This is a genomic window from Streptomyces sp. DH24 (genome assembly GCF_029813775.1).
GTDB lineage: Bacteria > Actinomycetota > Actinomycetes > Streptomycetales > Streptomycetaceae > Streptomyces.
In genome coordinates this window covers 56,686-114,356 of record NZ_JARVKW010000002.1, presented here as the reverse complement: position 1 = coordinate 114,356, position 57,671 = coordinate 56,686, and the positions used below count along the sequence as shown (strand labels likewise).

Sequence of the window (57,671 nt, the reverse complement as noted above, 5' to 3'; positions counted from 1 at the left end):
TCCGGCTCCGCGAGGCCGGCGTGGTCGGCGACGTGCGGCGGGCGTACGCGTGGGTGTCCGGACAACGGGAGCCTCTGGAAAGCCCGTTGAGGTGAGCGTGCGTCGGTCCGGCGTCCTCGCCGGGCGCCGGGGACCGCGCGTGGCGTTCACGGGCCCGACCAGGGCGTACGTCCGCCACGACCTGCCCACCTGCGCCGCGACTCGGCCGACGGGTGCGCCGCACGCCCGCCGGACGGCTCTCGGGCGTCGGCCGCCGGACGGCTTTCAGGCGTCGGCCGCCGGACGGGCACCGCGCCGCATCGCCCACAACACCGGACCACCGCCCGGCAGTCGCGCCTCCCCGCGCACGATGAAGCCGAAGTGCTCGTAGAACGCAAGGTTGGACGGCTTGGAGGACTCCAGGTAAACGGGCAGGCCCGCGGCGTCGGCCTTGGCCAGCCCCGACCGCAGCAGAGCGGCCCCGTGTCCCTGGCCCCGGGCGGCCGGGTCGGCGCCGATCACCGCCAGGTACCAGTGGGGTTCCTCCGGCGTGTGCCGGGCCGCCGCCCGCACGGCATCGCGGAACAACGGGGCCCGGTCGCCGAGGATGTTCTGGAGCTCCTCGACGGTCCCGGCGTCCGGAACGGCCTTCTCCTGTCCCTCCGGCGGCACCCAGAACGCGGCCGCGGCGTCGGTGCGCTCGCACACCCCGTGCTGGGCGTACTGCCGGGTGAAGAGGGTGGTGAAGTAACGGGCCAGTCCCGCCTGGCGATTCGAGTCGTCGGGGAAGAACCAGCGCATCATGGGGTCGTCGTCGAAGGCGCGGGCCAGCGTGCGGCTGACGGGCTGCGCGTGGTCGATCGTGGCCGCTTTCGGGGTGTTCGTGATCGGCATACGGGTCATTCTGCACCCTTGTTGATCTTCAGCGTCCGGCGGACCGTCCCGGTCCCCGACGGTCCTTGACCGGCACGCGGTTCCTGGCCCGACTGCCGGAGCACCGCGCACGATCTCCCCCCGTCCTGTGCGGGGCTTCCGCGGCTCGTCGAGGCCCGTAGCAGCGAACGAGCTGACTTTGAACTCGTTGATGACAAAGTATGGACGAGCTCAGCAGAAGTCCCTTAGCGTGTCGGCGCAACCGTAGGAGTACTGCCCTGCCGCGCACCCGCGCACGGTATAGCTCGACCGGAGTGCGATCCGGCGGCCTCCGGTCCCGTCCTGGAGGACCGATGCATCCACGGCTGTTCCCCCGTGCCCGAAGAGGGCTCACCACCCTGCTCGTCGGAGGCTTTCTCGCAGGAGGCGTGTGGGCCGCGCCGCCGACCGCCGCCGCTCCCGCCGACATCCCGCCCCAGGAACCGGGCGTCACCCTGCGGGTCTTCGACACCCAGGTCCCGCTCAGCAAGCTCTGCACGCTCAAACCGGGCCAGACGCCCAACCACGACAAGCTGATGCAGACGGTCGACTGGTCCAGCACCGCCGACTTCGGAGGCTTCGCCGACAACTTCTCGGCCGAGGTCTCCGGCCACCTGGTCGTCCCCGCCGACGGAACGTACGCCTTCCGTCTCATCAGCGACGACGGCTCACGGCTCACCGTCGACGACCGCGAGGTCATCGACCACGACGGCCTGCACGCCGCCGAACCGAAGGACGGCACCACCCAACTCACCGCCGGACTCCACCCGTTCCGCATCGACTACTTCGAGCGGGGCGGCGACCAGCAGCTGACGCTCGCGTGGAAGCCGCCGGGCGCGGACGGCTTCAGCGTCGTGCCGCGCGAGGCGCTCAGCACCGACGCCGACGTCGTCCGGGTCACCGCGCCGGGCCGCAAGGAGTGCGAGGCGGGCAGCGACAGCCCGGGCGACGGCCTGCCGCTGACCGACATACGCCCCGACCTCGACCTCACCGACCTGCGGCCGGACGGATTCGAACCCCAGGTCACCGGCATGGACTGGCTGCCCGACGGACGTCTGGCGCTCAGCACCTGGGGCGGTTCCCAGACCACGTCCGGCGAGGTGTACGTCCTCGACCACGTCACGGGTGACACCAGCCGCGACAAGGTCACCGTCAAGAAGATCGCGAGCGGGCTGCGCGAGCCCATGGGCATCAAGTACGTCGACGGCTCGCTCTACGTCTCCCAGAAGCACGAGCTGACGCGACTCGTCGACACCGACGAGGACTTGGTGACCGACGAGTACCGCACGGTCGCCACCTGGCCGTACGGCGGCAACTTCCACGAGTTCGCCTTCGGCCTGCTCTACCGCGACGGCTACTTCTACGTGAACCTGTCCGTCGCCATCAACTACGGCGGGGCCACCACCGTCCCGCAGCCGGCACCGGGCCGCGGCACCACGTTCAAGGTGAGCAAGAAGACCGGGAAGATCCACCCGGTCGCGGGCGGTCTGCGCACCCCCAACGGGATCGGCTGGGGACCCGGCGGAGACATCTTCACCACCGACAACCAGGGCGGCTGGCTGCCCGCGTCGAAACTCGTCCAGATCAAGCAGGACCGCTTCTTCAACCACTACACCGAGCCCTCGGGCCCCTTCGACAGCCGGCCCGTGACGCAGCCGGTGCTGTGGCTGCCGCAGAACGAGATCGCCAACTCGCCCAGCACCCCGCTCCACCTGACCAAGGGCCGCTTCGCCGGGCAGCTGCTCATCGGTGACGTCACCTACGGCGGACTGCAGCGGGCCTACCTGGAGAAGGTCAAGGGCCAGTACCAGGGAGCCGTCTTCCGCTACACGCAAGGGCTCGAAGCGGGCGTCAACCGGATCGTCATGGGTCCCGACGGCGCGATCTACGCGGGCGGTCTGGGCGCCGACGGAAACTGGGGCCAGGAAGGAAAGCTGAAGTTCGGCCTGCAGAAGCTCACGCCGAACGGCGGCAACACCTTCGACATCAAGGAGATGCGCGCCGTACCCGGTGGCTTCGACCTCGAATACACCCAGCCGGTGTCGAAGGCGACGGCCGAGGAACTGGCCAAGCGCTACCAGGCCGAGCAGTGGCGCTACACCCCGACGTCCGACTACGGCGGGCCCAAGATCGCCGAGGAGCGGCTCGCCGTGCGCTCGGCGACCCTCGCCGACGACGGCCGCACCGTCCGGCTGCGCCTCGACGGGCTCAAGCCCGGCCGCGTCGTGCACGTCCGTTCACCGCGCCCGTTCGCGTCGAAGTCGGGCGAGGCGCTGTGGAGCACCGAGGCCTGGTACACGCTGAACGCGACTCCCGGTGAGCAGCCGCCGCCCGCCACGCTGTACGAAGCGGAGGAGGCGCGTCTCACCGGCACGGCGGGAATCAACACCGACCACACCGGCTACTCGGGCAGTGGCTTCGTCGACCGCTACGGCACCGAGGGCAAGGCCGCCACGACCTTCGACGTGACGGTGCCCGAGGCCGGCGACTACGACGTGAACCTGCGCTACTCCAACGGCCCCAACCCCTTCGAGGGCACCAAGTCCCTTTCCCTGTACGTCAACGGGGAGAAGCTGCGGCAGACGAAACTCACCCCGACCCGCACCTGGGACGCCTGGTCGACACAGACCGAACGCGTCACCCTCGACGCGGGCCGCAACACCATCGCCTACCGCTTCGACCCCGGCGACACCGGCCATGTCAACCTCGACCTGATCACCGTCCGACCGCACGGCGCCCCGACCACCCTCTTCGACGGCACCGCCGCCTCGCAGGAGAACTGGCAGCACACGGACGGACGGCGCGTCGAATGGCCGCTGGCCGCCGAGGATTCCATGGAGGTCTGCTGCGGTGACATCCGCACGAAGGAGGCCTACCGGGACTTCAAGCTGCACGTGGAGTTCCGTGTTCCGCGGCTGCCGGACGACGTGACCGGACAGGACCGGGGCAACAGCGGCATCTACCTCCAGGACCGCTACGAGCTCCAGATCCTCGACTCCCACGGCGACCCGACCCTGGACACGAACGAGGCCGGGGCGATCTACCTGAAGAAGGCCCCGGACGTCAACGCGGCGACCGCGCCGGAGACCTGGCAGACCTACGACATCACCTTCCGCGCGGCGCGCTTCGACGCCGACGGCAACAAGACCGCCGACGCGCGGGTGACCGTCGTCTGGAACGGCAAGAAGGTCCACGACGACGTCGCGATCGACGGACCGACGGGCGGGGGCGCGCAGGAGGGCCCGTCGGCCGGCGCCATCCGCCTCCAGGACCACGGAAACAAGGTGCGCTTCCGCGACATCCGCGTGGAACCGCTGGCCTGACACGGGCCCGGCCAAACTCACCCGGGGCTCGTACACGCTCGCCGGGGGAGCGGAGGGCGTCCACGACTCCGTGGGCGCCCTCACCGACCGTGCGCGACCGCGTGACCGGCGCGGCCCGCCCGCGAACTAGCCCTGCGGCGGGTTGGAGAGGCGGTTCAGCCACTCCGTGAGCAGGGCGTCCTCGGCGGGGGAGAGAGCCGGGGAGGAGGACTGGCGGAGCAGGGCGTTCAGCCGGGCCGCCGCGGCGGGTACGTGTGCCGCGTCCGGCCCGGCGGCCGGTTCGGTCGCCCCGGGCGCCGACGACGCAGACGCCATCACGTCCGGGGTGAACACCGCGGCGTGGACCGCGTCCCGCACCCGGCGGGACACCGTCTCGTCCGTGAAGGTCGACGGGCGGGAGACCAGCATCAGGGCCACGCCGACGTTGGCGGACATGATCAGCTGGGCGGCCAGCTCGGGAGCGAGCCGCAACTTGCCCCGTGCGGCCACCCGTTCGAGGTCGGCGGTGAGGATGCGGTGGGACTCCAGGGCCGCCGCCGGAGGCGTACGCATCGCGGGGGAGTTCATCAGGCGGTACAGGTTCGGGTTCCGCAGGGCGAACTCGACGTGCGTGTCCCAGCCGTCCCGGAGGTCCTGGACGGGGTCCGTGCCGGGGGTTCGTGCGCGCTTGGCCGCCAGGTACTTGTCGAAGCCGTGGTCGACCACCGCCGACAGCAGGCCCTCCTTGTCCCCGAAGTGCCGGTAGAGCGCGGGGGCGCCGACCCCCGCGGCCTCGCACACGGCCCGGGTCGAGACGTCCCCGTTCGGGGACCCGGCGACCAGGTCCGCCGCCACTTCGAGGATGCGCGCTTTCGTACTCACGGGAGCGACGCTATCCGAGGTCGCACCGAACCCGTACCGGCGGCCATCTGGTGCGGGGCGAGGAGAGCGCCCAGGCCGACGCGCGTGAGGAACCGGGCGCGGCCCCGGTCGGCGACCCGGCTCACCTGCACCGACCCGTCGTCCGTGCGGCGAGTGCGCCGCAACCGGAACCCGCGCCTGTGCTGACGATCGTCTTTCCCATGACGGAACTCCTCGGGGAAAGAGAGGGACTGAAGAACTTGAGGGAGGTGAGGGAGGGGCGAGGGCTCCGGGGAGGGTCAGACGATGCCGCCGTTGGCGCGGAGCACCTGGCCGTTGATCCAGCGGCCGGCCGGGCCGGCCAGGAAGGACACGACCCCGGCGATGTCCTGCGGCGTGCCGAGGCGCTCCAGCGGCGGCTGGGCCGCCATCCGCGCGATGGTCTCCTCGTCCTTGCCGTCGAGGAACAGGGCGGTGGCGGTCGGGCCGGGGGCCACGGCGTTGACGGTGATGTCCCGGCCCCGCATCTCGCGGGCGAGGATCAGCGTCAGGGCGTCGACCGCGCCCTTGCTGGCGGCGTACGCGCTGTAGCCCGGGATGGCGAGCGCCGGCACGGAGCTGGAGAAGTTGACGATCGCGCCGCCCGCGCGCAGCCGGCGCGCGGCCTCCCGGTCGACGACGAACATTCCGCGGATGTTGGTGCGGTGCATGCGGTCCAGCGCGTCGAGGTCGAGGTCGACGAGGGGTGCCAGGGCCATCACGCCGGCCGCGTGGACCACGACGTCGATGCCGCCGAACGTGGACTGGGCGGCGTCGAAGAGGGCCGACACCTCGGTCTCGTCGGCCACGTCGGCACGGAAGGCGATCGCCCGACCGCCCGCCTCGGTGATCGCGGCGACGGTCTTCCCGGCCTCGGCCTCGTGGCCCGCGAAGTTCACGACGACGGCGAAACCGTCCGCCGCCAGGCGCTCGGCGGTCTCCCGCCCGATCCCGCGGGACCCGCCGGTCACGATCGCGACGCGGCCGCTGTCGACGCCTGTGCTGGTCTGCTCGCTCATGGCGGTGCTCCTTGTCTCGGTGGTAGCGCTGCTCGCATCCCCATGTATCAACGCTAACACAGATGTGTTATCGATGCTACTGTCGGCGGGAACATCGCTACGCCTTCCGTGACCAGCCGCTGCGGATGCGGCGCCGGCGCCGCCACCGCTTGGCAACCCCGGCAGCGCGCCCCGGTGCGTTCTGCCGCGAACCATGCGTGGGCGGGCGCGGGTTGGAGCAGAATCCAGTGGTTCCGTGCCCGTCCCGCTCCTACCTGCTCTGGAGAAGGCATGAAGTCCAGATCCCGACGCCCTGCCCGACGCCCTGTCCGCCGCGGCCGCGCCGCCGCCGTTCTGCTGGCCGCCGTGGCGCTCGCCACGGCGGTACCGGCGACCGCCGCGGGCGCCGACGTCCCCGGCGCCCAGGCCCCGGCCGTACCGCTGCGCGTGGCCACCTACAACATCCATGCCGGGGCCGGTGAGGACGGGGTCTTCGACCTCGACCGCACCGCGCGGGCCGTGCGCGACCTGGACGCCGACGTGATCGGGCTCCAGGAGGTCGACGTGAACTGGGGCGCCCGCAGCGACTTCGTGGACGAGGCACAGGCGCTGGCCGAGAAGCTGGACATGCGGGTGTTCTTCGCGCCGATCTACGACCTGGACCCGGCAGCGCCGGGCCAGGAGCGTCGGCGGTACGGCGTGGCGGTGCTGAGCCGCCACCCGGTGCTGGAGGCCGAGAACCACGACATCACCCGGCTCTCCACCCAGACGCCCGGCGCGCCCCCGGCCCCGGCGCCCGGCTTCGCCGAGGTGACGGTCAACGTGCGGGGCGCGCACGCGCACGTCTACGTCACACACCTGGACTACCGGGCCGACCCGTCGGTCCGCGTGGCGCAGGTGGCGGACATGCTGAAGGTGCTCGCCGCCGACCACGGGCCGAAGATCCTGGTCGGCGACTTCAACGCGGAGGCGGCGGCCCCCGAGTTGGCGCCGCTGTGGGACGAACTGCGGGACGCCTCCCCCGACGGCGGTGGCACGTACCCGGCGATCACGCCCGTCAAGCGCATCGACTTCGTCACCGTCTCGCCCGACATCACCGTGACCGGCGCCCGGACGGTGGCGAGCGACGCCTCGGACCACCGTCCCGTGGTCACGGACCTGGAACTCCACCAGCGCGGCAGCTGAACGACGGGAAACCGGAGGTGCGGGCCCGCGGTTGACACAAAACCGCCGGCCCGTCACCTGCCCGCCCGGCACGGAGCGCGGTGAGTGAGGCGTCCCCGAAGGGCCGCCTCACCTTCCGCGTCATGCCTCGCTTGCGGCGACTCCCGAACCTGAAGCCGGCACCATGCGCAGGCGCAGGGGCGGGACCCGCGCGGGTTCCGGAAGCCGCAACGGCCGGCGACCGGGCGTGATCGAGCCGAGGACGCTGGGGTGGCGGGCACCGGTGCACGCGGGGACCGTCCCCGCCAGCCCGTGCACCGTCAGGAACCCCAGGACGGCGAACGCGTAGGCCTCCTTGGCCGCCGACGGCATGCCGAGGTCGTCGGAGGTGCGCAGCGGGATGCCGCCCAGCGCGGTGCGGAGCATGGCCATGAGGGTGGGGTTGCGGGTCCCGCCGCCCGAGGCGACGACCTCGCTCGCCCCGGCCGAGCGGACCGCGTCGGCGACCGTACGGGCCGTGAGCCCGGTGACGGTGGCGACGACGTCCTCGATCGGGAGCGGGTCGCAGTCGTCCAACGCGGCCCGCAGGTACGGCCAGTGGAACAGTTCCTTGCCGGTCGTCTTCGGCGGCGGCTTCGCGTAGTACGGCTCGTCCAGGAGCCGTCGCAGCAGAGCGGCGTCGACGCTGCCCCGGGCGGCCAGGGCCCCGTCCTCGTCGTAGTCCAGGCGGCCGTCGGTGAGCGCGTGCACCGCCGCGTCCACGAGGGCGTTGGCGGGGCCGGTGTCGAAGGCGACCGGGTCGCCCGGCCCGGCGGCCACCGTGAGGTTGGCGATGCCGCCGAGGTTCAGGGCGGCGGCCACGCCGGGTCGGCCGTGCAGCCACAGGGTGTCGAAGACGCTCACCAGGGGTGCGCCCTGGCCGCCCGCCGCGACGTCACGGGTGCGCAGGTCGGACACCACCGGGCAGCCGGTGGCCTCGGCGATCCAGGCGGGCGAGCCGATCTGCAGCGTGCCGTGCACCCGGCCGTGCTCGACCCAGTGGTAGACGGTCTGGCCGTGCGAGGTGACGAGTTCGGCGCGTCCGCCGCACAACTCCCGGTCGGCCCGGGCGGCCACCGCCGCGAAGGCCTGGCCGATCCGGGTGTCCAGGCGGCACACGTCCTTCATCGTGGTCGTGGCGGGCGGCAGCGCGGCGGCCAGAGCGGCCCGCAACTCCTCCGGGTAGGGCGAGCTCACCATCCCCAGTGGGGTGAGCAGGATGCTGTCTCCCCGGAGTTCCAGATCGGCCGCGGCGGCGTCGACCGCGTCGTGGGACGTTCCCGACATCAGTCCGACGACCCTCATCCGCACACCTCTTTCCCGGCCCGGCGGGCCGTCAGTCGCGCAGCGCCCGGCGGTGGTCGTCGCCGCGCAGGGTGAGGAGGGCGAGCGTACTGACGGCGCAGGTCACGACCACGTAGTACGCGGGGATGTCGATGTTGCCGGTCCGCTGGATCACCTCGGTGATGATCAGGCCGGCGCACCCCGAGAAGACGGCGTTGGACAGGGAGTACGCCAGGCCGAGGCCGGTGTAGCGGGCGCGGGTCGGGAACATCTCGGCGAGCATGGCGGGGCCGGGGCCGGCCATCAGGCCGACGACCGCGCCCGCGGCGAACACGGCGACACCCTTGACGGCCGTCGAGGCGGCGGCGTCCTGCAACACGTGCAGCAGCGGGAACGCGAGGACGGCCACCAGCACCGCACCCGCCGTCATCACCGCACGCCGGCCGATCCGGTCGCTGAGAGCGCCCGCCGGGATGATGGAGGCCGCGAAACCCAGGTTGGCCAGCACCGTCGCGACGAGGGCTTGCTGGAACGAGGCGTTGAGCGTGCTCTGCAGGTAGGACGGCAGCACGACCAGGAACGTGTACCCCGCCGCTGACCAGCCCATGAGCCGGCCGGCACCGAGCGCGATGGCCTTGGCCACCTCACGCGCGGGGGCGGGCGGCACCGCCCGCGGGGTTCCTCCGCCCGCGGACGGAGCCTCCGGCCCGCTTCGGGTCCGCCGGAAGGAAGGCGTCTCTTCGAGCTTCAGGCGCAGCCACAGGGCGACGAGACCCAGGGGCAGCGTCAGCAGGAACGGCAGCCGCCAGCCCCAGTCGTTGAGCTGGGGCTCGGTCAGCAGGCTCGCCAGCACGGCCGCGATGCCGGCACCGGCGAGCAGGCCGAGCGCCACCGTGAAGGACTGCCAGGCTCCGTACAGTCCGCGCCGGCCCGGCGGGGCGAACTCCGTCATGATGGAAACGGCGCCGCCGAACTCCCCTCCCGCTGACAGCCCTTGGACGATGCGCAGCAGGGTGAGCAGCCAGGGCGCCGCGGCACCCAGCGTGGCGTACGTCGGCAACAGGCCGATCAAGGTGGTGGCGCCGGTCATCAGCAGGATGACGAGGATCAGCGTGGGGCGCCGACCCATCCGGTCGCCCAGGCGTCCGAAGACGGCCGCGCCGATCGGGCGGAAGAAGAAGGCGAGGGCGAAGGACGCGTACGTCTTGACGAGCCCTTCGGCATCGCTTCCGCCGTCAGGGGTGAAGAAGTTGGCGGCGATGATGGTGGCGAAGTATCCGTAGACACCGAATTCGTACCATTCGATGAAGTTGCCCACGGACCCCGCCACCAGGGCTCTGCGCGAGCGCGGCGGTTGGGCGGTCTCTTCGGCCTGATGCTGCAGATGCGGGGTCATACGGCGCCCCTCCATCGTCGGGGATGCCATGCGGACGGGAGTGTTCCCCATGGGTGGAAGTTAGTTTCATCAGCGCCGAGTGGCCTGTCAATAACTTTCACCCCGCGCGGCCGACCGGGGGACGTGCCGGGGCGTATGCCGTTCGGTCCGTCTCATGGGTGCTCGCCCTGGCGGGCCTGCGGGTGTTCTGCCAGGGCGAGCGGGACCACTGCGGCATCCCGCGCGGCCCCCGGTGCGGGGCGGCGCGGAAGCGGTGGTCAGCGGGTGTAGGTGACCCGGTGTTCCTTCAGCGAACCGCAGTTGGAGCCGTACACGGCCACGTACACGTTGCCGATGTTGCCGCCCCAGTCGACGCAGTGCCCCTTGCCGTAGACGTAGGTCGGGCCAGCGTAGGACGTGTACTGCCCGGAGTCGGCGTCGCCCATCTCGGTGTCGGGGACGTAGACCCAGGCGGACATCTCCATGGCGGTGCCCGGGTTGTTGCGGATGGTCGCGACGCAGTTCCTGCCGTTGGAGGCGTTGTAGGTCAGGTAGACCGTGCCCAGCGACCCGACGGGCGACGAGTTCACGGTGGCGTAGCCGCTGCCGCAGACCTTCTGCGGTGTGGTGTTGGGCGCGGCGGAGGCGGGCGAGGCCAGGGCCGTCGTCGTCCCGATCGACAGGGCCGCTAACGCGGCGGCGGCCATGGCAGAGCGAGTGAAGCGCATCTTTCCCCCTTGTAAGGCGTGGAGTTGCTTGCTCCTGCCAGGTGTGACCCGTAAGGCATCCGCATGGTTGTGCCCTGTCTGTCAGGTTCGTCGGATCAGGGGGGTGCGCGGAGGTCAGCCGTTGACCGTGTCGCGGGTCTGGGCGTACACCGTCGCGTCGGTGAGCAGGCCCGAGTGGCTGAGGCAGGCGGTCCGGGTGTTGACCGCGCCGGACAGGGAGACGGAACTGTCCGGGTTGATCACCGCGTCGCAGGGCGACCACCAGGTCGCGTAGCGCGGCGAACCCGGTGTCTCGTCACCGGAGTTGAGAGCGGTGAGGAAGGCGGAGCCGGGGCGCATCTCGGTGCAGGACGTGTCGAAGCAGCTGTTGGCGGTGTCGGTTCCGTGGTTCGGACCGCCCAGCGACACCCAGGCGTCGACCTTGGAGGTCCCGTCGAAGTTCTTGAGGTAGTGGCGGGAGGAGAGCCCGCCCATGGAGTGGGTGACGATGTCGACCTCGGTCGCGCCGGTGGCGGCCAGGAGCCGGTCGACCTCGGCGGACAGCTGCTGGGCGGTGACACCGTTCGACTGGCGTGAGTCGTACGTCCACTGGTCCAGGTGGGAGGAGGGCCAGCCGTCGGCCCGGAAACGGTCGGCCATGGTGTTCCAGTTGCTGCCGGCGCCGTTGTAGCCGTGCACGAACAGGACGGGATGACTGCCGGGGCCGAAGCGGGAACCGGTCGACGCCTGGGCGGCCACCGGCGCCTGAACGGCGAGCAGGGCGCCGGCCACGGCGGCAGTCGCGGTCACGAGGGATCTCTTCACGCGGACCTCACGGGGTGGGGTGGGGAAAACGCTCGACGGCGCTTTCCGGCGGGGAGAGTGCGCTGGACGCTGCCCGGGTCACGGGAGCGGTGCCTGCGGCGTTCTTGGACGTGCCGGGCGGTCGGCTCGCCGTGCCGCAGGAGGGGAGGAGACACCGGTGTCGCTGAGGGATGACCCGAGCGTACTGACCAGTAGGTACGGTGGGTCAAGAGTCGTGCGCCGGGATTCTCGCCGCTCCGGTGCGAAGCCCGCCGCCCCGGGAAGCGGCGGACGCGCAAGAACCGGGTGCAGACCCGTCGCACAGGCCCGCACCCGGTTCCGGGTGCTCACACGGTCAGTGGCCGAGGCCCACAGGTGTGTGGTGGGTGGCGGCGCGGGTGCGCGCCGCCTGCAGGACGGACAGCAGCACCTGCTTGCTGGAGTACCGGTCACGGACGTCGCACAGGACGACCGGGGTGGCCGGATCGAGGGCCAGCGCCGCGCGCACCTGCTCGACGGTGCAGTCGCGGCGCCCGTGGAAGCAGTTGACGCCCACGGCGAACGGGATGCCGCGCTCCTCGAAGAAGTCGATGGACGCGAACGACGTCTCCAGCCGCCGGGTGTCGGCGAGGACGACCGCGCCGAGGGCACCCACGGCCAGGTCGTCCCACATGAACCAGAAACGGTCCTGACCCGGGGTGCCGAACAGGTACAGCACCAGGTCGGGTGCGATCGTGATGCGCCCGAAGTCCATCGCCACGGTCGTCGACGACTTGCCCTCCACACCGGACAGGTCGTCGATGCCGAGGCTCGCCTCCGTCATGCGCTCCTCCGTCTCCAGCGGAGGAACCTCACTCACCGAGCCCACCATGGTGGTTTTGCCGACGCCGAAACCGCCCGCGATGAGAATTTTCAGCGCGGTCGGCATGACCGGCTCAGAGTTGACGGATACCATCCATCACCCTTTCGATGAGTTCCACGCTCGGCTGGCTCTCCCGCCCGGGCGGTGACTGGACGATGATCAGCTCGTCGTCGAGCAGGTCCCCGCACAGCACCTTCACCACGCTGATGGGCAGATCCAGAAAGGCAGCGATCTCCGCGAGCGCCAGGGCGCGGTCCCGGCAGAGGTCCATGATCTGGGCCGCCTCCGGCTCCAGATGACCATGGTCGGACTCCTGCTCGGACCGCGCGACGATGAGTGTGATCAGTGTGAACGCGTGCTGGCTGTGGCGGGTACGTCCGCCCGTGATGGCGTAGGGCCGTAGGTAGCGCCCGGCCTCCGGGCCGTCGCGCCACCGCGGTTCACGCATCGTGGATGGAGCCGTCAGGGGACTGCACGCGAGGTGCCGCCGACAGGTATTGGCCCACCTGTTTGACGAGTGTGCCCATCTCGTACGCCATCATCCCGACATCCACCTCCTGCGAGGCGAGGGCCGCCAGACGCGCGCCCTTGCCCGCCGCCGTGACGAAGAGGAACGCCTTCTCCATCTGGATGACGGTCTGCTGGACCCACCCGCTGTGGAAGTGACGCGCGGCGCCGCGGGCGAGGCTGTGCACACCCGAGGCCACGGCGGACAGGTGCTCGGCGTCGTCGCGGAGCATCTCCTTGGACTTGCCGATGAGGAGGCCGTCTCCGGTGAGCACGATAGCGCAGCGGATCTCCGGAATCCGGTCCACCAGGGCATCAAGGAGCCAGTCCAGTTGAGGTCCGGTGTGTACCTGCTCAGTCATTGCGAATGCGTTCCTCACAGTTCGTGGGCACTGGGTCCTGCCGAATCGTCCTGCCGCCCGAAGGCACCGGGCGGCTCGTCGTCCTGGGCCGTCCAGGCCCGCTTCAGCCCTTGGTGGATGGCGCTCATCGCGCGGGCCGACGCGACCGGCGAGATGGTTTCGTCGTCCTCTTGCCGGTCGATGCCCTGCGCCGCCTCTTTACGAAGCTGCTGCGCCAGGCTGGCTCCCTTGACCCGCTGCGGCAGCACCGAGGGAGTGGTCAGCGGACGGGGGGCGTCCGGCACCGGGGACGAGGCAGGCAAGGGAGTCGTGGGCGGCCGGGGGGTGTCCCGCACGGGAGCCTGACCGGAGGTGGTCAGCCCCTGCCCGGCGGGGACGGAACCCTGCCCGGAGGGCGCGGGCCGGCGCCGCGCGGCCCCCCTGTCGCGGCGCGGCAGACCCGACGGCCCGCCCGGGGACGAGGCGTGTCCCGCGGACGGCACCTGCTGCTCCGGCCGCGGTTCGCGGTAGGCGGAGGAGGAAGGCATCGTCCGCCGGGCGGGCGGCTCGGCCGGTTCCTGTGCCGGTGGTACGGGGTGATCCGACGGTGGGGGCAACAGGCCTGCACCTCCGTACTCGGGGAAACCGCTGCTGTCCGACAGGCGGGTGTGGGTGATGACGTCGCCCGCGACCGGGTCCGCGGACGCGCCCACGAGAGCCTCGTGACGCCCGTCGCTCACCTCGTCGGCGACCGCCGGCGGGGCATCCGCCCGGCCTTCGAGGGGCCGGCCGGCGGTGACGGACGACTCGAGCTGGTCGAGAACGGGCGAGGAGACCTCTTCCAGCAGTTCGACGGGCACGATCACCACGGCGAGGGTCCCGCCGTAGTCGGACTCGCGCAGGGCGACCTTGATGCCGTGCCGCTCGGCGAGCCGCGCCACCACGAAGTGCCCGAGGCGCGGGTCCTCGCCCAGCGCCGTCATGTCGACCTTGGGCGGCCGGGCGAGCAGTTCGTTCGCGCGCTCGCGCTGCTCCGGCTGCATGCCGAGACCCTGGTCCTCGACGTGCAGGGCCAGGCCCTTGCCGACCCGCTGCGCGCTGACCGTCACCTGGGTGTGCGGCGGGGAGAAGCTGGTGCCGTTCTCGATGAGCTCCGCGAGCAGGTGCGTGACGTCGGCGACGGCCCTGCCGCTGAGCGCCAGCCGCCGGTCCGCCGGCGTGTTCCGCACCCTGACCCGGGTGTACTGCTCGGTCTCCGACACCGCGCTGCGCATCAGGTCGGTGACCGGGACGGGCGGGGTCATACGGCGGTTGGGCGCGGCGCCGCTGAGGATCATCAGGTTCTCCGTGTGCCGACGCACACGGGTGGCCAGGTGGTCGACCCGGAAGATGTCCTTGAGCAGGTCCGAGTCCTCGTGCTTGCGCTCGAGGTCGTCCAGCAGCGAGATCAGACGGTGGATCAGGATCTGGGCGCGGCGGATGAGCTGGGCGACGACCTTCTCGGTGCCCTCGCGGCCCCGGGACTGCTGCAGCGTGGAGTCCGCGGCGACCTGGACCAGTTGGTCGATGGCCGCGGAGAGCTGCCCGTACTCGTCGGCCGTCTGCTGGTGCTGGGTGAGCGCGACCGGCTCCACCTGCTCGCCCCGCGCGGTACGGGCCAGGATGTCGGGCAGCCTGGTCGCCGCCAACTGCTGGGTGGTGGTCCGGATCTCGGAGAGCCGGCCGGTGGTGGAACGCCGGGCGCGCAGGGCCAGCACCGCGCCACCGGCCAGCGCCGCCAGCGTGACCGCCGTGCCCAGGAGCGTGGCCAGCATCAGCTCGTCGGAGCGGCCGGTCGCCTCGTCGGCCAGGGCGTCCAGGGAGTCGGTGCCCAGGCTCTGGAAGCCCCCGACGACGTTGTCGGCGGCCGTCGGCCAGGACGACGCCTGCTGCGGCAGGGAGTTCCCGTCGCCCCCGCTGACGGCCTGCTCGACGGAGGTCACCGTGCCCCACGGGGAGCCCCCGGTGATCCGCTGGTACGCCTCGGCCGCGTCCCCGGGCAGGTCCCGGGTGGCCAGACGCGCCCGGACCGCCCGCTGGACGGCCAGGTACTGGGAGAACCGGGTGCGGTCCGTGGCGCTCAGCCGGCCGCCGGGCAGGGCACCGGCGAGGAGGGCGTCCTCACGGGCGAGCATCTCCGTGATCTGCGCCAGGGCGATCGTGGCGTCGCCGCCGCGGTCGAGTTCCGCGTCCTCGCTGTGCACGGCCGAGGCGAGCAGCGTGAGGCCCTGGGAGAGGGCGTCGGTGAAGAACGCGAACGCGTCACCGGCGGGCAGGGTCCGGGCGTCCACGGCCTCGCGGTGGTCGGCCAGCGCCTCCAGCGCGACGTCGAGCGCCCGGGTCTCCGACCGGAGGGCCGTCGTGTCCAGGGCGGACGTGCCCCGGCGGAACTGGGAGATGGCGGCGTCCGTCTTCTCACGGGCCGCGTTGAGGTCCTTGCGGGCGGAGCCGGAGCGGCCCGCCTGCCACAGGGCGGTGAGCCGGCGCTCGTCCTGCAGCCGCGACAGCACCTCCTGGACGGGACGGGCGGCCGATATGTGGTCCGCGTCCGCGTGCAGTTGGATCTGCTCGTCCACGAGGGTGGCCGCCGTATAGCCCCACAGCCCGCCCAGGCAGACCGCGGGGACGAGGAACGGGACGACGAACGAGGGTCGCAGAGTTCTGCGAGGAGCGGAGCGGTGACGTGGCCGCCGGTCGCGGGTGCCTGGCATCTGATTCCTCGTGCAGCAGCGATACACCGGTGTCTTGGGGGTGCGCAGCGCCGACCTTCCCCGCGCAGTGGCCTGGTGGCGCACTGTGATCGAACATCGCGCGAGCTGCACGTTATCAGGAGCGTCGCGCAGCGTCACCTTGAGTCCGGGCAACTTGTATTGATGAACTGGGGAGTTGAGAACTTCGCGCCCCGATGGGGCTGTTGCCCGGTACCCTCCGGCCCCGCACGGCGTCACAACAGGGCGAGCAGCCGGGGCGTGTAGAGGTCACCGGCGGAGGCGATCCCGGCCACCATGTCGAAGTAGATCGCGGTGAGTTCGGGGTCCGACTGCACGGCCCGCAGCAGTGACAGGCGCTGCTCGTGCGGGTCCAGCCGGGCGACCCCCAGGGTGGCCTCGTAGCCCGGCGTCAGATGGTCGTCCCGGGCCTCGGCGAACCGGGCGAGCGCCGCGTCCAGTTTGGCGGGATCGCCGTCCAGCGTGCCCTCCAGCTCCCGCACCAGATGCTCCACCTGCCAGAAGGCGTCGCTGATGCCGCGGGCCGTGATGGAGTCCTTGTGGTGACCGGCGTCACCGACCAGGACCCAGCCGGGGCCGTTGGCCTGCCGGAAGAAGTTCTGCTGGTCGCCGGTGCCGCGCAGGCGCTCCACCGGCTGCTTGCCGGACAGCCGGTCGGCCAGCGCGGGCGCGGTGCTGCGGATCTGCTCCCGGTAGGCGCGGCCGGCGTCGGTGCGGACCTCGTCGAAGCGGGACTGCGGGAAGTAGGCCAGGACCAGGGTCGCCGCGTCGTTGGTGGGCACGGCGGCCACCCAGCCGTCGTGCCGCTCGTACAGCTCCAGGCAGGCGGGCACGTCCTGCCAGTACGTGTAGTAGGCGCAGGTCAGCTGCGGATCGTGCACGGTGTACGGGGAGGCCACCAGGCGGGCGACGGCGGACCGCATGCCGTCCGCGCCGATCACCAGGTGCGCGCGTTCGGTGAACGCCCGTCCGCGGTGGCTGCCCTCGACGCCGACGACCCGCCCGGACTCGTCCCGCAGCAGGCCGGTCACCCGGCAGCGCTCACGGAACTCGGCGCCCGCCGCGCTCGCCGCGTCGACCAGCAGGGCGTCCAGGACGCGCCGCCGCGGCGCGAAGCCCTCGTGGTGGCCCTCCACCCCCCGGGCGCATCCCTCGATGCGGATGTCGGCGACCTCGTACACCGTGCGCGTCAGCGGCGGGCACCCCGAGGCGCGCACCTGGCCGAGCAGACCCCAGCGGGCGAGCGCCGCCACGCCGGGCTGGTGGATCAGGTGCGTGGACAGGACGTCGGAGCCGTATGTCCCCTTGTCGACCAGGAGTACCCGGTACCCCGCGCGGGCCAGCAGCAGGGCGGTTGACGCGCCGGCGCAGCGCGCCCCCACAACGATGGCGTCGTACATGCGGATGCCTCACAACAGACGTGGATGAGTCGGGGAAGTGTGGGGGAAGGCCGGTCGACGCAGGCGGTCAGCGAGCGTGGCCGAGTTCGGTGAGCAGGGCACGGCGGTCGATTTTGCCATTCGGGTTGAGCGGCAGCCGGTCCAGGGCGGCGATCCGACGCGGCATCATGTACGGCGGCAGCCGGCTGCCCAGCGCCGCGTACAGCCGGTCGGGGTCGCAGCCGGAGCCGCTGACGGCCGCCAGGAGCTCCGACTCGCCGTCCGCGGCGGGCACCGTGACGGCGATCGCGTCGCGCACCCCCGGCTGCTGCCGCAACGCGGCCTCGATCTCGCCCAGTTCGATCCGGTGACCGCGGATCTTGACCTGGTGGTCGGTCCGCCCCAGATGGACCAGATGACCGTCCCGCACGGTGACCCGGTCGCCGGTCCGGTACCAGTGGCGTTCCGGGGGCGGGCCCGCGTCGGCCGGGCGCAGGTCGTCGGTGAGGAAGCGGCCCGCGTTGTGCGCCGCGTCCAGGTAGCCGGAGAACCGCAGCGCGCCCCGCACGCAGAGCTCGCCGCTGTCGCCGGGCCGGCCCTCCTCGTCGAGCAGCAGGATGTCCAGGGCGGGGTAGCAGTCTCCTATCGGGGCCGTGCCGTTGGGCGTGTGCGGCCAGTCGGCCATGTCGTCGGGGAACCGGTAGGCGGTGCAGGAGATCGTCAGCTCCGTGGGTCCGTAGAGGACTTCCAGGCGGCTGCCGGGAGCGGCCGTGCGCCACTCGCGTGCCGCGTCGAGGGTCAGCGGCTCGCCGCCGAAGACGCTCCAGCGCAGCGACGGCATACTGCCCGGCCTGAGGGTGCCGAGGCGGGAGGCGAAGGAGATCAGCGACGGCACGGAGAACCAGTGGGTGAGCCGCAGGTTGTTGATGGTCTTCACCGGGGACAGCAGTTGGCTGCGTTCGGGCACGACGAGCGTGCCGCCGCCCGCCCAGGCGACGAACAGGTCGTGGACGGAGCCGTCGAAGGTCAGCTCGAAGGTCTGCGACAGGCGGCTGCCGGGCCCGATGCCGTAGCGGCCGGCGACCTGCTCCAGATAGGCACAGATGTTGCGGTGCCGGATCGGCACGCCCTTGGGGGCGCCGGTCGAACCCGACGTGAAGATGATGTACGCGAGGTCGTCCGGGCCGGCCTGCCGGTGCGGCACGTCGGGCGCGGGCCCGTCGGCGAGGGCGGCCAGCTCCGCGGGCCCGGCCGCCCGGACGGGCACACCGAGGTCCCCCGCGGCGCCGGGATCCTCGGCCAGGACCAGGTCCAGGCCGGCCGCCGCGGCGATCTCGGCGGTGCGCGAGGCGGGATGCTCGGGGTTGAGCGGCACGACGGCCGCCCCGGCCCGCAGGATGGCGAGGTAACCGGCATACGCGGTCACCGAACGCGCCGCGAGCAGCCCGATCCGCCGGGGCGCGCCGCCGGCCGCGTCGGGCAGGCGGGCGGCGAGCCGCTCGGCGAGGTCCAGCAACTGCCCGTAGGTCAGCTGTCTCCCGGCGACTTCCAGGGCCGTCTCGCCGGGATGGGCCGCGGCCGAGCGGGCGAACCAGTCGTAGACGGTGCGCGGTTCGCTCATCGGCCGGCCGTCTGCAGCTCGCGCGTCCACTGCCGCAGCTCGCCGACCGTGCGCAGCCGGCCGAACCCCTCCGGGTCGACCTCCTGCTGGCACCGTTTGGCCAGTTCCACCACGATCCGCAGTTTCGCCAGCGAGTCGATGCCGATGTCGGTGAGGGAGGAGGTGTCGTCGAAGCCGGTGCGCGCGTGTTCGCGCAGGACCCAGGCAGCGAGGTCGCCCGTGCCGTCGTCGTGCTCCTCTCCGGGCCAGTACCGGCGGGTCTGCCACGGGTAGGCAGGCAGCGGCACGAAGCGCCCGGGCGCGCCGAACACGGCCGTCCAGTCCACGTCCTCGCCTCTGCGGTAGCGGTCGGCGACGGCCGACAGGGGGCGCCCGTCCAGCTGCGGGGACCCGGTGAGGGCCGCCGCCAGCTCCGCGTGGCTGCTGCCGAGGACGGCCCTGCGGTGGGCGTGGTGCCCGCGCCGCGCGAGGGCGCTGTAGCAGATGTCGCGCACCGAGTACGAGGCTCCGGCGCCGTCGGGGCACAGCCACTCGACGTAGGACCGGGCCAGCGCGTCGAGGGCGGCGGCGCTGTGCGCGGAGAGGGCCAGTACGTACGGTGTGCCGTCCGGGGCCGGGTGGGCCGGGGCGGCGGGGAAGGTGGCCTGCCGGAGGATCACGTGGGCGTTGAGGGCCGAGGAGCCCTGCCCGCAGATTCCGGCGACGGCCGCTCTGCCCCGGTCGGGCAGGGGCGTGAGCCGCCGCGGCACGGTGATCGGCAGCCGGTCCCAGTCGACGCCCGGATGGGGGGTGTCCAGGTGCAGGCTGGCCGGCACCTGGCCGTGCTCCAGGCACAGCACGGTCTTGATCAGACCGGCCATGCCGCCGCCGGCCTCGGCGTGCCCGATGTTGGTCTTGACCGAACCGACCAGCAGTGGCCGGTCCGCGGGGCGGCCCGCGCCGAGCACCCGGCCCAGCGCGGTCAGTTCCAGCGGGTCGAGGGTGGGCGATCCGGAGCCGTGCGCCTCGACGTAGTCGACGTCGGCCGGGTCCACCCCGGCGTCCTCGTACGCCCAGCGCAGCACGTCGAGCTGGCCCTGCAGCGACGGGTTGAGGACGGTGTCGCTGGTGCGGCCGTCGTTGCCGACGGCGCTGCCCTGGATGACGGCGCGGATGCGGTCGCCGTCGGCCAGCGCGGCGGCCAGCGGCTTGAGCACCACGACCGCCACGGCGTCGCTGGGGGAGTACCCGTCGGCGCCCGCGTCGCCGAACTTGGAGCGCCCGTCGCTTGCCATGGCACCGGCGTGGCTGAGCACCAGGCTTTCGTCCGCGCGCAGCGGGATGTTCACCCCGGCGGCCAGGGCGAGCGGGCTCTCCCCGGCCCGCAGGCTCTGCACGGCCTGGTGCACGGCGACGAGCGACGAGGAGCAGGCGGTGTCCACCACGACGCTGGGGCCGCGGAAGTCGAAGAAGTGGGACAGCCGGGCGGGCAGCAGTGAACGGAAGTTGTTGAGACTGGCGGCCGTCACGGTCTCCTGGCCGCGCCGGAGGGCGACTTCGAGGTAGTCGGCCCGGGCGTTGCCGACGAACACCCCGGTCCGGCTGCCCGCCAGCAGGTCGGGACGCTGACCGGCGTCCTCAAGCGCGTCCCAGGCGGTCATGAGCAAGAGGCGCTGCTGCGGGTCGAGTTCGGTGGCCTCGGTGGGGGACATGGCGAAGAACTCGGCGTCGAAGTCGGCGACGCCGTCGACGTAGCCGCCGCGGCGACCGGCTATGCGGCCCTGCGCGGGCCCGGGGGCATGAAGGGTGTCGACGTCGTACCGGTCACCGGGCGTCTCGCTGGTGGCGTCCACGCCGGCGCGCAGCAGAGCCCACAGTTGGTCGGGTCCTGACGCACCGGGCAGCCGGCAGGCCATGCCGATCACCGCCACCGACCGAGCGTCCACGTCGGACCTGTTCATTGAGAGCACTCCGTTCCATGCGATCGCCACTGTCCGTACGTTATGACGTTGTTGACCTTGCTCCAACGTAACTCCCGCTTCCGGCGAGACGCTTGACGCGGTGGCCACTGTGAACGGGCCAGGTCCGGGCGGGACCCCAAGGGGTGCTGCCCTTCAGACGGGCGGTGTGAACGTGGGTAAAACCCACCGCCGAGGCCCTCGCCGCCCCGGGCTCGAAGGTTCGTTCGAGTGTCGTCTGTCACGTTGGTCGGGTGGCGTCGGTGTCGAAAACAAGCCCATCGCACGATTGTCAGGCGCAAAATCGTTTCGGTTCTGCGTCAACCAAGAAATGACGGGAAGTGATCGCTGCTGGTTCAAACATCGAGAAACGTGGACAGAATCCCAGAATGGCCACCTGTCGACCGGCCTCGGAGTACGCTCCGGACCGCGCCCCGCGCCAAGTCATCCTGGTACCGGAAGTGTTGACGATGTGGCAGGAGAGCGGGGAATGACCGAGAGGGGTGGCCCATCGCGGCCGGATCTCTGCTTTGATCGGACCTCATGGAATCCCTGTCATCCGAACACGATCGTCTCGCCGGCGAACAGAGGACGCTGCGGCTGAGGATTCTCGGCCTCAATGCGGTGGAGGCGGAAGCCACCTTTGACCGTATTGCGCGCCTCGCGGCCAGTTTCACCCATGCTCCGTTGGCCATGGTCAACTTCATCAACGACGAGCGGCAGATGTTCCGCGGCATGTACGTGCCCACCTCCTCCCCCGAGGAGACCGCGAACGCCGACGGCGGCGGCATACCGTTCGACCTGAGCAACCTCGCGCGCGAGGCGCCGGGCGACTACGGCTTCTGCCCCCACGTCGTCGCCCAGCAGACCCAGCTCGCCCTGGAGGACGTTTTCGACTACCCGCGCTTCAAGGGCAACCCGCTGGTCAACGACCTGGGAGTGCGCTCCTACCTGGGCACTCCGCTGCGCGACAACACGGGCATGATCCTCGGCACCGTGTGCGTCGCTGACTTCAAGCCCCGCGCCTGGGACCGCCAACTGCGCCAGGGCATGCACGAACTGACGGAGACCCTGCTGTCCGAGTTCCGGCTGCGCGACAGCCTGCTCGCCCAGCAGCAGGAACTCTTCGCCGTCTTCGACGGGGCGCCGTTCCCCATCATGCTCACCGAAGGCCCCGAGCACCTGCTGCGCTACGCCAACGGCAGGCAGGGCCAGGCCTTCGGCATGGTCCGCCAGTTCAGCCCGGGCCGCCAGGTGCTGCCCGGCCTCGACGCCGTCGGGGTCTTCAACGCGATGGACGACGCGCTCGCCACGGGCCGGCCCACCACGGTGCCGCAGGTGGCGCTCCGCACGTGCGACGCCCCGATGCCGCAGGACTTCAGCTTCCTGTGCACACCGGTGCGCACCTCCCCGGGCGCGCCGTTCAAGGGCGTCCTCACGGTGGCCATGAACACCTCGGGACAGGGCTACGCCGGGGCCGAGCCGCAGGCCTTCGCCGCCAATGTGCAGCAGCAGTTCGAACGGCTGGGTGGGGGCCCGCTGTCCGACTGAACGCCTGACCGCGGGCGGCGGGACGCCCGGCCCCGCGCCGGGCCCCGCCGGGTCCGGCAGAGCGCGGTTCCGCACTTCGCGGCGGCAGGGCGGCGCGGAGTACGGGAACGCGGGGACCGGCCGCCGGGAACGGGGCCCGCACGGCCGCGGCCCGCGGGTCCCCGTCCGGTCGCGACGGCGCAGAGCCGCGCCCCGACGCCGTCGCGCTCGTCGGCCGGAGGCAGGGGGACGGCCCGTCGGCGGCGCCGGCCGGGGTGTCCTGTCGGGCCGGGTCGAGTATCGCCCGCTCGGACCGTGTCGCGGCCGGCAGCCGCCGGGGCCGGGTGACCGCCGCTCGTCGGCGTGCCACGGTCCGCAGTCGCCGGGGTCGGGCGACCGCCGCCCCGGTGCCGGCCGCCGGCGTTCCTTCCGGTTCGCCCGGCCCGACCGGCCCGCCCGGCACGGTGGCTCGCCGGCCGTCGGCCGCTGTCCGCACCGACAGCGGCCGTGAGTCAACGGGGGAGAGGGGCGTGTTCGCCCGGCCCGTACTCGATCACGCGTGGAGGATCAGCCTCGATGACCGCGCCCACCACGGACGCCAGCGTCCGACAGGCCCGACAAGCCCTTCGCGAGGGTGACTTCGCCGCCTCGGTGCGGCTCTACGCCCGGGTCCTCGGCCGTCCGCCCACGGGGCCGGACACCGAGGACGCCGACACCCTGCAGGCCCGCGCCGACTATGCGCTCGCCCTGAACGGACTCGCCCGCCACACGCGCGCCGAGGTCCAGTTGCAGCACGCCCTCGAAGGCCAGAAGTCCTTACTGGGCCCGGACCATCCGGCCACGCTGACCACGATGGCCCGGCTGGCCGACAACGTCGGCGAACAACGCCGGTGCGCGCAGGCCTACGAACTCGCTCGCACCGCCGTCAACCACGCCCTGCGAGCGTTCGGCGCCGACCATCCCGCGGCACTGACCGCGCGTCTCAGCCTCGGCCGCGCGCTGTCCCTCACCCGGCCCTACGAGGCCGAGCCCGTCGTGCGTGCCGCGCTGCGGGACATCGACCGGGTGCTCGGCCCCGGGCACTGCGACAGCTGGTCCGCGCGCCACCTCCTGGCGGGGATCCTGCGCACGGTGGGCCGGCTGGCGGAGGCGGAGACCGTCGCCCGCGAGGTGATCGCCGTGCGGCAGCGCCACCAGGGCGCCGAACACCCGGACACGCTCAGGGCCCAGGCCGACCTGGCGCTGGTGCTGAGCGCCGCAGGCCGGACCGGTCAGGCCCGGGCGCTGATGCAGACGGTGGTGGACGTCAGCACGGCGGCTCTGGGAGAGGAACACCCCTGCACCTCACGCTTCCGCGCGGACCGCGAGGCGGTCGCCGGGTAGAGGTGCGGCGCGCTCTCCGCGGTCCCGTCGCGGCGCGGTGGGTGTCGCGCGTCATCCCCAGTCGCAGCCGGTCCCGTCGCCGTCACGGTCGAGGTGACGGCCGTAGCCGGGGTCGCCCCGGTGGACGGGGGCGGCTCCGGCGGCCCGTGCCGCGGCGCAGTTGTCGTAGGAGACGCTGCCCCCGCCGCTGCCGCCGGAGCTTTCGTCGGTGCCGGGATCTGCGGCCGGCTCGGCGGTGACGGTCCGGGTGACCTTGACCTTCACGGTTTCCGTGACGGTGGGCGCGGGTTCGGGCTCGGTCTCGGGCTGCGCGGTCACGGTGGCAGTGGCGGTGACCGTCGCGGTGGGCCGCGCCTCGGCAACGGCCGGCTTCGCGTCGCCGTCCGGCTGCGAGCCGCCGGCACCGGCTCCGATGCCGAGGAAGAAGGCGAGGCCGAGCGCGGGCAGCACGTAGCGCTTGCGTGCCCATTTCGGCGCCGGCGCGCCTGTCGGCACGTACGGATTGGTCATGTCGCCCCCTGGTTGAACGTTGGAGCACCAAGAGTAGAGTTTTCGTGAAGGAAATGTGATGCCCTTGGTGGGATTCGCCGCCGCGCTGCGGTGAGGGGGCGTTCGGGGGCGTCAGTCCTGACGCGTACGGGCAGGCACCGCCGTCCGTCGCGCCGTTCCGGGACATATCCTCACCCGGTCGACCAGCGCCGCCGCAACCGAATCGAGGGTCCCCGGATGACGACCACACTCGGGCTGCGGGAGATCACCCCCGCCAACTTCGAAGCGGCGATCGGTCTGCGGGTCCGCCCGGATCAGGAGCACCTGGTGGCGCCGGTCGTGACGTCGCTGGCCGAGGCGTATGTCCACCCCGGCGTCGCATGGCCCCGCCTCGTGGTCGACGGTGAGCGGCCCGTCGGCTTCCTCATGGCCTTCTTCGGCATCGACTGGAGCGGCGACGGCACGGGAACCGACGTGCGTTCCGGCCTGTGGCGCCTCACCATCGCGGACGGCGAACAGGGCCGGGGCTACGGCCGGTTCGCCGTGGAGTCGGTCGCCGCCGAGATCCGTCGGCGCGGCGGCACCCGCCTGACCACCACCTGGCACCCGGGCGCGGACGGACCCGAGGGCTTCTACCTCGGGCTCGGATTCCGTCCGACCGGGGAGACCAGCGGCGACCAGACAGTCGGTGAGCTGGACCTGCGCGGCTGAGGCCGACGGCCCGTCAGCCGTGCGGACGCTCGCCGGTGCCGCCCTGATCCTGTCGAGGTCGGGGTGGCGGAGCGGTCGTCGCGCGGGGGAGCACGTGGGCGGGCGCGACGATGCGCCGTTGGTGGTCCTGAGCGCGCGGCCTTCGCCCGGCTGATCGGTGCCGGCCCGACCGGTGACAGCGGCGCCGGCACAGGGAAGAACAACAGCGGCCGGAGTCGGCGGCTCGGGGCGCGGCGGTGTGGGAGGCGAACGGCATGACCCTCATGACGGAACGGCGCCGCGGGCTGCCCCACGCGGGAGCCGCCGTGGTCGGGCGGGCCGGTCGGGAGTCGCCGTGGTGGGGCGGGCCGGTCGGGAGTCACCGTGGTGGGGCGGGCCGGTCGGGAGCCGCCGTGGTGGGGCGGGCCGGTCGGGAGCCGCCGTGGCGGGGGCTGCCTGCCCCCGGTTCTCCGGCTGCCGGTCTCCGGCCCGCGCCGCACCCGAGACATCGCCGCCGCCCGCCTCGGCCGCCCGCGCCCACGTCCTCGACGTCCAAGGAGCATCGTCCTCACATGACCGACACCCCCGCACCGTGGTGGCGCAGCGCCGTCATCTACCAGGTCTACATCCGCAGCTTCGCCGACGGAAACGGTGACGGCGTCGGCGACATCGCCGGCATCCGCTCCCGCCTGCCGTACCTGAAGGACCTCGGCGTCGACGCCATCTGGATCAACCCCTGGTACAAGTCCCCGATGGCCGACCACGGTTACGACGTCGCCGACTTCCGCGAGATCGACCCGCTGTTCGGCACCCTGGCCGACGCGGAGCAGCTCATCGAGGAAGCCCACCGGCACGGCATCCGCGTCATCCCCGACATCGTGCCCAACCACACCTCCGACCAGCACGCCTGGTTCCGCGCGGCGGTGGCGGCCGGACCGGGCAGCCCGGAGCGCGAACGCTACGTGTTCCGTCCCGGCCGGGGCCCCGACGGCGCCGAGCCGCCCAACGACTGGGTGTCCTGCTTCGGCGGCCCGGCCTGGACACGGCTGCCCGACGGCGAGTGGTACCTGCACCTGTTCGCCCCCCAGCAGCCGGACCTCAACTGGCAGAACACCGAGGTGCGCGCGGAGTTCGAGGACATCATCCGCTTCTGGTTCGGCCGCGGCGTCGACGGATTCCGCATCGACGTCGCGCACGGTCTGGTCAAGCACCCCGAACTTCCCGACCTGCCGCCCCGCTGCGCCCCGGACGACGGGCAGCCCCTGCGGCACGTCGAGCACCCGCACTGGGACCGCGACGAGGTCCACGACATCTACCGCGCCTGGCGCAGGGTGGCCGACGAGTTCCCCGGCGACCGTGCCTTCGTCGCCGAGGCCTGGGCGGAAACCCCCGAACGGCTCGCCGCCTACGTCCGCTCCGACGGCCTGCACACCGCGTTCAACTTCGACTTCCTCATGTCGAGTTGGGACCCCAAGGGCCTGCGCGCCGTCATCGACAACTCCCTCGCCATGCTCGGCGCGGTCGGCGCGCCCGCCACCTGGGTCCTGTCCAACCACGACGTCGTGCGCCACGTGAGCCGCTACGGCCGCAAGACCGTCAGGCGCTGGGTGGCCAACGAGCCCTACCGCCCCGAAGGCCCCCTCAACCTGGAACTGGGCACCCGCCGGGCCCGCGCGGCCGCGCTCCTCATGCTAGCCCTGCCCGGCGGCGCCTACATCTACCAGGGCGAGGAACTCGGCCTGCCCGAGGTCGAGGACCTGCCCGAGGCCGTGCTCCAGGACCCCATCTGGGAACGCTCCGGCCACACCGACCGCGGCCGAGACGGCTGCCGCGTCCCCATCCCGTGGTCGGGCGCGGACACGCCCTACGGCTTCAGCCCCGACGGCACCACCTCCGCCCCCTGGCTGCCGCAGCCCGCCGGCTGGGCCGAGCGCAGCGTGGCGGCACAGACCGGCGACGGCACCTCGATGCTGGAGCTGTACCGCACCGCGCTGCGCGTGCGCCGCTCCCACCCCGCCCTCGGCGACGGCACGCTGACCTGGCTGGAAGCCCCGGACGGGGTCCTCGTGTTCCGCCGCGAGCCGGGATTCGTCTGCGTCGTCAACCTCTCGGCCGAGGCGCATGCCCTGCCCGGCCACTCCTCGGTCCTGCTGTCCAGCGGCCCCGTCGAGGGCGGCCTCCTGGCACCCGACCAGGCGGTCTGGCTGGAGGCGTAGCGGACGGTGCCGGGGGCGTCGGTCCGCACTGCCGCGGCGCCCCCGCTCCCGTGCGAGGGCCGACTCCTTGGTTAGGGTCAGGGACGAACTGCGTTTCCGGCGAGGGGGATTCACGACATGCGCGGGACAGTGACAGCGGTCAGCAGCAACGGCGCGTACGCGTTCAGCAAGCCGAACCGCGAGAGCATCACGCTGCTCGCCGGGCTCGGCGTGGCGGGCGACGTGCACGCCGGTGTGACGGTCAAGCACCGCTCGCGCATGGCGCAGGACCCCACCCGGCCGAACCTGCGCCAGGTCCACCTCATCCACGAGGAACTGTTCGCCGAGGTCGGCGCGGAGGGCTTCAAGGTGGCGCCGGGTGAACTCGGCGAGAACATCACCACCCGGGGCATCGACCTGCTGGGCCTGCCCGTCGGCACCTTGCTGCGCGTCGGCGCCGAGGCGGTGCTGGAGGTGACGGGGCTGCGCAACCCGTGCGTCCAGATCGACGCGTTCCAGGACGGGTTGCTGAAGCAGGTCGTCGGCCGCGACGAGGCCGGCAACCTGGTGCGCAGGGCCGGAATCATGAGCGTCGTGCGGGAAGGCGGCGTGGTGCGCCCCGACGACACGATCACGGTGGAACTCCCCAGCGGGCCGCACCGCCCGCTCGACCGCGTCTGAACGTCCCGCCCCACCAGGCATCCGGGGCCGCTCCCTCAGGGAGCGGCCCCTCATTCGTGCGTGCCCGCCGAGGGTGCGGCCCGGGCGGCCGACGACCCGCCGCTGCGGGTGCGTCGCACCGTGGGCGCCGGTGCCTCGTACGAGCGGGGGCGGACCCGGCACGGGGGGTTCCTGATCCGTCCCCGCTCGTCGGCGCCCGCAGCTTCCCCAAGTGGCAGGCGCCTTGCCCCGGTTCGGCGGGGTTACTCCTTCCAGCGCGGCGGGCCACCGGAGTGTCACCCGCGGCTCTCCCTGTTCTGCTCCCGCCCCGGCGCCCGGTTCGTGATCAACGGTTCCGCGAACTCCGCGCCGGCGGCGCGCGTCCCGAGGGCACAGGGGCAGGAACCGCGCGACTGACCACCGCCCGACCGGGGTGGCCGGCCCGTCCGGTCACCCCGGTAACACGGCGTCGGCGGGCGCCCGAAACGGTGGAGGACGGCCTTATGGCCGAACGGGCCGGACCCGACCGGGTGCCGGGACGCGTCGTCGCGCGTCCCCTGGGGCAGGAAAGGGGTGTTCCAGCTGCTGCCGGTGGAGGCGAGGGGGAAGGGTCTCGCGAACGCGGGGGACAGCAGGCAGCGCCACCGAGCGAAACGCACGTACCCGGCCACCCACCCGTTCCCGTTCCCCTTCACCGGAGGTCTTCCGCATGCCCTCCCTGTCCCGCCGGACCCTGCTGTACGCCGTGCTCGCCGCCGGCGCGGCGGCCCCCCTGAACCTCACGGCCACCGGCCGGGCCCACGCCGCCGACGCCTACGACACCCTGCGCCTGAAGTGGCGCGACCTCCTCCTCGGCACCGGCTACGACCCGGCCGCCGAGCCCTACGCGAGCCGGCTCGCCCTCCTCGGCGAGACCGCCGCCCAACTCCGCGCCACGCTGCGCCCGGCCGCCGGTTCCCTGTGGCCCGAGCTGGTCTACGCCGACCCCGAACCCGACACCGACCCCGAGTCGTTCACCCACTCCGAGAACCTCGGCACCAGCTACAACCGGCTGCGCATCCTCACCGAGGCCTACGCCCAGCCCGGCACCGGACTCACCGGCGACCCCGCCCTGCGCACCGAGATCCTCACCGCCCTCGACCACCTCCACGACGAGGCCTACCACCCGGGACAGACCCGCTACGGCAACTGGTGGAACTGGCAGATCGGCATCCCGCAGGCACTGCTCGACATCTGCGCCCACCTGTACGACCACCTCGGCGCCACCCGCGTCGCCGACTTCACCGCGGCCGTCGACCACTTCGTCCCCGACAGCGTCGTCGCCGACTACACCGGCATCTCCACCGGCGCCAACCGGGTCGACCTGTGCCGGGTCCTCGCCCTGCGCGGCGTCATCGGCAAGGACCCCGCCAAGCTCGCCCTCGCCCGGGACGCGCTCGCCCCGGTCTTCCCGTACGTCACCTCCGGCGACGGCCTGTACACCGACGGCAGCTTCATCCAGCACACGTACGTGCCGTACACGGGCACCTACGGCGCCGTCCTGCTCGGCGGCCTGTCCCTCCTGCTCACCCTGCTCGACGGCTCTGCCTGGGACGTCACCGACCCGAACCGGCAGATCGTGTTCGACTCGGTCGAGAAGGCCTACGCGCCGTTCCTCTACAACGGCCTCGTCATGGACAGCGTCTCCGGACGTGCCGTCAGCCGGGGCGTGCAGCAGAAGGACACCCGCCGGATCCTCCAGGACGACCACCTGCGCGGCCACATCCTCATCGCCTGCATCGCCCTGCTCGGCAACTGCGCCTCCGGCGCCGAGAAGGCACGCTGGGACGGCATGATCAAGGGCTGGATCGCCCGCGACCGCCACCGGCCCGTCCTGGCGAGCGACGCCCTCGGGGTCGCCCAGCTCGCCCGCCTCAAGGCCGTCGCGGACAGCACCGCCACACCGGCCACCCCCGAACCGGTCGGCCACCGCCTCTTCCCCGCGGCGGACCGAGCCGTCCACCGCCGCCCCCGCTGGGCCGCGAACGTCTCCATGGCCTCCGACCGCATCACCCACTACGAGAACGGCAACGGCGAACACCTCCGCGGCTGGCACACCGGCTCCGGAATGCTCTACTGGTGGGGCGACACCTACGGCAACGACCAGTACAGCGACGCCTTCTGGGCCACCGTCGACCCCATGCGGCTGCCCGGCACCACCGTCTCCCGCAAACCGCTCGCCGACGCCGAGGGCGGCAGCTGGGGCGCGCCGCGTCCCGACGTGCGGTGGGTCGGCGGCACCACCGACGGCACCTACGCGGCCGTCGGCCAGCACCTCAAAGGCCTGTCCTCCACCCTCGTCGCGAAGAAGTCGTGGTTCTTCCTCGACGACGCGATCGTCTGCCTGGGCGCGGGCATCCACGGCCGTGACGGCACCGGCGTCGAGACGATCGTCGACAACCGCAACCTGGGCGCCGACGGCACCCACACGCTCACCGTCGACGGCGGACGCGGGCCCGCCGCGCTCGGCTCGGCCCACCTGTACAGGGGCGCCGGCTGGGCGCACCTCGCGGGCTTCGGCGGCTACGTCTTCCCCGGCGGCGCGGGCCTCCGGACGCTGCGCGAGGCCCGTAGCGGCGCCTGGTCGGACATCAACACCGGCGGCACCACCGACCCCGTCACGCGCCGCTACCTCACCCTGTGGTTCGACCACGGCACCGACCCCACCGGCGAGCGCTACGCCTACCTGCTGCTGCCCGGGGCGACCGCGGCACAGACCGCGGCCCGGGCCCGCGACCGGGGCCGCGTCAGGCTCCTGGCCAACACCGACGCCCAGCAGGGTGTCCGCGACACCGCCCTCGGCTTCACCGGCGTCAACTTCTGGCTCGCGGGGACCGTCGGCGACCTCACCGCCACCGCCCCGGCCGCCGTGCTGGTCCGTGAGACGGGCGGCACGGCCACCCTCTGCGTCTCCGGGCCGCTGCGCGACGGCGTGGCCATCGACGTGACCTGGCACCGCCCGGTGGTGTCGGTGACGTCCCACGACCCCACCGTCCAGGTGCTGTCGACGGGGAAGCAGGTCACATTGCGGGTCACGCCGGGCACGGCGGGCGCGGTGCACCGGGCGGTGGTGCGACCGGGGTGAGACCCGCGCCGACAGGGCGGGCTGACAGGAGCGCCGACCGGCGCGCCGGTGAACGAGCAGGACGGAAAGGTCCAGCACAAGCGCTTGCGCTGCTTGCGCTGGGCTTGCGTACGCGTTCGGCGCCCTGGCCGCGTGGCAGCCCTCAACCCGCCCCGCACCGACGACCGGTGGCGCGACGAGGACGTCCTGCGCTTCTGGTTCGAACGCGGTGTCGCCGGCGTGCGCGTCGACTCCGCGGCCCTGCTCGCCAACGACCCGGCGCTGCCCGACTTCGTGGCGGGCGTCGACCCCACCCGTACATCGCCCAGGACGAACTCCACGACATCTGCCGCTCGTGGCGGGCCGTCGCCGACGAGTAGGGGGAGTCTCCGTCGGCGAGATGTGGCTGCCCGACCCCGAGTGCTTCGCCCGCTACCTGCGGCCCGACGAAACCTGCGGCCCGACGAACTGCACACGGCCTTCAACTCCACGTTCGTGACCTGCCCCTGGGACCCGGACCGGCTGCGCCGCACCGTGGACGGCACCCTCGCCGAGCACGCCCCCGCAGGGGTCCCGGCCACCTGGGTGCTGTGCAACCTCGCCCCAGGCACCCGTCGCGCCCGCGCCGCCGCGCTGCTCACCCTGGCCCCCCGGGATCGGTCCACCTCTACCAGGGCGAGGAACTCGGTCTGCCCGAGACCGACATCCCGCTGGACCGCATCCAGGACCCGATGCACTTCCGCTCGGGCGGCACGGACCCCGGCCGGGACGGCTGCCGGGTCCCCGTGCCGTGGGCCGCAGACGAACCGCACTGCGGCTTCGGTTCCCGCTCGCAGCCGTCTGGCTGCGCGCCTGACGGTGGGGCGACAGGCGCCTGTGCCCGGCGACGGGGGGGCTGGGGGTACGGAGGAGGGCAACGAGGAAGGGCTCAGGCGTCCCCCATCACCAGGCCCTCGATGGTGTGCTTCTGCGTCACCGGGATCAGCTTTTCCACCACGGCGCAGTCGAGGTGCCGGCGCACCCGGTCGGACAGCGTGTCCCAGTAGCCGCGGGTGACCGCCATGTCGTGCCGCTCGCCGTTGGTCGCCTCGGGACCGTCCACGCCGAGCACGAGCACCGGGCGGGACTTGGCGGACTCGTTGGCCGTGCCCCGGTGGATGGTCAGCGCCGACCGGGCGGAGATGTCGCCCCGCTGGGGGTACTTGCGCACCGCGCGCTCCTGGTACCGGCCGTAGCGCGAGCGGGGCGGGAACATGCCGTGGTCGAAGTCGGGGCCGTCGTCCCACTGGGTGCCCGGCGCGATCTCGAACGGGCCCATGTCGGGAGTGGTGTCGACGGTCGTGAGGTTGAAGGCGAGCGAGGTCAGGCGACGCTCGCGCCGGGTCTCCTCGGGGATGGGGAAGTCCCGGTGCCAGGGCTGGTTGACGGCGCCCTCCAGCGGAACGTCGAAGCCCAGCTCGACCACACGGTAGTCGGGTCCGAGGACCGCGGTGCACACGGACCGCACCCAGGGATGGTCGACGAGGTCGACGAAGCCGCGGATCTGCTCGGGGTGGATCTCGACGTAGTAGCGGTTCGGACCCCGCCCGACCGCGCCGCCGGGGCGGGCGAGGGCCTCCGCGAAAGCGGCGTCGACGTCCTCCCGCAGCCGGTCCACCCACGGCACGGGGAAGGCGCCCTTGAAAGCGGTGATGCCGTCCTCGTACAGGGCGGACACATCGGCCGTGACGTCGACGTCCAGCGCGGCGACGCTGATCCCCGGAAACACGTGCGACCCCATTGATTCCTCCTGGCCCTCGGTGACGGCTCTCATGGTGCATCGGTGATTGCAACGTTGCAATGGTGCTGGGCAAGATCTCTGGTGCCGCCCCCGCGCAGCGTGCGAAGATGACCGCCGTGAGGAGCCGTCTGAAGGATGTCGCCGCCGTGGCGGGCGTGTCGGTGCGTACGGTGTCCAACGTCGTCAGCGGCTCGGCGGCCGTGGCGGAGGAGACCCGGGCGCGCGTCCAGGCCGCCCTCGACGAGCTGGGCTACCGCCCGAACTTCGCCGCGCGCAACCTCCGCGCGGGCCGCACCGGACTGATCGGCCTGGCGATTCCCGAGCTGCACTCGCCCTATTTCTCGGAACTCGCCGGCCTCCTCGTGGACGCCGCGCAGCAGCGGTCCTGGACCGTCGTCATCGACCAGACCTTCGGCGACCCGGAGGCCGAACGCCGGCTGCTGGAGGACAGCGGTGGGCGCCTGGTCGACGGCCTGATCATCAGCCCCTGGTCCGTGAGCCCGGAGGAACTGGCCCTGAGCGCCCGTGACGTGCCCGTCGTCCTGCTGGGCGAGCAGGACCCGAACGGGGCCGCCGACCGGGTGGCCGTGGACAACGTACTCGCCGCCGACCAGGCGACGACCCACCTGATCGAGACGGGACGCCGGCGCATCGCGGCGATCGGCCTCCAGCCGCACCTGCGCAACGGCACGGCCCGCCAGCGGCTGGACGGCTACCACACCGCCCTGCGGCGCGCGGGCCTGACGCCCGACCCCGCCCTGGAGAAGGCGGTCGCAGCCCTGCACCGACAGGACGGCGCGCAGGCGATGACCGCCCTGCTGGAATCCGGTGCGCGACCGGACGCCGTCTTCGCGTTCAGCGACGAACTCGCCCTGGGCGCCCTGCACGTGGCGTGGCGGAGCGGACTGCGCATCCCGGACGACCTCGCCGTGGTCGGCTTCGACGACGTCGAGGACGCGCGCTACTCCAACCCGCCCCTGACGACCGTCGTCCCCGACAAACAGCAGATCGCCGAGCGTGCCCTGCGGTGCCTGGCGGACCGCATCGACAACCCTGGCGCGGACGTGCCCGCACTGGACGTCGTCGTCCCCCACCGCCTGGAGATCCGGGGCAGCACCCGGCGCGCCGGTTGACGCGCCCGCTCCCGAAGCGGCGCCGCCGACCGCTACCGCCCGGCGGCCGGCCTCACCTGTACGGAGAGGTCGTTGTCGACCGTGTAGTACGGACGTACGTCCGCGCCGCCCACCGTGCCCGCCGGGTAGACGAAGACCTCCTTGCGGTCGGCCACGTCGTCCAGCAGACGCCCGACCCGGACCAGAGGGGCTCCCTCCGCCTGCCCGGGCTGTACGAAGACGTCCCAGACACGGCTCCCGGTGCCGCTGTCGGCGACCAACTCCTCGTAATCCACGGTGAAGGAGAAGCGCGGGCCGCCGCTCTCCGCGCGTGGCCGCAGGCTTCGCACCGCCCCGGCCCCGTCCCGTCGGCGCAGTCGCACGGTGGCCGCCCCGGAGAGCGGGGTGCCGTGCAGCCGGGCCCGGACCGTCAGCGACCGGCCCGCGGCGTCGATGCCCTCGACCTCCGCGTGGGCGGTGCGCAGCCAGGCCCGGACCGCGAGGTAGCCGTCCACGGTGGTGTACGGAACCCGCACGGCCACCGGTGACGGCCAGTCACGCGTGTGTCCGCCGACGAGGGCCCGCTGGTCCCGCAGGCCGGGGCGCAGCCGCAGCCGCTCGGCCGCGGCGTGGGGGAGCAGGTACACGTCCCATCGGCCCTCGGCCAGGGCCGGCCGAGGGTCCAGGACACCACGGAGGCGACCGTCGTCCGCCGGTGCCAGGCCGACGGTGAGGAGCGTCTTCTCGGGCTGTCCCTGCGCGGGACGCAGCCGCAGCAGCAGGTGGGGCGACGGGAGTGCCCCGGCCGTCCCCGCCGCCGGCCATGGACGGAGCACGAAGGTGATCCGGCCGTCCGCGTCGATCGTGCAGTCGACGCGGGGCGGCGTTTCGGAGGAGGCGGCGGATGCCCCGTTCATCGCTGTCCTCTCCGTACCGTGCGCAGCGCGGCACGGGCCGCGGCGTGAGCGGCGTCGCGTGCCGCGTACGTGTGGTGGACCAGGGCGCGCTGTAACCCACCGTGATCCGACGCCACCGGTCGCCGGCCCGTCCGTCTGGCCGCAGTCGCCTCCTCGATCAGGCGCTCGGCCTGTTCCACGACGGGCACGGGGGCGAATCGAGCCGCGTTCCGCACGGCCGCCGCGCCCATCCGCCGACGCCGCTCGTCGTCTCGGACCAGCTCCAGCAGCGCGCCGCCCAGCGCGTCACGGTCCCCGACCGGTACCAGCCGGCCGTCCACGCCGTCCTCGATGATCTCGCGGGGGCCGTGCGGGCAGTCGGTGCTCACCACCGGCAGCCCGCAGCGCATCGCCTCGACGATGGTCATGCCGAACGGTTCGAAGCTGGACGCGGCCACGCCGATCGAGCCCTTCACCCACTCCGCCTCCATCGGGGCCGCGGCGCCCATCAGCAAGGCGTTGTCGCACAGGTCGAGCCTGTGGATGAGGTGCCGCAGCCGGGCGTGTTCCTCTCCCTTGCCGTAGATGCGCAGCTGCCAGTCCGGGTGTTCGGCGGCGACCAGGGAGAAGGCGTCGACGAGCAGGTCGTAACGCTTCACGGGGACGAGCCGGCCCGCCGCTATCACGACCTTCGCGTCACCGTCCGCGGCCGGCAGCGCGGCATCGGGGACGCTGTTGGGAAGAGCCTCGACCCGGACGCCGGGCAGCCGCATCTTGCGGCGGTATGCGGCGGCGTCCGCCTCGGTCACCGTGGTCAGTACGTCGAGCCCGCGGTACGCCCGGCGCATGGTCGTACGCAGCCGGGCCGGGTGGTTGTCCAGGGTGAGATGTTCCTGCCCGATACGGGCGACCCGTCGCGGGGCCTGGAGCGCGAGATGCACATTGAGCCCCGGCCGCGTGCCGATGACCGCGTCGGCGTCCGTGGCCGCCAGCCACTCGCCGATCCGCCGGTCGGTCAACTCGCTGTACTGGGGGTAGCGGTACTCGGCCTCGGGGAACACCCGCGCCGGGCGCAGACGCAGGGGATGCTCCTTGTCGTGCCGCAGGTCCACCAGGGGCCGCAGGGACACCCGCGGGTCCAGGGCGAAGTTCGGACGCTCCCGGTGACGCAGCACGGAGACGATCTCCACCTCGTGTCGCTCGGCCAGTGCCTGGGCCAGGTTGAACGTGGTGGTGATCGTGCCCCCGATCCCGTAGGCGTTGTGCAGCAGGAAACAGATCTTCATGGCGGCCTAGACCTGTCCGACTGCCCGAGGGTTGCGCGCTGTTACGGCTTTGTGCCGCGCGCCGCGCGCGACGGCCGGCGCGTGGCGCGCCGCCGGCAGGTGCGTCCGGCGCCGGTCACGGGGGGCACGGGTCCGCGACGCCGGGCATGGTGGTCCCGCCACAACAGAGGGCCCCACGCCCGCTGTTCGCGCCACAGCGCAGCCGGGGGCCAGGGCCTACGACGGCGCCCTCCCGTCGACCCCCAACAGCGCCAGCCGCAGGTCCACCATGCCCTCGAACCCGGCCCGCTCGCCGCTCTCCACCACCGGCAGCTCCCGCGCGAGCCGCTCCACCAACTCGCGCACGCGGAGCCCGTCGGCCGCCGCCAGCGCCGCGAGACGGTCGTACGCGCACGCCGAGATCCTGAGCACCCTGTCAGGCACCGGCGGACCCCTGCCCCTGCGCCAGCCTGTCGAGCAACTCTCCGGCCCACGACGGGTCGTAGCGGTCCAGGCGGGGCACACCGCCCTTGTTCGGGTCGCCCGTCCACTCGACGTGCGCGCCGGGATTGTGGGACGCGTACCCGCCGGGGGCGAACAGGTGAGGGCTGCCCTGCACACCGGGGCCCTGGGCGACCCGCCACTGCGCGTACACCTCGGCCCGGCCGGCGCCGCGCTCCAGGGCACGGGCGAGGGCCTGTTCGTCGACGTGCTCGCAGGTGGCGGCGACGGCGAGGATCTCCGAGGGAATGCTGACGCACCGGCTCTCGGCGTAGAAGGCGTGACGCAGACCGGCGTCCAGTTCGTCGCTGCCGCGCAGGCCGCCGACAGACGGGTCCTTCGCCGCCTGCACCGCCTCCATCGCCGGCAGCATGGTCGACGGGTAGTCGTACTCACGTCCCGCCCACAGCCGCCAGCCCAGGTCCGGACGGTGCGCGGAGATCACCACGATCTCGGGCTCCACGATGAACTTGGGCGTGGGCTGGTTGTTGAACAGCTCCAGCGGAAACGCCCGGTGGTCGATCAGCAGGTCCTGTCCGCGTTCGCGGGCCGTCGTGCGCAGCGTGTGCAGGGCGAGGGCGGCCCAGGGGCACCCCAGGTCCGACCAGACGGTGACGGTTCCGGGTTCCGGGGCAGCGCTCATGCAGTTCCTCCTCGGTACGGGGACCACCACGGGCCCCCTCTGGTGTGTGTCGCGGCGCGGAATCCCATGGTGACGCGTCCGTGGAGCCCGGCGCCCGACGGCGGATTCACTCTGTCAAGTCCCTTTTCCCGGGCCCCCGCACAGCGGCCCCCGGGGCGGAAGGTGGTGCGGACACACACCGCGGGCCCGGCACCGGGAGCAGCCGCAGGGGCGCCGACGCCGCAATGCGCGTCCGGCCACCGTCGCCCGAGGGGAGTTCTGTGCTCTGTGGACCTGGGCACCGTGTTCGCTCTGCCGCACATTGAGAGGGCAGCCCTTCGGATCGTCTCCTGTCTACCCGCGATGGAGGGTCCGTTCATGAATGTGGTCGCGCTGGGCCTCGACCAAGCGCAGAGTCCGACCACGTGCGAGCCGTCGTACGTGTCTTCGTGCAACGTCTCGTTGCCGGAGTTGTGCTCGCTCCTTTTCGCCTCCCTGCCCCGCAGCGATCAGCGCCGCAAGGGCATGGAGTACATACGAGGACTGTTGGAGGTACGGGGACGCAAATCGATACGGAACATCGCCGCGCTGGCCGGGGGACAGGCGACGGAACAGAGCCTGCACCACTTCATCAGCGACTCGAGCTGGGAGTGGACGCCGGTGCGCCGGGCGCTCGCCCGGTTCGCGGTGGGGGTCGTCGAACCACAGGCCTGGGTGGTCCGGCCCATGATCATCCCGAAGGCCGGGCAGCACTCCGTGGGGGTGGAGCGGCGCTTCTTCCCGGCCCACGGCCAGATGCTCAACGCCCAGCAGGCGGTGGGCGTGTGGGCGGTGGCCGAGCAGACCAGCGTGCCGGTCAACTGGCGGCTCCAGCTCTCCCCGGGCTGGCTCGACGAGGACCGCCGGCGGCGCGCCTCCATACCGGACCACGCCTGCGCGGAGTCCCTCGGCGAGTGCACCGCGCAGGCCTACCTGGAAACGGCGGCGTGGGGACTGCCCTCCCGCCCCGTGCTGATGGACGCGCGCGAGGTGGACGTGGCCTTTGCCGTCGCGAGGATCCGCGCCACCCGGATGCCCCTGCTGCTCAGGGTGAGCGACTCGCTGCGCCTGTCGGTGGCGGACCCGGCGCTGCCGGGCTTCGACGCCGCGCCCCGGTCGGTGCGCCAGATCATGGGCGCGAGCGGGGCCCTGCGACGGCCGGTGCTGTGGCCGAGCGCCGACGGCGGGACGACCGCGCAGTCCGGGCTCGTCGCCGCCGTACGGGTCGCGCTGCCCGGCCTCCCCGGCCGGCGCCCGGGGCTCAAACGCCGCCCCGGCACCGGCGACCTCCTCCTGCTGGGGGTGGGGGACAACGACAGGCGGTGGCCGCGTGAGGTGTGGCTCACCGACCTGACGACCGTGCCGCCCTCCTCCCTGATGCGGCTGCGCGGCATGGTCCAGCGGGTCGACCAGGACTTCGCGGCGATCGCCGACCAGGTGGGCATGCGTGACTTCGCGGGGCGCTCCTACCGCGGCTGGCACCGGCACGTCACCCTGGCGTCGGCCGCCCACGGCCAGATGGCCCTGGGCGACCCGGACGACCCCGGAGCGCTCGACTATGCGTCCTGACCCCCTGCCGGACTCCCGGCCGGTTCCCCGCGCTCCTTCAGCACCCGCCGGATCCGGGACAGGCGGAGCGCGAGCTGGACCTCCAGGGCCCGCTCCGGTTTCTGCCAGTCGGCACCGATCAGGTCGCTGATCCGCTCCAGACGCCGGGCCACCGTGTTGGGATGGACATGGAGCTGCTCCGCCGCGTACGTGGGACTTCCACCGGTGAGGAAGTACGCGTCCAGCGTGCGGGTCAGCTCCGTCAACCGCTGCTCGTCGTAGTCGAGTACGGCCCCGATGGTGCTCTCGATGAACTTCTCGGCGTCCAGATGGTCCGACAGCAGCAGGCCGACGAAGCCCATCTCGTGGGTCGACGCCGACGTGCCGGTGGCACCCAGCGCGGTCATCGCGTCGAGACAGCGCGCTGCCTCCCGGTACCCGTGGAGGACCGAACCGGGGTCCGCCACGGGACCGGAGCCGCTGACCGTCACCGGGTGACCGAGCAGGGGCGACAGCTCCTCGTGCACCGTCCCGGCGGCAGCTCCCGGGTCGGTGCCCGGCAGGAGCAGCACGACATTGCCCTCGTGCGTCGTCTTCAGCCCGTTGTTGCGACGCGCGTAGGACGACGCCCAGGTGACCGCCTTCGCCTGCGTGCCGCCTTCGGGGCGGGCGAGCACGACCACGTGCGGTTGGTTCAGGGCGATGCCCAGCCGCCGGGCGCGGCGCTCCAGTTGCTCACGGGGACGCGGCGCGCTGATCAGCAGGTCGTCCAGCAACTCGTCCCGGAACTGCTCCTCCGCGACCGCCGTCCCGCCCTCCTGGAGGGACAGCAGCACCGCGGCCGTCCGGGCCGCGTGCCGCAGCAGCTCCGCCGCGTTGTCGATGGTCGAGGGGCCGACCCGCACGTACAGGGCCCCCAGGTAGTGGCTGCCGGTGAAGACCGGCGCGGACCAGATGCCGCCCTCCAGGAAGGTCGGGGACGGTTCACCGAGGGACCCGGCGCCCATCGCGGCGCGGGCCAGGGTCTCCTGCATGCCGTCCGGCAGGTCCCCGGCCGCGGCGATCACCGTGCCGTGGGCGCTGCACAGCAGCACGGAGGCGCCCAGCCTGGCGCGGAACTCCTCGACAAGGGTGTGCGGGTCGCAGCCGCCGAGCACCAGGTCGAGCAGGGCCCGCTGGGTGGCGGCCAGCCGGCGGGCGGCGACCAGCTCGGCCTCGGCGCGCAGGGCCCGCTCCCGCAGCAGCGACATGTCCTCACGCGTCTCGTCCAGGTGCACGGCCCGCTCCAGGGCCACCCCGCCGATCTCCGCGAGCATGCTCATCAGCGCTATCTCGTCGGCGGAGAAGTGGCGCACGACGCGCTCGGCCACGTGCAGTGAGCCGAGAGGGCGGGTGCCCCGGCTCAACGGCACCGCCAGGACCGCGTGCAGCCCTTCCGCCTTGATCCACTGGTCGGGCTCGTCGGCGTGCCGGAAGGTGCCGTCCGTCAGGTAGTCGGACGTCCACAGGGGCGCACGGTGAGACAGTACGGCGCCGGCGAGTCCGGCGTCCCAGGGTAATCGCAGGCGGGTGTTGAGCATGGAGACGTGACCGTCGAGGGCATGCAGCCGGAACGCCCGGTCGTCCATGGCGGGCAGGCTGACCCAGGAGACGTCGGCGCCGACCAGCAGCCTCGCCCGACGCGTGATGATCTTCAGGGTGTCCTCGACGGTGTGCGGCGCCGCCAGGTCGCAGGCGGTGTCGACCAGCGAGGTGAGGCCCGCGCTCCACTGCTGACGCCGGTCCAGCCGGGCGTGGATGGTCAGCGCCAGCCGCTTGATCTGCTCCACCATCCGCAGGTCGGCGCCGGTCACACCGCTCCGGCGGGCCTCCTCGACCGGTTCCTCGAACCGGCTCGCCGGGCCCTCGCCGGCCAGCAGTTCCAGCAGGGCCAGTACGGCTGCCGCCGCTTCGACCTTCTTCTGCGACACAAGGCCCTCCGGAGTCTCGTTCCCCAACCGCCGGCAGTGACGGAGCCCGAAGGCCAAGTCGCGTGGACCACGACTCCCACCGGCACAACGGGAAGACACCTGTGTGCGTTCCACGTGTCGCGCCAGGGGGCCGTGAACGGGCAGAACCGCAGACCCCCCACGTGCGTCACCCGGAGGTCTGCGGGCCGAACCGGCTGCCGGCCGACGACCGTGTGGGCCCACTACCCCCGGTGGCGCCGAACACACAGGTGACGTCTGGTCTCCGGTCCCCCGTGCCGGATACGCCGGACGATGTGTCTGTCCCGCTGCGATTCTCTCGCAAACCCCCTGGTGATTATGGCAGTTGGCGATGGAGACGGACTCGGGAACCAGCTGTGCGCTGTCACACCCGAAGGGCGTGGCAGCGCACACGGAGACGGAAACCGCCGGAGGTCAGAGCGCCAGGAGCGAGACGATGGCCGGTCCGAACGCCGCACCGAGCAGGTACGCCAGGTTGAACAGGCCGATCGCCGGGGGCCGTTGGTCGTCGGGGACGGCGGAGGTGGCGTGCACGGCGAGCACTCCCTGCCCCGATGCCGCCGCGATCGACGCCAGCGCCTGCGCGGCCAGCAGGACGAGCGACGCCGTGGAGAGCACCGCCAGCACCGGGCCCAGGACCGCCAGGACGACGAGCGTGGCGATGACGGGCCGGCGTCCCGTGCGTGCCGAGGCCGCCACGACGAACCACGACAGGGTGCCGCCCAGCAGCAGCGGCCACACCATGGCGACGCCGATCTCACTCGACGACCACGAGGTGTGGTCGTCCAGCTGCTCCGGAATCGCGTACATCAGCCCGAAGTTGACCACCGCCAGGCAGAACGCGAGCCCCGCCGAGAGCAGGAAGCTCGGGGCGCGGACCAGGACGGCCGGCACGAACCCGTGCGGCCGGGCACGCACCCGGGCCGCCAGCAGCGCCGCGCCGGCGGCGGAGCACACACCCGCGATCAGCGGCTGGTGCGGCACGAAGACGAGAGCGGTGACCAGCGCGGTCAGCAGCGCGGCACCCACAGGGTCGAACGGCTCGCGGACCGCAGGCGCGCGGTTCGCGCACCGGGCCGCGACGAACGGAATGGCGACCGCGCTCAGCACCGGCAGCGCGAGAACGGCCCGCCAGGACAGCAGGTCGTTGACGAGGGAACCGGCCAGCGGCGCCGTCGAACCCACCACGGCGAGCGAGGCGGTGACCAGTCCCATGACGCGGGGCGAGTCGGCGAGGTTCATCGCCGTCGCCGTGAGCCCGGCCGTGCCCAGGCCCTGCAACGCGGTGCCCACGACCAGGACCGGCAGGACGGGCACGGTGGCCGCGAGGCCCGCCCCCACCAGGACGAGCAGACCGCATACCGTCAGCGCGGCACGCACCCCGCGCCGGTCCAGCAGCCCGGCCAGCAGAGGCGTGCCGACGGCTATGCCCCAGCCGAACGCGGTCACCGTCCAGGTGGCCGCTCCGGTCGAGACGTCGAGGGCCCGCGCGATGTCGTCCAGGATCAGGGCGGGCCCGGCTATGCCGAAGGACAACGGGCCCGCCAGTAGGGCGAGCCAGCAGGCCGGGAACCCGCGGAACGGGCCGCGGGAGCCACTGCCTCGGAATTCTCCGCCCGGCGTCGCGGGCCCCTGGGCGCCGGACTCGGCGACTGAGTTACTCATCTGTGCTCCCTTGAGGGGTCGTTCGGCGCCGGATCGCCCTGGCCCGGACCGGCCGCGCAGCCCTTCGAAAAGGTGCCGGCCGGGCCAGGGAGTCGATGACCGGATGCGGAGGCGGGTGGGGACGGGCCCGGCGCCGGCCGCGTGCCCCGCACCGCCTGCCCGGTGGATCAGCCGTCCAGCGTCGGATAGTCGGTGTAACCCCGGTGGTCACCCCCGTAGAAGGTGTCCGGGTCGGGAGCGTTGAAGGGACCGCCCGCCGTGATCCGCTCGGGAAGGTCCGGGTTGGCGAGCCACAGCGAGCCCATGCTCACCGCGTCGCACAGTCCCTCCTCCAGCACCGCCTCCGCCGACTCCGGCGTCACGAAGGCCTCTTCGCCGGTGGCGTGCGGGTTGAGGATCAGCACGCCCGGCCAGACGTCGCGGATGACCTTCGTGACGTCACGGCCGCCGAACTCCATCAGGTGGACGTACGCCAGGTTCAGCGGCGCCAGGGCGCGGATCAGAGCCTCGTACACCGTGGCCGGGTCGCGCTCCTCGATGCCGTTGCTCGTGTTGCCGGGGGAGAGGCGGATGCCGACCCGCTCCGGTCCGACGGCGTCGCTGACCGCCCGGGCGACCTCGACGGCGAAGCGGATGCGGTTGTTGACGCTGCCGCCGTAGGCGTCCGTGCGCAGGTTGGTGTTGTCGGCGAGGAACTGGTGGATCAGGTAGCCGTTGGCGCCGTGCAGTTCGACCCCGTCGAAACCGGCGTCCATCGCGAACTTCGCGGCCGAGATGTGGTCCTCGACCGCCCGCGCGATGTCCTCCAGGTTCATCGCCCGGGGCGTGGGGTGATCCAGCATGCCCTCGGGGGTGTACAACTGGCCGCCCGAGGCGACCGCCGAGGGCGCCACCGGCAGCGCGCCGTCCGGGTAGAGACTCGGGTGGCCCACCCGGCCGGAGTGCATCAGCTGCACGAAGATCCGGCCCTGTCGCTCATGGACCGCGTCGGTCACCCGGCGCCACGCCGCCACCTGCTTCGGCGTGTGCAGACCCGGTGTGTCGATGTATCCCTGGCCGATGACACAGGGCTGCGTGCCCTCGGTGATGATGAGACCCGCCGCGGCGCGCTGTGCGTAGTACTCCGCGGCCAGGGGGGTCTGTACGCCGCCCGAGGCCCGGCTGCGCGTCATCGGCGCCATGACGAGCCGGTTGGGCAGCCTCAGCTTTCCCAGGGACAGTGGTTGGAAAAGGTGACTCACGATCTCCTCCGTCGTGGGAACCGGCTGGTTTCCCACGTTAGAAAGAGGACAGCCCCGCCGAATCAGTAAGGTTTCTGAAACCGGGTACGTACTTCGGCGCGGCCTGCCTACCGGCGGGCCGGATCACGGGAGAGCGAGGCACCCACGTGCTGTACGGCAGGTCCACCGAGCTGGCGGCACTTGAGGATCTGATCGCGCGCGCCCGCGAGGGACGCAGCGGGGCTCTCGTGCTGCGGGGCGAGGCGGGCATCGGGAAGACGGCCCTGCTCGACCGTGCCGCCGCGTCGGCGCCGGACATGCGGGTGCTGCGCGTCACCGGCATCGAACCGGAAGCGGACCTGGCGTTCGGCGGGCTGGTGCAGCTGCTGTGGCCCGTGCAGAAGCGCCTGGACGCGCTGCCGGAACCCCAGGCGGAGGCGCTGCGCGCGGTACTGGGCACCGGACGCACGAAGACGCAGGACAGGTTCCTCACCGGGCTGGCCGTGCTCACCCTCCTCGCGGACCTGGCCGAGCAGGGGCCGGTGCTGTGCCTGGTGGACGACGCGCAGTGGCTCGACCAGGCCACCGCCGAGGCACTCCTCTTCGCCGCGCGCCGGCTGGCCGCCGAGCAGGTCGCGATGGTCTTCGCGACCCGGGAGGACGGGTTCGCCGCGCCCGGGCTCGCCGAACTCGGGCTGTCCCGGCTCGGCGCGGACGACGCGGCGCGGCTGCTCGCCGACCTGGGCCTCACGCCCGCCCTGCGGGAGCAGGTCATCGCCGAGTCGGCGGGAAATCCGCTGGCACTCATCGAGTTCGGGGCCGCCCGCCGCGACGACCCCAGCAAGTTCACACCGGTGACGGTCGCCGACCGGGTGCTGCTGTCGTACCGCGCCCAGATCGCCAAGCTGCCCGAGAAGACCCGGCTGGCGCTGCTGGTCGCCGCGGCCGAGGGGCGGGGCGACATGCCCCTGCAGCTGAAGGCGGGCCGGGCGCTGGGCGTGGGCCTGGAGGACCTGGAGGACGCCGAGCGGGCCGAGCTGATCCAGGTGACCGAGAGCACCGTCGTCTTCCGCCATCCGCTCATCGGCACCGCCGCCTACCAGGGAGCGGTACTGGCCCGGCGCATCGCCGTGCACCAGGCCCTGGCCGACGCGGCGGAGGACGCGGACTGCCGGGCCCGGCACCTGCCGCTGGCCACCACGTCCCCCGACGCGGCCGTCGCGGCCGAACTGGTGGCCGCGGCCGACCGGACCGCGGACCGCGGCGCCTACGCCGCCGCGGCCCTGCTGCACCAGCAGGCCGCCCGCCTCACCCCCGAACGCCGCGAACAGGCGCACCGGCTGCGGGACGCGGCGGCCCTCGCGCTGACCGCCGGGCACGCCGGACAGGCCGGGGAACTGGTCGAACTGGCCGAGCGGTCGACCGAGGAGCCCAAGGACCTGGCACGACTGGCCCCGGTGCAGGCCGCCGTGATGTTCGAGCTGGGGGACCAGCGGGAGGCGGCCCGGCTGCTACTGCGGCGGGTGCGGTCGGCCGACGCCGAACTGGGCCGGGACATGATCCGCACGGCGGCCACGTACGCCTGGCTCGCCGGCGACGGGGACTCGGTGCGGGAGGCCAGGCACACGCTCACCGACCTCGGCGAGTCCGATCCGATGGTGGAGGGCATGGCGCACCTCGCCGACGGCGACTACGCCCGCGCGGTGCCCCTGCTGGAGCGGGCCGTCACCGCCGACCCGGCCGGGACGGACACGTCACGGACGCGCGCCCTCTACAGCGCGGTCTTCGTCGGCGACGACACCGCGGCCATGGAACTGGCGCTGGCCGAGGTGGCGCGCTGCCGCGCGCAGGGACTCATCGGTTCCCTCCCGGCGGCCCTGCACCTGCTGGCGGGACGTCAGGTGCTGGCCGGTGAACACCGGGACGCCGAGGCGTCGGTGGCCGAGGCCGTGGAGATCGCCCGTGACACGGGCCTGCGCCAGCGGGTCGCCTGGATCAACGGCGTCCCCGCCCGGATCGCCGCGATCGAGGGCGACGAACAGCGCTGCCGCAGCCTCGCCGCCGACGCTCCGGAGGTCGGCAGGACGGCCGTCGAGAGCGCCCTGAGCCTGCTCGAACTGGCGCTGGGGGACTACGAGTCGGCGCTCCGCAGGCTGGAGACGGTCGCCCGCCCCGGCCCGCGGCGGCACACGGCGATGGTGATGGCCGCGGTCGCCGACCAGGTGGAGGCGGCCGTACGGCTCGGGGAGCAGGAGCGGGCCGAACGGCCGATGCTCGCCTTCGAGGCGTGGGCGCGGGCCGGCGGCCGGCCGTGGTCCATGGCGGTCGCCCACCGGTGCCGGGCCCTGGTCGGCGGGCGGGAGGAGGACTACGTGGCGGCGGTCCGCCTGCACGAGCAGAGCGGGCGGCCCTTCGAACGAGCCCGCACCGAGCTGCTGTACGGGGAGTGGCTGCGCAGGGCCCGCCGGCGCGGCGACGCCCGCGCGATGCTGCGGTCCGCCCTGGAGAGGTTCGAACGGCTGCACGCCGCGCCGTGGACGGAGCGGGCGCGGGCCGAGCTGCGGGCGGCGGGTGACGCGACGACGGCCGCCAGGGCGACCTCGGAGAACGTCCTGGACCGGCTGACCCCGCAGGAGTTGCAGGTGGTGCGGCTGGCGGCCGGCGGCAGCAGCAGCCGGGAGATCGCGGCCCAGTTGTTCCTCAGCCGCAGGACCGTCGAACACCACCTGTACAAGGCCTATCCCAAGCTGGGCGTGGGGTCGCGCCGGGAGCTGGCCCGCCTGGACCTGACCTGACACGTGTGCCGATCTGACAGATGTGGTCCCGATCTGACAGATCCGTGACCAAGTCGGCGGCACGGGCGGACGGGTGGCGGTTCGCCGGGTGAGAATCCTTGACCATGATGGGTGCTGCCTACATTGAAGAGTTCGGGTCGCCGGACGTCATCCGGTACGGCGACCTGCCCGCGCCGGAACCGGGGCCGACCGACGTGCTGGTGGACGTCACGGCCGTCTCCGTCAACCACGTCGACACCTTCGTACGCTCGGGGGCCTGGCGCACGCCGCTGACCTTCCCCTTCGTGATCGGGCGGGACCTGGCCGGCACCGTCGCCGCGGTCGGCCCCGGCGTGCACCGGTTCCGGCCCGGCGACCGGGTGTGGTGCAACAGCCTCGGCCACGACGGCCGCCAGGGCGCCGCCGCCGAGCAGGCCGTGGTGCCCGTGGACCGGCTGTACCGGCTGCCGGAGGGCGCCGACCCGTACGAGACCGTGGCACTGGCGCATCCGGCCGCCACCGCCTACCTCGGTCTGTTCACCCACGGACGGCTCCGGGCCGGCGAGACGGTCGTGGTGTGCGGCGCGGCCGGGAACGTGGGGAGCGCGCTCGTGCTGATGGCCGCCACCGCGGGCGCCCGTGTCATCGCCACTGCCTCCGCCCGGGACGCCGAGTACTGCCGTGCCCTCGGCGCCGACCACGTCATCGACTACCGGGACCCCGACGTGCCCGGGCGCATCCGCGACGCCGCCCCGGCGGGCGTCGACCTCTGCTTCGACACCTCCGGCGCCAACGACCTGGAGACCGCCGTGGACCTCCTCGCCGGGCGGGGCCGGATCGTGCTGCTCGCCGGCATGCGGTCCAGGCCGGTGCTGCCCGTGGGCCCGCTCTACCTGAGGGACCGTTCCGTCCTGGGGTTCGCCATCTCCCACGCCACGGTCGGTGAACTCGCCGAGGCCGCCAGCGCCATCAACCGGCTGGTCGCCGACGGCAGCCTCAGGCCGCGGGCGATCGAACGGCTGCACCTGAGCGAAGCGGCCGAGGCCCACCGCCGGCTGGAGGAGGGCAAGGTGCACGGAAAGATCGTGCTGAGCACGGACACCGCGGCCTGAAACAGTCGCCGCCGACCGGCGCCGGTGAAATACAGGAATTCCGACCTGACATAAAAGAAAGCCGCTCGTTGACCGGCGCCCGGTAGCCCCTGACAGAATTCGGCACATGAATCAGTCAATCATCGACACCTCTCCGCTGTTCGAACTCAGGGCCGACATTCACGTTTCCGCGACCCCTCTAGAGGTCTACTCCGTCGTCAGTGACCTGCCGCGCAGTGCCGAATGGAGCCCGGAATGCCGGGGCGGCGAGTGGGTTTCCGGCGAGCCCTCCGCCGTCGGAGCCGTCTTCCGCGGCGAGAACCTCCGCAGCGAGGACGTGGTCGCCTGGGCGCCCCTGGTGCGCGGTGTCTGGCACACCGAGTGCCGGATCACCGCCGCCGAACCCGGCCGGACCTTCCGGTGGATGATGCTCACCCACGCACGCGAGGACCAGGAGAGCATCTGGGGCTTCGACATGGCCCCGGCCGATGACGGCTGCGTACTGACCCACCACTTCCGCATGGGCCGGGCGACCGCCGGCATTCACAAGATCGTGGCCGATCTGGACGAGGACGACCGCAGGCGGTTCGTCGCGGACTGGACCGCCAAGCTCGAACAGGACCTCGACGCCACGCTGCGGCGCATCAAGGATGTCATCGAAAAGCGCTGACATTCCCTCCCGGTGACCGCGTCCATTTCCGCTGAAACATGTCCACTGGGCCCTCGACGCCCCGGCGCGAAATGATGCGGACCCGTACCGGAGACTGCAATTCAGACAGCCTGCCCCGCGGTTGATGAACAGCCGCGGCGGACGAGAGGTGGGCAGATGTTTCTCCAGCGCATCGGAAACAAAGGAATTCGGCTGGGCACGCTGTTCGAGAGGGCGGCTGCCCGGCACCCGGCGAATCCCGTGATCCTCGACCACGAGCTCGACATCGCTCCGGAGCGCGGGCGCCGCATGACGCTGACGGAGGTCGCCGACCTCGTCGACGACCTGGCCTCCCGGCTGTGGGCGGCGGACGTCCGGCCCGGGGAGCGGGTGGTCGTCCACAAGAGCGACGGGTTCGACATCACGCTCCTCGCCTGCTCCATAGCCAGGATCGGCGCCGTGCCGGTCCTGCTGTCGCCCAAGCTGGACGGCGCCACGGTGTGCGAGCTGGTGCGCCGCGTGGACCGCCCGCACCTGGTGACCGACCGGGACAAGCTCGACCACCACCTGCCCGCGGAGGTCTTCGACCTCACCCGGCAGGTGCTCCTGGCCTCCGGCAGCCACGAACACGCCGTCACGTTCGCGTCGCTCGCCGGGGCCGCCCGAGTCGCCCCGGTGACCATGCCCCCGGACCACCCGACGCTGGTCACCCACACCTCCGGGACCACCGGCACACCGAAGCTGGCGGTGCACACCGGGCGCACGTTCCAGGCGCGCTACCGCCCCCAGGGCACGGTGGCGTCCCTGGTCGGCCGCAGCGAACCGATCGCCATCCACGTGTCCTTCGTGCACTCGCGGATGTTCACCGCCATGCCGATCACGATCCTCCAGGGCCACCCGCTGATCATCCTCCGGGACGACGACCCGGAGGTCGTGGCCGACGTGTTCCGGCAGGCTCCGCCCGGCCTCATCGAGGCCCACCCCAACACGTTCCTGCGCTGGGAGGTGCTGGTCGACGACCCGCGCCGGCCGCTGGCGAACGTGAAGTACTTCAGCAGCACCTTCGACGCCATCCACCCGCGCACCGTGCACCTGATGCTCAGCGCGTCGCGGCGCGAGTCGCCGCAGTTCGTCCAGATGTACGGGCAGAGCGAGGTCGGCCCGATCGCCGGGCGCACCTACTCCAGGAGGCGCGGCGCGGACGCCGACGGCCGCTGCGTGGGCTCCCCGTTTCCCGGCATGACGGGCGTCCGCGTGGTCAGCCGGGACGGCAAGCGGCCCACCAAGTCCAACCCCGGATACATCGAGGTGCGCTCCGACGGACGGATCGTCACCTACCTCGGCGAGCACGAGCGCTGGGAGAAGCAGGCCGACGGCGAGTGGTGGCGCATGGGCGACCTGGGCTACCGCACCAGGTGGGGCTGCCTGCACCTGCTCGACCGGGAGGTCGACGAGATCCAGGGCATCGACAGCACCCTGGAGATCGAGGACACCCTGTTCGCGCGGATGCCGGAACTCGTCGAGGTCATCATCGTCCCGGACGACGACGGCAGGCCCGTGCCCGTGGTGTGCACCCGCGACGACAAGCCGCTCGACCTCGCGGCCTGGAAGTCCGCGGTGGCCGGTCTGCCCGCGATGGCGGATCCCGTGCAGTGGAAGCTCGACGACCTGCCGCAGACCGCCACCACCAAGATCAAGCGGCTGGAGCTGGCCCGGCTGCTGAAGGCGGAGCACCCGGCCGAGTAGGCCCGGGCCCCGCACCACCACCCCTGGGGCGCGGATCCGTTACCCCCGTGGGCCGCGCCCCTTCACCCTGCCGCAGGGCGACCGACGCCACGCGTCGGGCCACCGCCCCCAGCCGAGGAGTTGCCCCGATGACGGCACTGCGCGTCTCCCGACGGCGGATCGAGCACTGGGATCCGGAGGACGAGGAGTTCTGGGAGCGCACCGGCAAGCACGTCGCACGACGCAACCTCGTCCTGTCGATCTTCTCCGAGCACATCGGCTTCTCCGTCTGGAGCATGTGGTCGGTCCTGGTGCTGTTCATGTCCCCCGACATCGGTTTCGGCTTCGCCCCGAGCGAGAAGTTCCTGCTGGTGGTCACCCCCACCCTGGTGGGGGCCCTGCTGCGGCTGCCGTACAGCCACGCGGTGACCCGGTTCGGCGGGCGTAACTGGACCGTCTTCAGCTCCGTCCTGCTGTTCGTTCCGGCGCTGCTGGCGCTGTACTTCGTCCAACGGCCCGGCACACCCCTGTGGGTGTTCCTGCTCGTCGCAGCGACGGCGGGCGTCGGCGGCGGCAACTTCGCGTCCTCCACGACCAACATCGCCCACTTCTTCCCCCGGCGTCACCAGGGCTGGGCGCTCGGCCTCAACGCCGGCGGCGGCAACCTGGGCGTCGCGGTCATCCAGCTGATCGGACTGCTGGTGATCGCCGGCGCGGGCGACACCCACCCCGCCTACGTGATCGCCGTCTACCTGCCGCTGATCGCCCTCGCCGCCGTGCTCGCGGCGCTCGGCATGGACAACGTCGACACCGGCCCGGCCCGTCCCGGCGTGCTGCGCGAGGCGGCGGCCGACCCGCACACCTGGTGGATCTCGCTGCTGTACCTCGGCACGTTCGGCTCGTTCATCGGCTACGGCTTCGCCTTCGGCCTCGTCCTGCAGAACGAGTTCGGCTCCACACCGCTGGAGGCGGCCGGCTACACCTTCCTCGGGCCGCTGCTCGGCTCGCTGTCCCGGCCGATCGGCGGGCGGCTCGCCGACCGCTGGGGCGGAGCGCGGGTCACGTTCTGGAACTTCCTCGCCATGGGCGCGGGAACGTGCCTGCTGCTGGCGGCCTCCGTGCACCGCTCCCTCCCGATGTTCGTCGCCGCGTTCACGGTGCTGTTCGTGCTCAGCGGCCTGGGCAACGGCTCCACGTACAAGCTGATCCCGGTGGTCTTCGCCGGGCAGGCGGAGGCCGCCGTCACCGCCGGCGACGACGCGACCGAGGCCTTCGCCCGCGCCCGGCGCCTGAGCGGCGCGGTCATCGGCATCGCCGGTGCGGTCGGCGCGCTCGGCGGCGTCGCCGTCAACCTGGTCTTCCGGGCGTCCTACGACACCCAGGGGACGGGCGAACCCGCCTTCTCGTCCTTCCTGGCCTTCTACGCGCTGTGCCTCACCGTCACCCGCATGGTGTACCTGCGCGCCCCGCACGGCACCCCTCCGGACGCCGCGCCGAACACGAGCCGCGCCGGGGCCGGTGCCGACAAGTCCTCGGAGGCCACCCGTGCCTGACACCGCGCCGAGCACGAGCGTGGCCACGCACTGCCCCTACTGCGCCCTGCAGTGCGGCACCCGCCTCGGCCACGACTCCCGGGGGACCGTGGTGGAGCCCACCGACTTCCCCGTCAACGACGGCAGGCTGTGCCAGAAGGGCTGGACCGCGCCCGCGCTGCTCGACGTCCCCGACCGGCTGCGCCACCCGCTGGTGCGGGACGCGGACGGCCGACTCGTCCCGGCCGACTGGGACACCGCCCTGGACACGGTCGCCGCGCGGCTGCTCCGGATCCGTGACGAGCACGGCCCGGACGCGCTCGCCGTGTTCGGCGGGGGCGGCCTCACCAACGAGAAGGCGTACCTGCTCGGCAAGTTCGCCCGGCTCGCCCTGCGGACCAGCCAGATCGACTACAACGGACGGTTCTGCATGTCCTCGGCCGCCGCCGCCGGGACGGCGGCCTTCGGCCTGGACCGCGGACTGCCCTTCCCGGTCGGCGACCTCGGCGCGGCGGACGCGATCCTCCTCGCCGGCGCCAACCCCGCCGAGACGATGCCCCCGCTGATGCGGCACCTGGAGGGCGCCGACCTGATCGTCGTCGACCCGCGCCGCACCAGGACCGCCGAGCGGGCCGCCCTGCACCTGCAACCGGTGCCCGGCACCGACCTGGCACTGGCGCTGGGACTGCTGCACATCGCCGTCAGCGACGGCTGGTGCGACAAGGAGTACGTCCAGGAACGCACCACCGGCTTCGACACGGCCTGGCGGCGCGCCGTGACCTGGTGGCCCGAGCGCGTCGAACGCGTCACCGGCGTCCCCGTCGCCGAACAGCGCGCCGCCGTACGGATGCTGGGCGAGGCGCGGCGGGCGTACGTGCTGACCGGCCGCGGCGCCGAGCAGCACAGCAAGGGCGCCGACACGGTCGCCGCCTTCATCAACCTCGCGCTCGCCCTCGGCCTGCCCGGCGTCGCCGGCAGCGGCTACGGCTGCCTGACCGGGCAGGGCAACGGGCAGGGCGGACGCGAGCACGGCCAGAAGGCCGACCAGCTCCCCGGCTACCGCATGCTCACCGACCCGGCCGCGCGGGCCCATGTCGCGGACGTCTGGGGCACGGACCCGGACACCCTGCCCGGCCCCGGCCGCAGCGCCTACGAGCTGCTCGACGCGCTCGGCACCGAAGGCGGCCCCCGCGCCCTGCTGGTGTTCGGCTCCAACCCCGCCGTGTCCGCGCCCCACGCCGCCCACGTCTGCGACCGGCTCGCCTCCCTCGACCTGCTGGTGGTGGCCGACTTCGTGCCGTCGGAGACCGCGCGGACGGCCGACGTGGTCCTGCCGGTCGCCCAGTGGGCCGAGGAGGACGGCACCATGACCAGTCTGGAGGGCCGGGTGCTGCGCCGCCGCCGGCTGCACCACCCGCCGGACGGCGTCCGCACCGACCTGGACATCCTGCACGGCCTCGCGGTCCGGCTCGGCGAGCCGGCGGACCGCTACCCGACCGACCCCCGCCTGGTCTTCGAGGAACTGCGCCGCGCCTCCCGCGGCGGCCGGGCGGACTACTCCGGCATCAGCTACGAACGCCTGGACGCGGGGGAGGCCCTGCACTGGCCGTGCCCCGAGAACCCGGACGGGCAGCCGCACCCCGGCACGCCCCGCCTCTTCCTCGACGGCTTCGCGCACCCGGACGGGCGCGCCCGGTTCGCCGAGGTCGACCACCGCGACCCCGCCGAGACCACCGACGCCGGCCACCCCCTGTACGCGACGACCGGCCGCGTGCTCGCGCACTACCAGTCCGGCGCCCAGACCCGCCGCGTCGCCGAACTCAACGAGGCGGCGCCCGGACCGTTCGTCGAGATCCACCCCGACACCGCCGAACGCGCCGGGCTGCGCGAGGGCGACCCGGCCCGCGTCACCTCGGCACGCGGAACCACCGTCGCCCGGGTGCGGCTCGTCGGCAGCATGCGCACGGACACGGTGTTCCTGCCGTTCCACTATCCCGGCCCCGGCCGGGCCAACCTGATCACCAGCACCGCTCTCGACCCCCGCAGCAGGATGCCCGAGTTCAAGGTCTGCGCCGTGCGGATCGAACCCGGCACCGACGCGTCGTGAGGCCCGCCATGACCGCCTCGAACCACGTCCTCGTCGTCGGCCACGGCCCCGCCGCCCACCGGCTCGTGGAGCGCCTGCGCCACCACGGCCACAGCGGCCCGGTCACCGTGCTCGGCGCGGAGCCGCGGCCGGCCTACAACCGGGTGCTCCTGACGTCCCTCCTCGGCGGCGCCCTCTCCGCCGAGGACCTGAAGCTCCCCGACCCTCCGGACGGCGTGCGCGTCAGGACGGGTGTCACCGTCACCGCCCTGGACCGCGCCCGCCGCTCGGTCCGCACCGACATCGGGGAGATCCACCCCTACGACCATCTGGTGCTGGCCACCGGCGCCCGGCCCCGGATCCCGCCGCTGCCCGGCCTGCTCACCCCCCGCGGCGGACTCACCGAGGGCGCCACCGCCGTGCGCACCCTCGCCGACTGCGAACGGCTCACCGGCGGACCCCTGGTGGTGCTGGGCGGCGGAGTCCTCGGCACGGAGGTCACGCTCGCCCTGCTGCGGACCGGACACGACGTCACCCTCGTCCACCCCGGCCCGTACCCGATGCACGACCGGCTCGACGGCGCGGCCGGGGCCCTGCTCGCCGACCACCTGCGGGCCCAGGGCGCCCACCTGCGGCTGGGACGCGGCGCCGTGGAGTACCGGCCCGGCAAACTCGCCCTCGACGACGGCGAGATCCTCCGCGCCGGCAGGCTGGTGCTGTGCACGGGCGCCGAACCCGACACCGGCCTGGCCCGGCGGGCCGGGCTGACCGTCCGCACCGGCGTGGTCGTCGACCGGCGGCTGCGCACCGACGATCCGCGCGTCCACGCCATCGGGGACTGCGCCGAATCCGACGGCCAGGTGCCGGGCCTCGTCACCACGGCCTGGGACCAGGCCGAGACCCTCGCACGCGCACTCACCGGCCGGGACACCCACCACCGCGCCGGCCGTCCCGTCGTCCGGCTGAAGGCCCTCGGCATCGACCTGGCCTGCCTCGGCCCGCCCGACCCGCCGGGCGCCACCCGGCACATCACCCTGTCCGACCCCGCCCGGGGCCGCTACGCCAGGCTCGCACTGTCCGGCGAGCGGATCCTCGGCGCGGTCCTGGTCGGCCTGCCACGCGCCACCGCCGCGGTCGGCCAGCTCTACGAGCGCGGCCTGCCCGTGCCGTCCGACCGGCTCGGGCTGCTGCTGGGCACCGCGGCCACCGCACGGCCCGCCACCGTCGAACTGCCCGACGAGGCCGTGCTGTGCCACTGCAACCACGTCACCAAGGGCGCCCTGCTCCGCGCGTGGCGCGCCGGCGCCCGCGACCTGCCGCGCGTCGCCGCCGCGACCCGGGCCACCACCGGCTGCGGCGGCTGCGCGGACGACGTGCAACTGGTCCTCGCGGCCGCGACCGGAGGGAACAGCGACCCATGACCCGCACCCCGCGCACCCTGGTCGTCGTCGGACACGGCATGGTCGGCCACCGCCTCGTGGAACACCTGCGGGCCCACGACCGGCACGGCACCTGGCGTGTCGTCGTCCTGGCCGAGGAGCCCCGCCCCGCTTACAACCGGGTCGCCCTGTCGTCCTACCTGGAGGGCAAGAGCGCCGCCGACCTCACCCTGGCCGACCACGCCTTCCTCACCGACCCCCTCGTGACCCTGCGCACGGCCGCCCCGGCGACGGGCATCGACCGGCGGGCGCGCACCGTCACGACCGCCGACGGCACCGTCACCCACTACGACGCCCTCGTACTCGCCACCGGTTCACGGCCGTTCGTGCCACCCGTGCCGGGACACGACCTGCCCGGCTGCTTCGTCTACCGCACGTTCGACGACCTCGACGCCCTCCGCGCGGCGGCACACGAGGCACGCCACGGCGTCGTGGTCGGCGGCGGGCTGCTCGGCCTGGAGGCCGCCAACGCGCTGCGGCTGCTCGGCGTGCTGCCCCACGTCGTGGAGCTCGCGCCGCGCCTGATGCCGGCGCAACTCGACGAGGGCGGAGCACGGGTCCTCGCCCGGCTCGTCGGCCGGCTCGGACTGCGGGTGCACTGCGAAACCGCCGTCCGGACGGTCCGCGCACGGGCCGACGGCCGGGTCGGCGGAGTCGTTCTCACCGACGGCACCGCCCTGGACGCAGACCTGGTGGTGTTCTCCGCCGGAGTGCGTCCCTGCGACGAACTGGCCGGACCGGCCGGGCTCGCGACGGGCCCGCGCGGCGGCTTCCTCGTCGACGACCGGTGCCGCACCGAGGACCCGCGGGTGTGGGCCGTCGGCGAGTGCGCGGCCGTCCGGGGCCGCACCTACGGACTGGTCGCGCCCGGCTACAGCATGGCCGAACTGGTCGCGGACCAGCTGCTCGGCCGCCCCGGCAGCCCTTTCGCCGACCCCGACACCTCCGCCAAGCTCAAACTCCTCGGCGTGGACGTGGCCGGCTTCGGTGACGCCCACGCCGAGACCGAGGGGGCCCTGGAGTACGTCGTGCGCGACGACTCGGCCGACACCTACGCGAAGATCGTCCTCGCGCCGGACGGCCGGGTCCTGCTCGGCGGCGTGCTCGCCGGCGACGCCTCCGCCTACCGCACCCTGCGGGCCCTGGTCGGCCGCGAACTGACCGCTCCCCCCGACACGTTGCTGTCCGGGCCGGCGCTCGGCGGCCCGCCGTCACGGGCGCGCGAACCGGCCGCCGCATGACTTGACGGAGTAGGGACCGGCGGTTGGCGGCCCTCTCGGCACGGGAGCGACGATCACTGTGCCCGGCTCCCCGGAGCGTGCCGCGCCGCCCATGACAACGCCCAGGCGGGAAGTGAGGTTTGCCAGATGCCCAGTCGCACAGTGGTCGTCCGGACGACGGCCGGACGAGTGGCGGGAGAGCGGGCCGACGGACTCACCGTCTTCCGGGGCGTGCCCTACGCGGCGCCGCCGGTGGGCCCCCTGCGGTTCGCCTCGCCCCGGCCCCCCGAGCCGTGGCGGGGCGTGCGGGACGCCACCAGGTTCGCCGCGCCCTCGCTGCAGGGCGACTACCTGCCCGACAGCAGCGAGGACAGCCTGTACGCCAACGTGTGGACCCCGGACGTACAGGGCCGCCTGCCGGTCCTGGTCTACATCCACGGCGGCGGCTGGCTGCTCGGCGCGGGCAGCGAACCCGACTACGACGGCGCCCGCACCGCGGTCCGCGGCCGCATGGTCGTCGTCAACTTCAACTACCGGCTCGGCGCGTTCGGCTGGGGCCTGCACGAGGAGTTCACCGACCCGCGCACGGGCTCCTTCGCCAACTGGGGCCTGCAGGACCAGGCGGCACTCGTGCGCTGGGTCCGCGACAACGCCGCCGCGTTCGGCGGCGACCCCGGCAACATCACCGTCTCCGGCACCTCCGCGGGCGGCTCCAGCACCTGGCAGCTCGCCCTGCTGCCCGAACTGCGCGGCATCGTGCGGCGCATCGTCCCCATCAGCGTCAAACACGTGTGGGACCCGGCCAGTTCCACCACCCCCGAGGAGTCCCGCAGGGTCTACCGGCACCTCGCGCGCCGCTTCGGCACGACCGTGCCGGGCCTGCGCGCCGTACCGGCCGCCGAACTGCGCGACGCCTGGGACGAGGTGTACGCGGGCAGCCCCACCGAGCGGTTCGTGCAGGGCGCGCGCGAATACCGCGGCCCGGTCGTGGACGGGCGGTGGATGCGCGGCTACGACCACGCGCTGCCCACGCCCCGCGTCCCCATGATGCCCGTCTACTGCCGCACCGAAGGCTCCTTCTTCACCACCGGCCCCGGATACCCGTACCCCGGCCCGCACCCGGCCGACGACGCCGGGCTGCGCGCGGCGGTCCGCGAGGTGCTGGAAAAGGGCGCCGTCAAGGTCACCGACGAGCAGGTGGACGACTGCATCGTCCACTACCGGCGGTCGTCCGAGGCGGAGGGCATGCCCCACGACCCGGTGTCGGTGTGGACGCACGTGTGGGGAGACGGGCTGTTCCGGTACCAGATCGTCCGGCTCGCCGAACGGCACGCGCGGGAGCGGGACGCCACCGCGTCGCCGCAGTACCTGATGGAGTTCGCCCATCCGCTCAGGCCGCCGTACGCCGGAACCACCCCCCACGAGGCCGTCGCCAAGTTCCTCTTCGGCACGTACGAGCTGCCGGTCAACGCGCCCGCCTACGGCGACGGCCCGCTGGAGCGGCGGATCTCCGACACCCTGATCGACCTGGTGGCCTCCTTCGCCCGGGGACAGGTACCGAGCAGCCGGCACGCGCCCGACTGGCCGGTG

Annotated in this window: 43 protein-coding genes and 1 pseudogene (2 of these 44 only partly in view); 21 read left to right on the top strand and 23 right to left on the bottom strand. The window is 72.9% G+C overall.

What is annotated here, in order from left to right:
- Positions 1-90, top strand: partial view of an aminoglycoside phosphotransferase family protein gene (locus QC282_RS02175; protein ID WP_279547425.1) — the 3' portion only. It extends 645 nt beyond the left edge of the window; the window shows 90 of its 735 coding nt (coding positions 646-735); the start codon falls outside the window, past its left edge; its stop codon occupies positions 88-90.
- Positions 91-264: 174 nt separating this feature from the next.
- Here the strand turns inward: QC282_RS02175 and QC282_RS02170 are convergent, their stop codons facing one another.
- A complete protein-coding gene (locus tag QC282_RS02170; RefSeq protein ID WP_279547424.1) occupies positions 265-882 on the bottom strand; it encodes a GNAT family N-acetyltransferase in 618 nt (205 codons plus the stop codon).
- A 323-nt stretch (positions 883-1,205) separates the two neighbouring features.
- Here QC282_RS02170 and QC282_RS02165 point away from each other — a divergent pair, with 323 nt between their 5' ends.
- The gene (locus QC282_RS02165; RefSeq protein ID WP_279547423.1) at positions 1,206-4,214 is read left to right on the top strand and encodes a family 16 glycoside hydrolase; all 3,009 of its coding nucleotides are present in this window, start codon (positions 1,206-1,208) and stop codon (positions 4,212-4,214) included.
- 126 nt (positions 4,215-4,340) lie between these two features.
- Here QC282_RS02165 and QC282_RS02160 read toward each other — a convergent pair whose 3' ends face one another.
- Positions 4,341-5,075 carry a TetR/AcrR family transcriptional regulator gene (locus QC282_RS02160; protein WP_279547422.1) on the bottom strand — a complete coding sequence of 245 codons (735 nt, stop codon included), beginning with the start codon at positions 5,073-5,075 and terminating at the stop codon, positions 4,341-4,343.
- A gap of 278 nt (positions 5,076-5,353) precedes the next feature.
- Entirely contained in the window at positions 5,354-6,112 is a 759-nt protein-coding gene (locus QC282_RS02155; RefSeq protein ID WP_279547421.1) for an SDR family oxidoreductase, read from the bottom strand.
- A gap of 270 nt (positions 6,113-6,382) precedes the next feature.
- On the opposite strand from QC282_RS02155, the gene QC282_RS02150 reads away from it, so the two are divergent.
- Positions 6,383-7,276: an endonuclease/exonuclease/phosphatase family protein gene (locus QC282_RS02150; RefSeq protein ID WP_279547420.1), complete on the top strand. Its 894-nt coding sequence runs from the start codon at positions 6,383-6,385 to the stop codon at positions 7,274-7,276.
- Positions 7,277-7,396: 120 nt separating this feature from the next.
- Here the strand turns inward: QC282_RS02150 and QC282_RS02145 are convergent, their stop codons facing one another.
- From QC282_RS02145 to QC282_RS02095, 11 genes are all read right to left on the bottom strand, one after another.
- Positions 7,397-8,599: an anhydro-N-acetylmuramic acid kinase gene (locus tag QC282_RS02145; protein WP_279547419.1), complete on the bottom strand. Its 1,203-nt coding sequence runs from the start codon at positions 8,597-8,599 to the stop codon at positions 7,397-7,399.
- Positions 8,600-8,630: 31 nt separating this feature from the next.
- A complete protein-coding gene (locus QC282_RS02140; protein ID WP_279547418.1) occupies positions 8,631-9,974 on the bottom strand; it encodes an MFS transporter in 1,344 nt (447 codons plus the stop codon).
- Between the two features lie 257 nt (positions 9,975-10,231).
- Positions 10,232-10,681: a spore-associated protein gene (locus QC282_RS02135; protein ID WP_279547417.1), complete on the bottom strand. Its 450-nt coding sequence runs from the start codon at positions 10,679-10,681 to the stop codon at positions 10,232-10,234.
- 114 nt (positions 10,682-10,795) lie between these two features.
- Positions 10,796-11,470, bottom strand: coding sequence for a triacylglycerol lipase (locus tag QC282_RS02130; RefSeq protein ID WP_279547416.1), 675 nt, complete (start codon positions 11,468-11,470; stop codon positions 10,796-10,798).
- Between the two features lie 349 nt (positions 11,471-11,819).
- A complete protein-coding gene (locus tag QC282_RS02125; protein WP_279547415.1) occupies positions 11,820-12,419 on the bottom strand; it encodes an ATP/GTP-binding protein in 600 nt (199 codons plus the stop codon).
- The gene (locus tag QC282_RS02120; RefSeq protein ID WP_279547414.1) at positions 12,400-12,774 is read right to left on the bottom strand and encodes a DUF742 domain-containing protein; all 375 of its coding nucleotides are present in this window, start codon (positions 12,772-12,774) and stop codon (positions 12,400-12,402) included. Before QC282_RS02120 ends, QC282_RS02125 begins: the two co-directional genes overlap by 20 nt.
- Positions 12,767-13,195, bottom strand: coding sequence for a roadblock/LC7 domain-containing protein (locus tag QC282_RS02115; RefSeq protein WP_279547413.1), 429 nt, complete (start codon positions 13,193-13,195; stop codon positions 12,767-12,769). Before QC282_RS02115 ends, QC282_RS02120 begins: the two co-directional genes overlap by 8 nt.
- A 14-nt stretch (positions 13,196-13,209) precedes the next feature.
- Positions 13,210-15,924, bottom strand: a complete 2,715-nt coding sequence (locus QC282_RS02110) for a nitrate- and nitrite sensing domain-containing protein (protein WP_279547412.1) — start codon at positions 15,922-15,924, stop codon at positions 13,210-13,212.
- Positions 15,925-16,157: 233 nt separating this feature from the next.
- The gene (locus tag QC282_RS02105) at positions 16,158-17,342 is read right to left on the bottom strand and encodes an NAD(P)/FAD-dependent oxidoreductase (RefSeq protein ID WP_279547411.1); all 1,185 of its coding nucleotides are present in this window, start codon (positions 17,340-17,342) and stop codon (positions 16,158-16,160) included.
- Between the two features lie 67 nt (positions 17,343-17,409).
- The gene (locus QC282_RS02100; protein ID WP_279547410.1) at positions 17,410-18,942 is read right to left on the bottom strand and encodes an amino acid adenylation domain-containing protein; all 1,533 of its coding nucleotides are present in this window, start codon (positions 18,940-18,942) and stop codon (positions 17,410-17,412) included.
- Positions 18,939-20,882, bottom strand: a complete 1,944-nt coding sequence (locus QC282_RS02095; RefSeq protein WP_279547409.1) for a polyketide synthase — start codon at positions 20,880-20,882, stop codon at positions 18,939-18,941. Before QC282_RS02095 ends, QC282_RS02100 begins: the two co-directional genes overlap by 4 nt.
- A 540-nt stretch (positions 20,883-21,422) precedes the next feature.
- Here QC282_RS02095 and QC282_RS02090 point away from each other — a divergent pair.
- Together QC282_RS02090 and QC282_RS02085 are read left to right on the top strand one after the other, a co-directional pair.
- Positions 21,423-22,430, top strand: coding sequence for a GAF domain-containing protein (locus tag QC282_RS02090; protein WP_279547408.1), 1,008 nt, complete (start codon positions 21,423-21,425; stop codon positions 22,428-22,430).
- Between the two features lie 555 nt (positions 22,431-22,985).
- Positions 22,986-23,792 carry a tetratricopeptide repeat protein gene (locus QC282_RS02085; protein ID WP_279547407.1) on the top strand — a complete coding sequence of 269 codons (807 nt, stop codon included), beginning with the start codon at positions 22,986-22,988 and terminating at the stop codon, positions 23,790-23,792.
- 51 nt (positions 23,793-23,843) lie between these two features.
- Here QC282_RS02085 and QC282_RS02080 read toward each other — a convergent pair whose 3' ends face one another.
- A complete protein-coding gene (locus QC282_RS02080) occupies positions 23,844-24,302 on the bottom strand; it encodes an excalibur calcium-binding domain-containing protein (protein ID WP_279547406.1) in 459 nt (152 codons plus the stop codon).
- 216 nt (positions 24,303-24,518) lie between these two features.
- Here QC282_RS02080 and QC282_RS02075 point away from each other — a divergent pair, with 216 nt between their 5' ends.
- The 5 genes and pseudogenes from QC282_RS02075 to QC282_RS02055 all read left to right on the top strand — a co-directional run.
- Positions 24,519-24,992 carry a GNAT family N-acetyltransferase gene (locus tag QC282_RS02075; protein ID WP_279547405.1) on the top strand — a complete coding sequence of 158 codons (474 nt, stop codon included), beginning with the start codon at positions 24,519-24,521 and terminating at the stop codon, positions 24,990-24,992.
- Positions 24,993-25,543: 551 nt separating this feature from the next.
- The gene (locus tag QC282_RS02070) at positions 25,544-27,187 is read left to right on the top strand and encodes a glycoside hydrolase family 13 protein (protein WP_279547404.1); all 1,644 of its coding nucleotides are present in this window, start codon (positions 25,544-25,546) and stop codon (positions 27,185-27,187) included.
- A gap of 117 nt (positions 27,188-27,304) precedes the next feature.
- Positions 27,305-27,847: an MOSC domain-containing protein gene (locus QC282_RS02065; protein WP_279547403.1), complete on the top strand. Its 543-nt coding sequence runs from the start codon at positions 27,305-27,307 to the stop codon at positions 27,845-27,847.
- Between the two features lie 688 nt (positions 27,848-28,535).
- Positions 28,536-30,950 (top strand): polysaccharide lyase 8 family protein, encoded by a 2,415-nt coding sequence (locus QC282_RS02060; RefSeq protein ID WP_279547402.1) that lies wholly within the window; start codon positions 28,536-28,538, stop codon positions 30,948-30,950.
- Between the two features lie 177 nt (positions 30,951-31,127).
- Positions 31,128-31,768, top strand: a pseudogene (locus QC282_RS02055) (alpha-amylase family glycosyl hydrolase); the annotation flags it as partial.
- 89 nt (positions 31,769-31,857) lie between these two features.
- On the opposite strand, the gene QC282_RS02050 reads toward QC282_RS02055, so the two are convergent.
- Entirely contained in the window at positions 31,858-32,709 is an 852-nt protein-coding gene (locus tag QC282_RS02050; protein WP_279547509.1) for a phytanoyl-CoA dioxygenase family protein, read from the bottom strand.
- A 116-nt stretch (positions 32,710-32,825) separates the two neighbouring features.
- On the opposite strand from QC282_RS02050, the gene QC282_RS02045 reads away from it, so the two are divergent.
- Positions 32,826-33,842 carry a LacI family DNA-binding transcriptional regulator gene (locus tag QC282_RS02045; protein WP_279547508.1) on the top strand — a complete coding sequence of 339 codons (1,017 nt, stop codon included), beginning with the start codon at positions 32,826-32,828 and terminating at the stop codon, positions 33,840-33,842.
- Positions 33,843-33,874: 32 nt separating this feature from the next.
- Here the strand turns inward: QC282_RS02045 and QC282_RS02040 are convergent, their stop codons facing one another.
- The 4 genes from QC282_RS02040 to QC282_RS02025 form a co-directional block, all read right to left on the bottom strand.
- On the bottom strand, positions 33,875-34,738 hold the full coding sequence (locus QC282_RS02040) for a transferase (RefSeq protein ID WP_279547401.1): 864 nt from the start codon (positions 34,736-34,738) through the stop codon (positions 33,875-33,877).
- A complete protein-coding gene (locus QC282_RS02035) occupies positions 34,735-36,003 on the bottom strand; it encodes a glycosyltransferase family 4 protein (RefSeq protein WP_279547400.1) in 1,269 nt (422 codons plus the stop codon). The genes QC282_RS02040 and QC282_RS02035 overlap by 4 nt, the downstream gene beginning before the upstream one ends.
- Positions 36,004-36,219: 216 nt before the next feature.
- A complete protein-coding gene (locus QC282_RS02030; protein WP_279547399.1) occupies positions 36,220-36,426 on the bottom strand; it encodes a hypothetical protein in 207 nt (68 codons plus the stop codon).
- The gene (locus tag QC282_RS02025; protein ID WP_279547398.1) at positions 36,419-37,126 is read right to left on the bottom strand and encodes a DsbA family protein; all 708 of its coding nucleotides are present in this window, start codon (positions 37,124-37,126) and stop codon (positions 36,419-36,421) included. The genes QC282_RS02030 and QC282_RS02025 overlap by 8 nt, the downstream gene beginning before the upstream one ends.
- Positions 37,127-37,483: 357 nt before the next feature.
- Between QC282_RS02025 and QC282_RS02020 the strand changes: the two genes are divergently transcribed.
- Positions 37,484-38,713 (top strand): transposase, encoded by a 1,230-nt coding sequence (locus QC282_RS02020; protein WP_279547397.1) that lies wholly within the window; start codon positions 37,484-37,486, stop codon positions 38,711-38,713.
- Here the strand turns inward: QC282_RS02020 and QC282_RS02015 are convergent.
- The 3 genes from QC282_RS02015 to QC282_RS02005 all read right to left on the bottom strand — a co-directional run bounded on the left by QC282_RS02015 (position 38,701) and on the right by QC282_RS02005 (position 43,586).
- Positions 38,701-40,662 (bottom strand): helix-turn-helix domain-containing protein, encoded by a 1,962-nt coding sequence (locus QC282_RS02015; protein WP_279547396.1) that lies wholly within the window; start codon positions 40,660-40,662, stop codon positions 38,701-38,703. The genes QC282_RS02020 and QC282_RS02015 overlap by 13 nt on opposite strands.
- A gap of 432 nt (positions 40,663-41,094) precedes the next feature.
- Positions 41,095-42,345: an MFS transporter gene (locus QC282_RS02010; RefSeq protein ID WP_279547395.1), complete on the bottom strand. Its 1,251-nt coding sequence runs from the start codon at positions 42,343-42,345 to the stop codon at positions 41,095-41,097.
- Between the two features lie 167 nt (positions 42,346-42,512).
- Positions 42,513-43,586, bottom strand: coding sequence for an alkene reductase (locus tag QC282_RS02005; RefSeq protein ID WP_279547394.1), 1,074 nt, complete (start codon positions 43,584-43,586; stop codon positions 42,513-42,515).
- 146 nt (positions 43,587-43,732) lie between these two features.
- On the opposite strand from QC282_RS02005, the gene QC282_RS02000 reads away from it, so the two are divergent.
- From QC282_RS02000 to QC282_RS01960, 9 genes are all read left to right on the top strand, one after another.
- A complete protein-coding gene (locus tag QC282_RS02000; protein WP_279547393.1) occupies positions 43,733-46,360 on the top strand; it encodes an AAA family ATPase in 2,628 nt (875 codons plus the stop codon).
- A 107-nt stretch (positions 46,361-46,467) separates the two neighbouring features.
- The gene (locus QC282_RS01995; RefSeq protein ID WP_279547507.1) at positions 46,468-47,451 is read left to right on the top strand and encodes an NADPH:quinone reductase; all 984 of its coding nucleotides are present in this window, start codon (positions 46,468-46,470) and stop codon (positions 47,449-47,451) included.
- 106 nt (positions 47,452-47,557) lie between these two features.
- Positions 47,558-48,100: an SRPBCC family protein gene (locus QC282_RS01990; protein ID WP_279547392.1), complete on the top strand. Its 543-nt coding sequence runs from the start codon at positions 47,558-47,560 to the stop codon at positions 48,098-48,100.
- A gap of 156 nt (positions 48,101-48,256) precedes the next feature.
- Positions 48,257-49,825, top strand: a complete 1,569-nt coding sequence (locus tag QC282_RS01985; protein WP_279547391.1) for a class I adenylate-forming enzyme family protein — start codon at positions 48,257-48,259, stop codon at positions 49,823-49,825.
- 128 nt (positions 49,826-49,953) lie between these two features.
- A complete protein-coding gene (locus QC282_RS01980; protein WP_279547390.1) occupies positions 49,954-51,357 on the top strand; it encodes a NarK/NasA family nitrate transporter in 1,404 nt (467 codons plus the stop codon).
- Positions 51,350-53,443 (top strand): molybdopterin oxidoreductase family protein, encoded by a 2,094-nt coding sequence (locus QC282_RS01975; protein ID WP_279547389.1) that lies wholly within the window; start codon positions 51,350-51,352, stop codon positions 53,441-53,443. Before QC282_RS01980 ends, QC282_RS01975 begins: the two co-directional genes overlap by 8 nt.
- Before the next feature lie 8 nt (positions 53,444-53,451).
- Positions 53,452-54,843, top strand: a complete 1,392-nt coding sequence (locus QC282_RS01970) for an FAD-dependent oxidoreductase (protein WP_279547388.1) — start codon at positions 53,452-53,454, stop codon at positions 54,841-54,843.
- A complete protein-coding gene (locus tag QC282_RS01965) occupies positions 54,840-56,102 on the top strand; it encodes an FAD-dependent oxidoreductase (RefSeq protein ID WP_279547387.1) in 1,263 nt (420 codons plus the stop codon). The genes QC282_RS01970 and QC282_RS01965 overlap by 4 nt, the downstream gene beginning before the upstream one ends.
- Positions 56,103-56,228: 126 nt before the next feature.
- Positions 56,229-57,671, top strand: partial view of a carboxylesterase/lipase family protein gene (locus QC282_RS01960; RefSeq protein WP_279547386.1) — the 5' portion only. 123 nt of this gene lie beyond the right edge of the window; the window shows 1,443 of its 1,566 coding nt (coding positions 1-1,443); its start codon is at positions 56,229-56,231; the stop codon falls past the right edge of the window.

What these genes read in the sequence shown, in the direction of transcription:
- QC282_RS02170 (WP_279547424.1), bottom strand. Translation starts at nt 882, where the DNA reads ATGACCCGTATGCCGATCACGAACACCCCGAAAGCGGCCACGATCGAC.
- QC282_RS02165 (WP_279547423.1), top strand. Translation starts at nt 1,206, where the DNA reads ATGCATCCACGGCTGTTCCCCCGTGCCCGAAGAGGGCTCACCACCCTG.
- QC282_RS02155 (WP_279547421.1), bottom strand. Translation starts at nt 6,112, where the DNA reads ATGAGCGAGCAGACCAGCACAGGCGTCGACAGCGGCCGCGTCGCGATC.
- QC282_RS02150 (WP_279547420.1), top strand. Translation starts at nt 6,383, where the DNA reads ATGAAGTCCAGATCCCGACGCCCTGCCCGACGCCCTGTCCGCCGCGGC.
- QC282_RS02145 (WP_279547419.1), bottom strand. Translation starts at nt 8,599, where the DNA reads ATGAGGGTCGTCGGACTGATGTCGGGAACGTCCCACGACGCGGTCGAC.
- QC282_RS02140 (WP_279547418.1), bottom strand. Translation starts at nt 9,974, where the DNA reads ATGACCCCGCATCTGCAGCATCAGGCCGAAGAGACCGCCCAACCGCCG.
- QC282_RS02135 (WP_279547417.1), bottom strand. Translation starts at nt 10,681, where the DNA reads ATGCGCTTCACTCGCTCTGCCATGGCCGCCGCCGCGTTAGCGGCCCTG.
- QC282_RS02125 (WP_279547415.1), bottom strand. Translation starts at nt 12,419, where the DNA reads ATGGTATCCGTCAACTCTGAGCCGGTCATGCCGACCGCGCTGAAAATT.
- QC282_RS02120 (WP_279547414.1), bottom strand. Translation starts at nt 12,774, where the DNA reads ATGCGTGAACCGCGGTGGCGCGACGGCCCGGAGGCCGGGCGCTACCTA.
- QC282_RS02115 (WP_279547413.1), bottom strand. Translation starts at nt 13,195, where the DNA reads ATGACTGAGCAGGTACACACCGGACCTCAACTGGACTGGCTCCTTGAT.
- QC282_RS02110 (WP_279547412.1), bottom strand. Translation starts at nt 15,924, where the DNA reads ATGCCAGGCACCCGCGACCGGCGGCCACGTCACCGCTCCGCTCCTCGC.
- QC282_RS02105 (WP_279547411.1), bottom strand. Translation starts at nt 17,342, where the DNA reads ATGTACGACGCCATCGTTGTGGGGGCGCGCTGCGCCGGCGCGTCAACC.
- QC282_RS02100 (WP_279547410.1), bottom strand. Translation starts at nt 18,942, where the DNA reads ATGAGCGAACCGCGCACCGTCTACGACTGGTTCGCCCGCTCGGCCGCG.
- QC282_RS02095 (WP_279547409.1), bottom strand. Translation starts at nt 20,882, where the DNA reads ATGAACAGGTCCGACGTGGACGCTCGGTCGGTGGCGGTGATCGGCATG.
- QC282_RS02090 (WP_279547408.1), top strand. Translation starts at nt 21,423, where the DNA reads ATGGAATCCCTGTCATCCGAACACGATCGTCTCGCCGGCGAACAGAGG.
- QC282_RS02085 (WP_279547407.1), top strand. Translation starts at nt 22,986, where the DNA reads ATGACCGCGCCCACCACGGACGCCAGCGTCCGACAGGCCCGACAAGCC.
- QC282_RS02080 (WP_279547406.1), bottom strand. Translation starts at nt 24,302, where the DNA reads ATGACCAATCCGTACGTGCCGACAGGCGCGCCGGCGCCGAAATGGGCA.
- QC282_RS02075 (WP_279547405.1), top strand. Translation starts at nt 24,519, where the DNA reads ATGACGACCACACTCGGGCTGCGGGAGATCACCCCCGCCAACTTCGAA.
- QC282_RS02070 (WP_279547404.1), top strand. Translation starts at nt 25,544, where the DNA reads ATGACCGACACCCCCGCACCGTGGTGGCGCAGCGCCGTCATCTACCAG.
- QC282_RS02065 (WP_279547403.1), top strand. Translation starts at nt 27,305, where the DNA reads ATGCGCGGGACAGTGACAGCGGTCAGCAGCAACGGCGCGTACGCGTTC.
- QC282_RS02060 (WP_279547402.1), top strand. Translation starts at nt 28,536, where the DNA reads ATGCCCTCCCTGTCCCGCCGGACCCTGCTGTACGCCGTGCTCGCCGCC.
- QC282_RS02050 (WP_279547509.1), bottom strand. Translation starts at nt 32,709, where the DNA reads ATGGGGTCGCACGTGTTTCCGGGGATCAGCGTCGCCGCGCTGGACGTC.
- QC282_RS02040 (WP_279547401.1), bottom strand. Translation starts at nt 34,738, where the DNA reads ATGAACGGGGCATCCGCCGCCTCCTCCGAAACGCCGCCCCGCGTCGAC.
- QC282_RS02035 (WP_279547400.1), bottom strand. Translation starts at nt 36,003, where the DNA reads ATGAAGATCTGTTTCCTGCTGCACAACGCCTACGGGATCGGGGGCACG.
- QC282_RS02025 (WP_279547398.1), bottom strand. Translation starts at nt 37,126, where the DNA reads ATGAGCGCTGCCCCGGAACCCGGAACCGTCACCGTCTGGTCGGACCTG.
- QC282_RS02020 (WP_279547397.1), top strand. Translation starts at nt 37,484, where the DNA reads ATGAATGTGGTCGCGCTGGGCCTCGACCAAGCGCAGAGTCCGACCACG.
- QC282_RS02010 (WP_279547395.1), bottom strand. Translation starts at nt 42,345, where the DNA reads ATGAGTAACTCAGTCGCCGAGTCCGGCGCCCAGGGGCCCGCGACGCCG.
- QC282_RS01995 (WP_279547507.1), top strand. Translation starts at nt 46,468, where the DNA reads ATGGGTGCTGCCTACATTGAAGAGTTCGGGTCGCCGGACGTCATCCGG.
- QC282_RS01990 (WP_279547392.1), top strand. Translation starts at nt 47,558, where the DNA reads ATGAATCAGTCAATCATCGACACCTCTCCGCTGTTCGAACTCAGGGCC.
- QC282_RS01985 (WP_279547391.1), top strand. Translation starts at nt 48,257, where the DNA reads ATGTTTCTCCAGCGCATCGGAAACAAAGGAATTCGGCTGGGCACGCTG.
- QC282_RS01980 (WP_279547390.1), top strand. Translation starts at nt 49,954, where the DNA reads ATGACGGCACTGCGCGTCTCCCGACGGCGGATCGAGCACTGGGATCCG.
- QC282_RS01970 (WP_279547388.1), top strand. Translation starts at nt 53,452, where the DNA reads ATGACCGCCTCGAACCACGTCCTCGTCGTCGGCCACGGCCCCGCCGCC.
- QC282_RS01965 (WP_279547387.1), top strand. Translation starts at nt 54,840, where the DNA reads ATGACCCGCACCCCGCGCACCCTGGTCGTCGTCGGACACGGCATGGTC.